64 protein-coding genes (2 of these 64 cut by a window edge) are annotated in these 57,506 nt (G+C 42.2%); 5 read left to right on the plus strand and 59 right to left on the minus strand.

Annotation, left to right across the window (positions count from 1 at the left end; genetic code table 11):
• Positions 1–3,596, minus strand: the 5' portion of a protein-coding gene (gene rpoB, locus DG474_RS08415; protein ID WP_255778081.1) for a DNA-directed RNA polymerase subunit beta. Its footprint begins 16 nt before the window's first position; 3,596 of the gene's 3,612 nt are visible here — the first part of the coding sequence; the start codon lies at positions 3,594–3,596; its stop codon lies beyond the left edge, outside the window.
• 442 nt (positions 3,597–4,038) lie between these two features.
• Here rpoB and DG474_RS08420 point away from each other — a divergent pair, with 442 nt between their 5' ends.
• Complete coding sequence (locus tag DG474_RS08420) at positions 4,039–7,755, plus strand: pullulanase (RefSeq protein ID WP_255778083.1); 3,717 nt, start codon at positions 4,039–4,041, stop codon at positions 7,753–7,755.
• A 201-nt stretch (positions 7,756–7,956) separates the two neighbouring features.
• Here the strand turns inward: DG474_RS08420 and DG474_RS08425 are convergent, their stop codons facing one another.
• The 7 genes from DG474_RS08425 to DG474_RS08455 are packed head-to-tail and all read right to left on the minus strand — an operon-like array spanning position 7,957 to position 13,292.
• Positions 7,957–8,721 (minus strand): amino acid ABC transporter ATP-binding protein, encoded by a 765-nt coding sequence (locus tag DG474_RS08425; RefSeq protein ID WP_000942256.1) that lies wholly within the window; start codon positions 8,719–8,721, stop codon positions 7,957–7,959.
• A 9-nt stretch (positions 8,722–8,730) separates the two neighbouring features.
• Positions 8,731–9,453, minus strand: a complete 723-nt coding sequence (locus DG474_RS08430) for an amino acid ABC transporter permease (RefSeq protein WP_000350563.1) — start codon at positions 9,451–9,453, stop codon at positions 8,731–8,733.
• 3 nt (positions 9,454–9,456) lie between these two features.
• Complete coding sequence (locus DG474_RS08435; protein WP_000255460.1) at positions 9,457–10,149, minus strand: amino acid ABC transporter permease; 693 nt, start codon at positions 10,147–10,149, stop codon at positions 9,457–9,459.
• A 32-nt stretch (positions 10,150–10,181) separates the two neighbouring features.
• Positions 10,182–11,060 carry a transporter substrate-binding domain-containing protein gene (locus DG474_RS08440; protein ID WP_000037011.1) on the minus strand — a complete coding sequence of 293 codons (879 nt, stop codon included), beginning with the start codon at positions 11,058–11,060 and terminating at the stop codon, positions 10,182–10,184.
• 11 nt (positions 11,061–11,071) lie between these two features.
• Positions 11,072–12,070: a uroporphyrinogen decarboxylase family protein gene (locus DG474_RS08445; protein ID WP_001290985.1), complete on the minus strand. Its 999-nt coding sequence runs from the start codon at positions 12,068–12,070 to the stop codon at positions 11,072–11,074.
• A gap of 2 nt (positions 12,071–12,072) precedes the next feature.
• On the minus strand, positions 12,073–12,276 hold the full coding sequence (locus DG474_RS08450) for a hypothetical protein (protein WP_000837737.1): 204 nt from the start codon (positions 12,274–12,276) through the stop codon (positions 12,073–12,075).
• Between the two features lie 11 nt (positions 12,277–12,287).
• A complete protein-coding gene (locus DG474_RS08455; RefSeq protein WP_213988395.1) occupies positions 12,288–13,292 on the minus strand; it encodes a uroporphyrinogen decarboxylase family protein in 1,005 nt (334 codons plus the stop codon).
• A gap of 367 nt (positions 13,293–13,659) precedes the next feature.
• Here DG474_RS08455 and DG474_RS08460 point away from each other — a divergent pair, with 367 nt between their 5' ends.
• Positions 13,660–14,517, plus strand: a complete 858-nt coding sequence (locus tag DG474_RS08460) for a 5'-nucleotidase, lipoprotein e(P4) family (RefSeq protein ID WP_000703388.1) — start codon at positions 13,660–13,662, stop codon at positions 14,515–14,517.
• 229 nt (positions 14,518–14,746) lie between these two features.
• Here the strand turns inward: DG474_RS08460 and DG474_RS08465 are convergent, their stop codons facing one another.
• Both DG474_RS08465 and glmS read right to left on the minus strand, forming a co-directional pair.
• Complete coding sequence (locus DG474_RS08465) at positions 14,747–15,799, minus strand: LLM class flavin-dependent oxidoreductase (RefSeq protein WP_000229782.1); 1,053 nt, start codon at positions 15,797–15,799, stop codon at positions 14,747–14,749.
• A gap of 111 nt (positions 15,800–15,910) precedes the next feature.
• Positions 15,911–17,719, minus strand: coding sequence for a glutamine--fructose-6-phosphate transaminase (isomerizing) (gene glmS, locus DG474_RS08470; RefSeq protein WP_255778086.1), 1,809 nt, complete (start codon positions 17,717–17,719; stop codon positions 15,911–15,913).
• Positions 17,720–17,934: 215 nt separating this feature from the next.
• Here glmS and DG474_RS08475 point away from each other — a divergent pair, with 215 nt between their 5' ends.
• A complete protein-coding gene (locus DG474_RS08475; RefSeq protein ID WP_255778087.1) occupies positions 17,935–18,348 on the plus strand; it encodes an EamA family transporter in 414 nt (137 codons plus the stop codon).
• Between the two features lie 38 nt (positions 18,349–18,386).
• Here DG474_RS08475 and DG474_RS08480 read toward each other — a convergent pair whose 3' ends face one another.
• The 9 genes from DG474_RS08480 to DG474_RS08520 form a co-directional block, all read right to left on the minus strand.
• Entirely contained in the window at positions 18,387–19,766 is a 1,380-nt protein-coding gene (locus DG474_RS08480) for a glycoside hydrolase family 1 protein (protein ID WP_255778088.1), read from the minus strand.
• A 106-nt stretch (positions 19,767–19,872) separates the two neighbouring features.
• Positions 19,873–21,726, minus strand: coding sequence for a proline--tRNA ligase (locus DG474_RS08485; protein WP_255778090.1), 1,854 nt, complete (start codon positions 21,724–21,726; stop codon positions 19,873–19,875).
• Between the two features lie 16 nt (positions 21,727–21,742).
• Complete coding sequence (rseP, locus tag DG474_RS08490) at positions 21,743–22,999, minus strand: RIP metalloprotease RseP (protein WP_255778091.1); 1,257 nt, start codon at positions 22,997–22,999, stop codon at positions 21,743–21,745.
• Between the two features lie 15 nt (positions 23,000–23,014).
• On the minus strand, positions 23,015–23,818 hold the full coding sequence (locus DG474_RS08495) for a phosphatidate cytidylyltransferase (RefSeq protein WP_000159119.1): 804 nt from the start codon (positions 23,816–23,818) through the stop codon (positions 23,015–23,017).
• 8 nt (positions 23,819–23,826) lie between these two features.
• Positions 23,827–24,585, minus strand: a complete 759-nt coding sequence (gene uppS / locus DG474_RS08500; protein ID WP_049520812.1) for an undecaprenyl pyrophosphate synthase — start codon at positions 24,583–24,585, stop codon at positions 23,827–23,829.
• A gap of 206 nt (positions 24,586–24,791) precedes the next feature.
• Positions 24,792–25,376 carry a nucleotidyltransferase family protein gene (locus DG474_RS08505; protein WP_255778094.1) on the minus strand — a complete coding sequence of 195 codons (585 nt, stop codon included), beginning with the start codon at positions 25,374–25,376 and terminating at the stop codon, positions 24,792–24,794.
• Positions 25,357–26,355, minus strand: a complete 999-nt coding sequence (gene ruvB, locus DG474_RS08510) for a Holliday junction branch migration DNA helicase RuvB (protein WP_009013571.1) — start codon at positions 26,353–26,355, stop codon at positions 25,357–25,359. The genes DG474_RS08505 and ruvB overlap by 20 nt, the downstream gene beginning before the upstream one ends.
• Before the next feature lie 287 nt (positions 26,356–26,642).
• Positions 26,643–29,054 (minus strand): flavocytochrome c, encoded by a 2,412-nt coding sequence (locus DG474_RS08515; RefSeq protein WP_255778095.1) that lies wholly within the window; start codon positions 29,052–29,054, stop codon positions 26,643–26,645.
• A 25-nt stretch (positions 29,055–29,079) separates the two neighbouring features.
• Positions 29,080–29,688, minus strand: a complete 609-nt coding sequence (locus DG474_RS08520) for an NADPH-dependent FMN reductase (RefSeq protein ID WP_049478933.1) — start codon at positions 29,686–29,688, stop codon at positions 29,080–29,082.
• A 218-nt stretch (positions 29,689–29,906) separates the two neighbouring features.
• Between DG474_RS08520 and DG474_RS08525 the strand changes: the two genes are divergently transcribed.
• Both DG474_RS08525 and DG474_RS08530 read left to right on the plus strand, forming a co-directional pair.
• Positions 29,907–31,106, plus strand: coding sequence for an L-lactate MFS transporter (locus tag DG474_RS08525; protein WP_255778096.1), 1,200 nt, complete (start codon positions 29,907–29,909; stop codon positions 31,104–31,106).
• Between the two features lie 75 nt (positions 31,107–31,181).
• Positions 31,182–32,060 carry an AraC family transcriptional regulator gene (locus DG474_RS08530; RefSeq protein ID WP_000785201.1) on the plus strand — a complete coding sequence of 293 codons (879 nt, stop codon included), beginning with the start codon at positions 31,182–31,184 and terminating at the stop codon, positions 32,058–32,060.
• Positions 32,061–32,655: 595 nt separating this feature from the next.
• On the opposite strand, the gene DG474_RS08535 is transcribed toward DG474_RS08530, so the two are convergent.
• The 40 genes from DG474_RS08535 to rpsJ all read right to left on the minus strand — a co-directional run.
• On the minus strand, positions 32,656–33,072 hold the full coding sequence (locus DG474_RS08535; protein WP_125388609.1) for a GNAT family N-acetyltransferase: 417 nt from the start codon (positions 33,070–33,072) through the stop codon (positions 32,656–32,658).
• A gap of 11 nt (positions 33,073–33,083) precedes the next feature.
• Positions 33,084–33,779 carry a GNAT family N-acetyltransferase gene (locus DG474_RS08540; RefSeq protein WP_216728603.1) on the minus strand — a complete coding sequence of 232 codons (696 nt, stop codon included), beginning with the start codon at positions 33,777–33,779 and terminating at the stop codon, positions 33,084–33,086.
• A gap of 94 nt (positions 33,780–33,873) precedes the next feature.
• On the minus strand, positions 33,874–34,293 hold the full coding sequence (locus DG474_RS08545; protein ID WP_000825486.1) for a DUF3021 domain-containing protein: 420 nt from the start codon (positions 34,291–34,293) through the stop codon (positions 33,874–33,876).
• 9 nt (positions 34,294–34,302) lie between these two features.
• Complete coding sequence (locus tag DG474_RS08550; RefSeq protein ID WP_216728604.1) at positions 34,303–34,758, minus strand: LytTR family DNA-binding domain-containing protein; 456 nt, start codon at positions 34,756–34,758, stop codon at positions 34,303–34,305.
• A gap of 18 nt (positions 34,759–34,776) precedes the next feature.
• Complete coding sequence (locus DG474_RS08555) at positions 34,777–35,619, minus strand: ABC transporter permease (protein WP_255778097.1); 843 nt, start codon at positions 35,617–35,619, stop codon at positions 34,777–34,779.
• Positions 35,619–36,485: an ABC transporter ATP-binding protein gene (locus DG474_RS08560; RefSeq protein ID WP_255778098.1), complete on the minus strand. Its 867-nt coding sequence runs from the start codon at positions 36,483–36,485 to the stop codon at positions 35,619–35,621. Before DG474_RS08560 ends, DG474_RS08555 begins: the two co-directional genes overlap by 1 nt.
• A gap of 494 nt (positions 36,486–36,979) precedes the next feature.
• Entirely contained in the window at positions 36,980–37,393 is a 414-nt protein-coding gene (locus tag DG474_RS08565) for a YjdF family protein (RefSeq protein ID WP_000407104.1), read from the minus strand.
• Positions 37,394–37,566: 173 nt separating this feature from the next.
• Positions 37,567–40,068 carry a leucine--tRNA ligase gene (gene leuS, locus DG474_RS08570; protein ID WP_255778100.1) on the minus strand — a complete coding sequence of 834 codons (2,502 nt, stop codon included), beginning with the start codon at positions 40,066–40,068 and terminating at the stop codon, positions 37,567–37,569.
• 160 nt (positions 40,069–40,228) lie between these two features.
• A complete protein-coding gene (locus DG474_RS08575; RefSeq protein WP_255778103.1) occupies positions 40,229–40,921 on the minus strand; it encodes a histidine phosphatase family protein in 693 nt (230 codons plus the stop codon).
• A 236-nt stretch (positions 40,922–41,157) separates the two neighbouring features.
• The gene (locus DG474_RS08580; RefSeq protein ID WP_084881547.1) at positions 41,158–42,495 is read right to left on the minus strand and encodes a PFL family protein; all 1,338 of its coding nucleotides are present in this window, start codon (positions 42,493–42,495) and stop codon (positions 41,158–41,160) included.
• Positions 42,496–42,504: 9 nt separating this feature from the next.
• Entirely contained in the window at positions 42,505–42,771 is a 267-nt protein-coding gene (locus DG474_RS08585; protein ID WP_000644111.1) for an ACT domain-containing protein, read from the minus strand.
• Between the two features lie 263 nt (positions 42,772–43,034).
• Positions 43,035–43,421 (minus strand): 50S ribosomal protein L17, encoded by a 387-nt coding sequence (gene rplQ, locus DG474_RS08590; protein WP_000331493.1) that lies wholly within the window; start codon positions 43,419–43,421, stop codon positions 43,035–43,037.
• 11 nt (positions 43,422–43,432) lie between these two features.
• Entirely contained in the window at positions 43,433–44,368 is a 936-nt protein-coding gene (locus tag DG474_RS08595) for a DNA-directed RNA polymerase subunit alpha (protein WP_007520800.1), read from the minus strand.
• 42 nt (positions 44,369–44,410) lie between these two features.
• Positions 44,411–44,794, minus strand: coding sequence for a 30S ribosomal protein S11 (gene rpsK, locus DG474_RS08600; RefSeq protein ID WP_001118385.1), 384 nt, complete (start codon positions 44,792–44,794; stop codon positions 44,411–44,413).
• 17 nt (positions 44,795–44,811) lie between these two features.
• Complete coding sequence (gene rpsM / locus DG474_RS08605; RefSeq protein WP_000090781.1) at positions 44,812–45,177, minus strand: 30S ribosomal protein S13; 366 nt, start codon at positions 45,175–45,177, stop codon at positions 44,812–44,814.
• A 17-nt stretch (positions 45,178–45,194) separates the two neighbouring features.
• A complete protein-coding gene (gene rpmJ, locus DG474_RS08610; RefSeq protein WP_001808836.1) occupies positions 45,195–45,311 on the minus strand; it encodes a 50S ribosomal protein L36 in 117 nt (38 codons plus the stop codon).
• A 24-nt stretch (positions 45,312–45,335) separates the two neighbouring features.
• Positions 45,336–45,554 carry a translation initiation factor IF-1 gene (gene infA, locus DG474_RS08615; RefSeq protein WP_001029883.1) on the minus strand — a complete coding sequence of 73 codons (219 nt, stop codon included), beginning with the start codon at positions 45,552–45,554 and terminating at the stop codon, positions 45,336–45,338.
• A 116-nt stretch (positions 45,555–45,670) separates the two neighbouring features.
• Positions 45,671–46,309 carry an adenylate kinase gene (locus DG474_RS08620; protein ID WP_084881548.1) on the minus strand — a complete coding sequence of 213 codons (639 nt, stop codon included), beginning with the start codon at positions 46,307–46,309 and terminating at the stop codon, positions 45,671–45,673.
• 145 nt (positions 46,310–46,454) lie between these two features.
• Positions 46,455–47,765, minus strand: coding sequence for a preprotein translocase subunit SecY (gene secY / locus DG474_RS08625; RefSeq protein WP_000465387.1), 1,311 nt, complete (start codon positions 47,763–47,765; stop codon positions 46,455–46,457).
• A gap of 12 nt (positions 47,766–47,777) precedes the next feature.
• Positions 47,778–48,218 (minus strand): 50S ribosomal protein L15, encoded by a 441-nt coding sequence (gene rplO, locus DG474_RS08630; protein ID WP_000766089.1) that lies wholly within the window; start codon positions 48,216–48,218, stop codon positions 47,778–47,780.
• A gap of 144 nt (positions 48,219–48,362) precedes the next feature.
• Positions 48,363–48,545 carry a 50S ribosomal protein L30 gene (rpmD, locus tag DG474_RS08635; protein ID WP_000057241.1) on the minus strand — a complete coding sequence of 61 codons (183 nt, stop codon included), beginning with the start codon at positions 48,543–48,545 and terminating at the stop codon, positions 48,363–48,365.
• 13 nt (positions 48,546–48,558) lie between these two features.
• The gene (gene rpsE / locus DG474_RS08640; protein WP_000874204.1) at positions 48,559–49,053 is read right to left on the minus strand and encodes a 30S ribosomal protein S5; all 495 of its coding nucleotides are present in this window, start codon (positions 49,051–49,053) and stop codon (positions 48,559–48,561) included.
• A 17-nt stretch (positions 49,054–49,070) separates the two neighbouring features.
• Entirely contained in the window at positions 49,071–49,427 is a 357-nt protein-coding gene (rplR, locus tag DG474_RS08645; protein ID WP_004244055.1) for a 50S ribosomal protein L18, read from the minus strand.
• Between the two features lie 83 nt (positions 49,428–49,510).
• Entirely contained in the window at positions 49,511–50,047 is a 537-nt protein-coding gene (gene rplF, locus DG474_RS08650; RefSeq protein WP_000086623.1) for a 50S ribosomal protein L6, read from the minus strand.
• A 187-nt stretch (positions 50,048–50,234) separates the two neighbouring features.
• Positions 50,235–50,633, minus strand: coding sequence for a 30S ribosomal protein S8 (gene rpsH / locus DG474_RS08655; RefSeq protein ID WP_000245504.1), 399 nt, complete (start codon positions 50,631–50,633; stop codon positions 50,235–50,237).
• Positions 50,634–50,846: 213 nt separating this feature from the next.
• Positions 50,847–51,032 (minus strand): type Z 30S ribosomal protein S14, encoded by a 186-nt coding sequence (locus tag DG474_RS08660; RefSeq protein WP_001085697.1) that lies wholly within the window; start codon positions 51,030–51,032, stop codon positions 50,847–50,849.
• 17 nt (positions 51,033–51,049) lie between these two features.
• Positions 51,050–51,592 carry a 50S ribosomal protein L5 gene (gene rplE, locus DG474_RS08665; RefSeq protein WP_000013542.1) on the minus strand — a complete coding sequence of 181 codons (543 nt, stop codon included), beginning with the start codon at positions 51,590–51,592 and terminating at the stop codon, positions 51,050–51,052.
• A 23-nt stretch (positions 51,593–51,615) separates the two neighbouring features.
• Positions 51,616–51,921 carry a 50S ribosomal protein L24 gene (rplX, locus tag DG474_RS08670; RefSeq protein WP_000497691.1) on the minus strand — a complete coding sequence of 102 codons (306 nt, stop codon included), beginning with the start codon at positions 51,919–51,921 and terminating at the stop codon, positions 51,616–51,618.
• A 78-nt stretch (positions 51,922–51,999) separates the two neighbouring features.
• Positions 52,000–52,368 (minus strand): 50S ribosomal protein L14, encoded by a 369-nt coding sequence (rplN, locus tag DG474_RS08675; protein WP_000616545.1) that lies wholly within the window; start codon positions 52,366–52,368, stop codon positions 52,000–52,002.
• A 25-nt stretch (positions 52,369–52,393) separates the two neighbouring features.
• The gene (gene rpsQ / locus DG474_RS08680) at positions 52,394–52,654 is read right to left on the minus strand and encodes a 30S ribosomal protein S17 (protein ID WP_000440801.1); all 261 of its coding nucleotides are present in this window, start codon (positions 52,652–52,654) and stop codon (positions 52,394–52,396) included.
• A 24-nt stretch (positions 52,655–52,678) separates the two neighbouring features.
• Positions 52,679–52,885 (minus strand): 50S ribosomal protein L29, encoded by a 207-nt coding sequence (gene rpmC / locus DG474_RS08685; protein WP_000772918.1) that lies wholly within the window; start codon positions 52,883–52,885, stop codon positions 52,679–52,681.
• Between the two features lie 9 nt (positions 52,886–52,894).
• Positions 52,895–53,308 carry a 50S ribosomal protein L16 gene (rplP, locus tag DG474_RS08690; protein ID WP_000960946.1) on the minus strand — a complete coding sequence of 138 codons (414 nt, stop codon included), beginning with the start codon at positions 53,306–53,308 and terminating at the stop codon, positions 52,895–52,897.
• A 3-nt stretch (positions 53,309–53,311) separates the two neighbouring features.
• Positions 53,312–53,965, minus strand: a complete 654-nt coding sequence (rpsC, locus tag DG474_RS08695) for a 30S ribosomal protein S3 (RefSeq protein ID WP_000529936.1) — start codon at positions 53,963–53,965, stop codon at positions 53,312–53,314.
• A gap of 12 nt (positions 53,966–53,977) precedes the next feature.
• Positions 53,978–54,322, minus strand: coding sequence for a 50S ribosomal protein L22 (gene rplV, locus DG474_RS08700; protein ID WP_000818137.1), 345 nt, complete (start codon positions 54,320–54,322; stop codon positions 53,978–53,980).
• Positions 54,323–54,333: 11 nt separating this feature from the next.
• Positions 54,334–54,615 carry a 30S ribosomal protein S19 gene (rpsS, locus tag DG474_RS08705; RefSeq protein WP_000533766.1) on the minus strand — a complete coding sequence of 94 codons (282 nt, stop codon included), beginning with the start codon at positions 54,613–54,615 and terminating at the stop codon, positions 54,334–54,336.
• 103 nt (positions 54,616–54,718) lie between these two features.
• Entirely contained in the window at positions 54,719–55,552 is an 834-nt protein-coding gene (rplB, locus tag DG474_RS08710) for a 50S ribosomal protein L2 (RefSeq protein WP_000512910.1), read from the minus strand.
• 17 nt (positions 55,553–55,569) lie between these two features.
• Positions 55,570–55,866, minus strand: coding sequence for a 50S ribosomal protein L23 (locus DG474_RS08715; protein WP_001055347.1), 297 nt, complete (start codon positions 55,864–55,866; stop codon positions 55,570–55,572).
• Positions 55,866–56,489 (minus strand): 50S ribosomal protein L4, encoded by a 624-nt coding sequence (gene rplD / locus DG474_RS08720; protein ID WP_000024539.1) that lies wholly within the window; start codon positions 56,487–56,489, stop codon positions 55,866–55,868. The genes DG474_RS08715 and rplD overlap by 1 nt, the downstream gene beginning before the upstream one ends.
• Positions 56,490–56,513: 24 nt before the next feature.
• A complete protein-coding gene (gene rplC, locus DG474_RS08725) occupies positions 56,514–57,140 on the minus strand; it encodes a 50S ribosomal protein L3 (protein ID WP_000160197.1) in 627 nt (208 codons plus the stop codon).
• Positions 57,141–57,222: 82 nt separating this feature from the next.
• Positions 57,223–57,506, minus strand: partial view of a 30S ribosomal protein S10 gene (gene rpsJ / locus DG474_RS08730; RefSeq protein ID WP_001284513.1) — the 3' portion only. 25 nt of this gene lie beyond the right edge of the window; only the last 284 of its 309 coding nucleotides appear in the window; the start codon falls outside the window, past its right edge — the gene reads right to left on this strand; its stop codon occupies positions 57,223–57,225.

The following is a 57,506-nucleotide window of genomic DNA, read 5'->3' on the forward strand; positions in this document are numbered from 1 at the left end:
GCTTCTTCTGTTGCTTCCGCTTTTGTTGCTTTCTCAGCTTCTTCAGCTTCAAAGGCTGCTTTAGCCTCTTGGGCTGCTTTTTCGCGGGCTTTTTCAAGGTCATCTACGTGGATGACATCTTCGTCCATTCCTTCATCCAAGTCGCGAAGTTCCACTTCTTGATCATCTTCGTCAAGGACACGCATGTCAAGACCAAGAGATTGCAATTCTTTTACAAGAACTCGGAAGGATTCTGGAACACCTGGTTTTGGAATTGGTTTTCCTTTTGTAATAGCTTCATAAGCTTTCAAACGTCCGTTGATATCGTCAGACTTGTAAGTCAAGATTTCTTGGAGAACATTTGACGCACCGTAGGCTTCAAGAGCCCAAACTTCCATCTCACCGAAACGTTGTCCACCAAACTGAGCTTTACCTCCGAGTGGTTGTTGGGTAACGGTTGAGTATGGTCCGACTGAACGCGCGTGCAATTTATCATCAACCATGTGGTGGAGTTTGATCATGTACATGACACCAACTGATACACGGTTGTCAAACGGCTCACCTGTACGTCCGTCGTAAAGGATTGTTTTGGCATCGCTATCCATACCTGCTTCTTTAACAGTATCCCAAAGGTCTTCAGAACTTGCTCCGTCAAAGACTGGTGTTGCGATGTGGATACCAAGAGTACGGGCTGCCATACCAAGGTGGAGTTCCATAACCTGACCGATATTCATACGTGATGGCACCCCAAGTGGGTTCAGCATGATATCGACTGGAGTTCCGTCTGGAAGGTAAGGCATGTCTTCTACAGGAACGATACGAGAGACAACCCCTTTGTTTCCGTGACGTCCGGCCATCTTATCTCCGACTTTGATCTTACGTTTTTGAGCGATGTAGACACGAACCAGCATGTTAACACCTGATTGCAACTCATCACCATTTGCACGTGTAAAGATCTTAACATCACGAACGACACCATCAGCACCGTGAGGTACACGAAGAGAGGTGTCACGCACTTCACGAGACTTGTCTCCAAAGATAGCGTGCAAGAGACGTTCTTCAGCTGAAAGGTCTTTCTCTCCCTTAGGTGTGACTTTACCGACAAGGATGTCCCCTTCTTTAACCTCGGCACCGATACGGATAATACCCATTTCGTCAAGGTCTTTAAGGGCATCTTCACCAACGTTTGGAATTTCACGAGTAATTTCTTCAGGCCCAAGCTTTGTATCGCGCGTTTCTGATTCGTATTCTTCGAGGTGGACAGATGTATAGACATCGTCTTTGACCAAGCGTTCGCTCATGATAACGGCATCCTCGAAGTTGTAACCTTCCCATGTCATGTAAGCAACGATTGGGTTTTGTCCAAGCGCCATTTCCCCTTTTTCCATAGAAGGTCCGTCAGCGATAAAGTCGCCTTTTTCAACGACATCGCCAACTTTAACAAGCGTGCGTTGGTTGTAGGCAGTACCTGAGTTTGAACGACGGAATTTTTGGATGTGGTAAACGTCCAATGAACCATCTTCACGGCGTACTTCTACCTTGTCAGCATCTGCGTATGTAACTTTACCATCATACTGAGCAATAACAGCAGCACCAGAGTCATGAGCTGCTTGGTATTCCATACCAGTACCAACGTAAGGTGCTTTTGGATCAATCAATGGCACAGCCTGACGTTGCATGTTGGCACCCATGAGGGCACGGTTGGAGTCATCGTTTTCCAAGAAAGGAATACATGCTGTCGCAACGGCAACTACCTGTTTTGGTGACACGTCCATGTAGTCAACCACTTCTGCTGGATACTCTTGGTTGACCCCTTGGTGACGTCCCATGACAACTTTCTCAGCAAAAGTACCGTCTTCGTTGAGGCGAGAGTTGGCCTGCGCTACAGTAAATTCATCTTCTTCATCGGCTGTCAACCAAACGATTTCGTTTGTGACTACACCTGTTTCACGGTCAACCTTACGGTATGGAGTTTGAACAAATCCATATTTGTTCAAGTGCCCGTAAGATGACAAGTTATTGATCAAACCGATGTTAGGTCCTTCAGGTGTCTCGATTGGACACATACGACCATAGTGAGTATAGTGTACGTCACGTACTTCATATCCAGCACGGTCACGAGTCAAACCACCAGGTCCCAAGGCTGACAAACGACGTTTGTGAGACAACTCAGAAAGCGGGTTGTGTTGGTCCATGAACTGTGACAACTGTGATGAACCAAAGAATTCTTTAACCGCAGCTGTTACAGGACGGATATTGATAATTTGTTGTGGTGTTAAAACTTCATTGTCCTGAACAGACATGCGTTCACGGACATTACGTTCCATACGAGAAAGTCCAAGACGTACTTGGTTGGCAAGCAATTCACCAACTGCACGGATACGACGGTTTCCAAGGTGGTCGATATCATCCACACGTCCGATACCTTCAGCCAAGTTGAGGAAGTAGCTCATCTCTGCAAGGATATCCGCAGGAGTTACAACACGAACCTTGTCGTCTGGATTAGCATTTCCGATGATGGTTACGACACGGTCTGGGTCCGTTGGAGCAACAACCTTGAATTTTTGAAGCACAACTGGTTCTGTCAGAACAGCTGAATCGTTTGGAATATAAACAATCTTGTTCAAGTCGCCATCCAAGTGACTCTCGATACTTTCAATCACGCTACGAGTCATAACGGTACCAGCTTCTACCAAGATTTCACCAGTTTCAGGGTCTACCAATGGCTCCGCAATGGTTTGGTTGAGCAAGCGTGTTTTAACGTTGAGTTTTTTATTGATCTTGTAACGACCAACGGCTGCTAAGTCATAGCGACGTGGGTCGAAGAAACGTGCCACAAGCAAGCTACGTGAGCTTTCAGCAGTCTTAGGCTCACCTGGACGAAGGCGTTCGTAGATTTCTTTCAAGGCTTCGTCTGTACGAGAGTCCATTGGATTCTTGTGGATATCTTTTTCAACGGTGTTGCGAACCAATTCGCTATCACCAAAGATATCAAAGATTTCATCATCACCTGAGAAACCAAGCGCACGAACCAAGGTCGTAAATGGAATCTTACGAGTACGGTCGATACGAGTGTAGGCAATGTCTTTTGAGTCGCTTTCAAGTTCCAACCAAGCTCCACGGTTAGGGATAACAGTTGAGCCGTATCCCACTTTACCGTTCTTGTCTACTTTGTCGTTAAAGTAAACACCTGGTGAGCGGACCAACTGAGAAACGATAATACGTTCACCACCATTGATGATGAAAGTACCCATTTCGGTCATGATTGGGAAATCACCAAAGAAGACTTCTTGGGTCTTGATTTCGCCTGTTTCTTTATTGATCAAGCGGAAGGTTACAAAAATTGGTGCTGAGTAGCTAGCATCGTGGATACGAGCTTCTTCGAGCGTGTATTTTGGTTCCTTGATTTCATAGCCAACAAATTCCAACTCCATTGTGTCTGTGAAGTTTGAAATTGGCAATACATCTTCAAATACTTCCTTAAGACCGTGATCTAGGAAATCTTTGAATGAATCCGTTTGAATTTCAATCAAATTTGGTAAGTCAAGAACTTCTTTGATTCTTGAAAAACTACGACGGGTACGATGTTTCCCGTATTGAACGTCATGTCCTGCCAAGATGATTCTCCTTTGTAAATAAATTCCAAGCCTTGTCAATCAGGCTTTTCTAATCGTCATATGGTTTTTAAAACCCCTATCACCGTGTCCCTTTGACGAATTTTCAGAATCTTTAAATCTTTGTTACAAGCACTCAAAAACCTGAAAAAAAGCACAAAAAGAGCAGCTAAATCTGACTTTTTCAGAAGATTTAACTGCTGTGAGCCTTGTCTGGACAATATTTCAGACAAAACCTACGACAAATGATTATTCATATTATACCTTATTTAGCTAGATTTTTCAAGGTTTTTTTACTATTTTTTAAACAATCTTTTCCTGTATATTATTTTAAAAATTCAAGAAAATGAATCATTATATTTTCTCTCAAAAATTAGGAAAACGCTTGCACTAATGTTTACCTCGTGCTATACTGATAGGGAACAACTACACAAGGAGAATTGTGATGAAAAAGATCCCATCTCAAACTGAGAAAAAAATGATTTATGGTATCCGTTCCTTGAAGAACGGAACTGGTTCTGTCCTTATTGGTGCCAGCATTATCCTGCTTTCAGCTGCAATGCCAACTATTTCGGCTAACGAAAACCTGCCTCAAACTCAGGAAAATACCAGAGCTGTGACCAAGGCCCCTACTGAGACTGAAACGAGTCAAACTCAAACGGAAACGCCTATTTCTGAACAAAAGAATGCAAACGCTTCCCTTGATTCTAAAAAAGAAGCTCCAGCTGGGGAAACTACTACAGCGCCAGCAACACCCAAAACAGAAGATGCTACTACAAGCCAGGCTAACAGCAAGGAAGAGAAAGTAGATAACAGCACTGCAACGCCAACTTCAGATCAAAAACCACAAGCTGACGCATCCTCTGAAGAACCCATCGAAGACAACCACTTCCGTATCCATGTAAAAAAACTCCCTGAAGAAAACAAGGATTCTCAAGGTCTTTGGACTTGGGACGATGTTGAGAAGCCGTCTGAAAACTGGCCCAATGGAGCCAAGTCCTTCAAGGATGCCAAGCAAGATGACTACGGCTATTATCTAGATGTCAAACTCAAAAATGAGCAAGCCAAGAAAGTCAGCTTCCTTATCAACAATACCAAGGGGGATAACCTGACGGGAGACCGTTCTGTAGAGCGCCTCTCTCCAAAAATGAATGAGGCCTGGCTAGATGAAAACTACAAGGTATACAACTACCGCCCTCAACCAGCAGGAACTATTCGTGTCAACTACTACCGCACCGATGGAAACTATGACAAAAAATCTCTCTGGTATTGGGGCGATGTCAAAAAACCAAGCAGTGGAGAATGGCCTGACGGTACTGACTTTACCGCAACTGGAAAGTATGGCCGCTACATTGATATCCCACTCAATAAAGCCGCAAGAGAATTTGGATTTTTATTACTAGACGAAAGCAAGAAAGGCGATGATGTGAAAATCAGAAAAGAAGATTATAAATTCACTGATCTAAAAAATCACAGTCAGATTTTCCTCAAAGATGATGACGAAACCATCTACACCAACCCCTACTACGTTCACGATATCCGTATGACTGGTGCCCAACACGTGGCTAAATCTCGTATCGAAAGCAGTTTTTCTACCCTCGTTGGAGCTAAGAAAGACGATATCCTCAAACACTCCAGCATCACTGATTACCAAGGGAATAAAGTAACTATCACAGACGTGGAAGTGGATGAGGCAGGTAAAAAAGTGACCTATATCGGCGACTTCTCTGACACTCAACACCCGTACACTGTCAGCTACAATTCAGACCGCTTTACCACACGTTCAAGCTGGCGCCTCAAGGATGAGTCCTACAGTTACGATGGGCCACTCGGCGCAACTCTAAAAGAAGATGGCAAGCGTGTTGACCTCACGCTCTGGTCTCCAAGTGCTGATAAGGTTTCCGTTGTTGTCTATGACAAGGAAGACCCTGAAAAGGTAGTTGGAACTGTCGTCCTTGAAAAAGGAGAAAAAGGAACCTGGAAACAAACTCTGGATGCAAACTCTGGTCTCGGTATCAGCAACTACACTGGCTATTACTACCACTACCAGATCGAGCGCCAAGGTAAAACTGTCCTCGTTCTTGACCCTTATGCCAAATCATTAGCGGCTTGGAATAGTGACCTAGCAAAAACAGATGCCGCTCATAAGGTCGCTAAAGCTGCCTTTGTGGACCCATCTAAACTAGGCCCACAAGATTTGACCTACGGTAAGATTCGCAATTTCAAATCGCGCGAAGATGCTGTCATCTATGAAGCCCATGTTCGTGACTTCACCTCAGATCCTGCCATCGCAAAAGACTTGACCAAACCATTTGGTACCTTTGAAGCCTTTATCGAAAAACTAGACTATCTCAAAGACTTGGGTGTGACCCACATCCAGCTCCTTCCAGTCTTGTCCTACTACTTTGTCAATGAATTGAAGAACCATGAACGTTTGTCTGCCTACGCTTCAAGCAACAGCAACTATAACTGGGGATATGACCCTCAAAACTACTTCTCCTTGACTGGTATGTACTCAAGCGATCCTAAGGATCCAGAAAAACGTATTGCCGAATTCAAAAACCTCATCAACGAAATCCACAAACGTGGCATGGGTGCTATCCTGGACGTGGTCTACAACCATACTGCCAATGTTGATATTTTTGAGGATATTGAGCCAAACTACTACCACTTTATGGACGCAGACGGAACTCCACGTACTAGCTTCGGAGGCGGCCGTTTGGGAACTACCCACTACATGTCTAAACGTGTCTTGGTAGACTCTATCAAGTATCTGGTTGAAACCTACAAAGTAGATGGTTTCCGCTTTGATATGATGGGTGACCACGATGCGGCTTCTATCGAAGAAGCTTACAAGGCTGCACGCGCCCTCAATCCAAATCTTATCATGTTAGGTGAAGGCTGGAGAACCTATACTGGTGATGAAAATACGCCTGTACAACCTGCTGACCAAGATTGGATGAAGAAAACAGATACTGTCGCTGTCTTTTCAGACGACATCCGCAACAACCTCAAGTCTGGCTATCCAAACGAAGGTCAACCTGCCTTTATCACAGGTGGCAAACGCGATATCAATACCATCTTTAAAAATCTCATTGCCCAACCAACCAACTTTGAAGCAGACAGCCCTGGAGATGTTATCCAGTATATCGCAGCCCATGATAACTTGACCCTCTTTGACATCATTGCCCAGTCTATCAAAAAAGACCCTAGCAAGGCTGAAAACTACGCTGAGATCCATCGTCGTTTGCGACTTGGAAACCTCATGGTCTTGACTGCTCAAGGAACTCCGTTTATCCACTCTGGTCAGGAATATGGACGTACCAAACAATTCCTTGATCCAGCCTATAAGACTCCTGTCCCTGAAGATAAGGTTCCAAACAAGTCTCACTTGTTGCGTGACAAAGACGGCAAGCCATTTGTCTATCCTTACTTTATCCATGACTCTTATGACTCTAGTGATGCTGTCAACAAGTTTGACTGGACCAAGGCTACAGATGGCAAAGCATATCCTGAAAATGTCAAGAGTCGTGACTACATGAAAGGATTGATCGCTCTTCGTCAATCTACAGACGCCTTCCGACTCAAGAGTCTGCAAGATATCAAGGAGCGCGTCCACCTCATTACTGTCCCAGGACAAAATGGCGTTGAAAAAGAAGACGTGGTCATCGGCTACCAAATTACTGCTCCAAACGGTGATGTCTACGCTGTCTTTGTCAATGCGGATGATAAGGCTCGCGAATTCAACTTGGGAACTGCCTTTGCTCACTTGAGAAAGGCCGAAGTCTTGGCTGATGAAAACCAAGCAGGTCCCGTAGGAATTACCGACCCTCAAGGTCTCGAATGGACTGAAAAAGGCTTAAAATTGAACGCTCTCACTGCCGTTGTTCTCCGCTTGTCTCAAGGTGGTGCCATTGTCGCCCCAGCTGTGGAAGAAAAACCAGAGTTTAATCTTTCTAGCTTGGAAGTTGAACCAGAACAAGGCCAAGCTCAAAACCTAGTAGCAAATCCTGACTCTCAAGAAACTGCTACAGAGACTCTTTCTCAGAAATTCCTTCCAAACACAGGTACTGAGAACAAACCCCTTCTTGCCCTTGCTGGATTTAGCATCCTTGCCCTTCTCGGACTTGGATGGTTGATAAAGAACAAGAAAAAGAAATAACACTCAATGAAAATCAAAGGGTAAACTAGGAAGCTAGCCGCAGGCTGCTCAAAACACTGGTTTGAGGTTGTAGATAAGGCGAAGCTGACGAGGTTTAAAGAGATTTTCGAAGAGTATAACCTAGCCCTCCTATAGAAAAACACCCTATGATTAGAAGAATCTTCTAGTCATGGGGTGTTGTTTTTATGATACACTTAGCTATCAAATCATATATTCTACACTATAGCTAGCGTCTGATAAGATACGAGCCAGGAACTGCTTGGTTCGTTCTTCTTGTGGACGACTAAAGAAATCGTGGGGATTGTTCTCCTCTACGATACGGCCTCCATCCATGAAAATAACGTGGTTGGCGACATCTCTAGCAAATCCCATCTCATGCGTGACGACCACCATGGTCACACCTTCTCCCGCCAACTGTTTCAGAACATCCAAAACATCTCCAACCAACTCAGGGTCTAGTGCTGATGTTGGTTCATCTAGCAAAATGACCTCGGGCTTAACGGCAATGGCACGCGCAATTCCTATTCGTTGTTGTTGCCCTCCAGATAGTTGGGAAGGGTAGTAGTCCTTATAGGCCAGTAAACCAACTTTTTCTAAGGCAGATTCTGCACGTTTGAGTGCTTCTTCCTTGGGAACTTTACGAGCTACGATTAGGCCTTCTAGAATATTTTCCAGAGCAGTTTTGTTTGCAAAGAGATTGTAGTGTTGGAAAACAAAGGCTGTTTTTTGGCGAATTTCTAGAATGTCTTTCTTGCTCAATTTGGATAAGTCATAGGTCTTTCCTGCCAAGGTCAAACGGCCACTGTCAGCTTTTTCTAAGTGATTAAGACAACGGAGAAAGGTCGTTTTCCCCGAACCTGATGGTCCTAAAATAACGACGACATCCCCTTGGTTAACCTGAAGATTGACATCCTCCAAGACCTGCCTCTCACCAAATGTTTTTGCGATATGTTCTACTTGTAACATCCTGTCCTCCTATACGAAACGCGCGCTAGATGCTTTTGCACTTTTTTCTTTTTTCACATAGCCTTTTTCCAGTAGGGAGAAGCCCCACTGAATCAAACCACAGATCAAAATATACTGCAAAAAAATCACAAAATAAGACTCAAAATACTGGTAACCGTAGGACGCTTCCACACGAGCAATAGCGGTGATGTCCTTGATGGTCATGACAAAGACCAGGGAGGTCCCTTTGACGATATTGATCACCAGATTGGCCAAGTTAGGCAAGGCTGAGCGCAAGGCTTGAGGAAAAACAATCCTTAGATAGGCCTGGGTTGTAGTCAGCCCAATCGCATGCGCTGCCTCTAGTTGTCCCTTGTCCACCGTCAAGATGGCTGAACGCAAAATCTCCGACAAACTCCCGACTGTCATCAAACTATAAATGATAAAGGCATAATAGAGAGGATCAAGTTTGAAAATATCAAAGTCACTTCCTATGCTTTTGAGAAATTGATTCAGCAGGCTTGGAAACAAACTATAAAAGAAGAGAATCAATAAAATTGGTGGAGTCGCTCGGATAAAGGCCAGATAGACCAGAGAAAAACTCCTCACCCCTCGAACCTTGTAAATCTGCCCCAAGGCTAAAAATAGAGCCGGTAAAAAGCTTAAGACCATAGCCACAATCATGATAATCAAGGTGATTGGCACACCCTTCAAGGTCTCCAGAAAGGTCTTTACAATATAGTCTATATCCATTTCTTACCTCCCTTTTGTTTCCAAAGACTTCTCAAGCAAACGACTCAAGCTAGAAATAACCAAGGCAATCCCCCAGTAAAGAAGCGCAACTGCCGTATAGGTTTCCAGAGAGTAGTTCCCTAAATTGCGACTGATCAAGAGATTCCCGGCCCCCATAACATCAACAAAACCAATCGTATAGGCCAAGGCAGCATCCCGCATGAGATTGAGAATAGCAGTTGTTATATTGGGAAGAGCAACTTGAAAAGCTTGAGGAAAAATGATTCTCCAAAAAGTCTGACTTGGAGTCAAACCAATACTAAGCCCGGCCTCTGTCTGCCCCTTTGGAATAGCTTGATAGGCCGCCTTGAAAACCTCGGCAACAATAGCCGCAAACAAGAGAATCATCGTCAAGAGAACAAAAATAGTTTTAGACCAGTTGTTGATATCTAAACCAAGCCACCATTTCAGAAATTCTGGCAAGCCATAAAAGACTAGAAAAAGCAAGACAATCGGCGGTGTACAACGAAGGGTAAAGATATAGCCTTTGGAAATCGCTGCAAAACTCTTGTCTTCTCCTACTTGTGCCCAGGCCAAGAGACCTCCAAAAAGGGACCCAAGAAGAGTGGTAAAAAAGAGAATGGACAAGGTCATAGGAAGTGCCTGCCATAAGGTCGGCAAAAACTGAAAGACCTTGGAAAAATCATAAGAAACCATGCAAAACCCTTTCTAGTCTTGGAATTTCTGGCCTAGTCTTTGTCTACATAACTAAAGACATCTTCTTTAAAGTATTGCTGAGATAGCTTAGCAAGCGTACCATCTTCTTTCAACTCTTTGATTGCTTTTTCATATTCTTTAGCGAATTTCTCACCCTTTTCATCACGGTGAATCAAGGGATAAGTTGGGATGCCCTTGTATGGGAACCAGCTGAGTTTATCCGCATATTGGTGGTAAGGGCCATCTTCTGCAGTAACTGCTTTTTCAAAGGACAGTTTGATATCAAAGAAGGCGTCATAACGCCCTTCTAAGACCCAGGCATAGGCATCTGCCACTTTAAAGGATTCAGCAGCTGTTAGCTCAATCGGTGCATCCTGATGTTTTTCATTGTAGCTGGTGATGACATTCCATTGAGCATTCTGTGGAGAGATGGGAACCAATTTCCCTTTATTCTTAGCAAAGTCATCAATGGTTTTGTATTTCTGTTCATCTTCTTTTCTGACCGTAAATCCGATGATGCTCGCTCCGACTGGTTCAGATGGAATGACAAACTTTTTAGCTCGTTCATCTGTGTACCAAGCTCCCTTGGTTCCGATGTCATACTTACCTGATTCCAGACCAATCAAGAGGTCATCATCACTGGTACCCGTATATTCAAATTGATAGTTTGCCAACTTCTCATCAACAGCCTTCAAAACAGCTACTTCATAACCATCTGATTCCCCTTTTTCATTGACAAAATCATATGGAACATAGTTTTGTGTATGGGCAACCTTCAAGGTTATAACTTCAGCAGACGAAGCCGTTTCTCCATCCTTGGCTGGAGCACCAGCTAAACTTCTCCCGATAATCGTTGCCCCAATTACTACAACCACTGCTACACCACCGATAATCCATGCTTTTTTACTCATCTTTTTCTCCTTTAGTTTTCAAGCGCTTCTCTCACCCACTGGATACGCTCAACTGCGATATCACTTGGAATGGTACAATCTGCCCCAAGTACCAAGCCCTGTTCCCCAGCTTCTGCAACTAGTTTCTTTGCTTCAGCCTGAATGGCATCCTTGCTACCAGTATACAGCAAGCCTGTCTTACCATTTTCAAATCCTCCAAGAACCGTATGTCCCTTGAAAATCTCACGACCTTCCTTGAGAGTGATTCCCTCTGGTCCTACAGCCCAGTTAAAGACTTGGGCTGGATAGTCTGCAAAAAGGTGAATATCATTTCGTGCTCCCTCGTAGCCACAGATATGAAGAACCGTGACACCACCAACAGCACTAGCTGCTTCCAGAACCGTTATCTCGCTAGGTGCAATGACGGCTTGATACTCTGCTGCCGACACTCGTTGATCTTGGATACTCTGCACGCTGAGGTAGATTCCATCAGCACCAGCCTCTTCGATAACAGCTCGGCTGAGACTCGCAATATCCTCTGCAATCACATCCAACACCTTCTTGAGGGCTTCAGGGTCTTCCACCAGAAAGTCCGCAATGAGGTCATCCCCACCAGATACTTCCCCCAGTAGCCACTTGAGATAGGTCACAGGAGCAAAAATATTGTAAATCGCAACGATATCTTCTGTAAACTCTTGCTTGATTTTTTTAACCAAGTCCACCTGCTCTTTTATCCAAGCGTGCTCTGGTCCGAGTGGTTGAATGGTTGCCAATTCTTGAAGTGATTTTCCTTTGGCAATCGCTGGATTTGGATAAGCAAAGTAGCCATCACTCATTAACTTGATAAAGTCCGGCTGAACTTCTCGGATAAAGCGCTTATGGCCCTCAATATTCTTCTCGATAATGACTGGATTTGAAAATCCGTGTAGCCATTCGTCTTCGGATGTGAAATGGTGCCAAAAACCAACTGGCACACGATCAACCTTTTCACCTCTAAATGCTTTTAAAACCCATTCTTTTTTTTCTGACATTCTTATTCTCCATTTCTTACTTTTTCAACTAATAAACTGCTTGCGATATCATTCGAGCGTAGAAAGGGAAGACTGGACTTGGAAAAATCCTGAACTCCACGACATCTCTCTCCATTTTTGCAGTGCCCATTTTTTACGACGCTTATGGCAACCAAAGCCAGCAAACCGACAACTGCAATGAAGATTCCCCATCTTTTACTTTTCATAGCTCCTCCTTTTAGAGAACAGCTGCCTGCCGAATCCAGTCCAACCTCTCTAAGTCAAAGTCATCTGGAACAGTACAGTCAGCTCCCAGAAGAACGCCTTTATTACCAGCTTCAGCCAGCAACCGTCTTGTTTCATCTTGCAATTCCGCCTTGGAACCTTGATAAAGCAAGCTTTTCTTGCCGTTTTCAAATCCACCTAAAACGGCCTTGCCTGGAAACAACTCTTGCCCCTGTGTCAAACTAACATCCTCATGGTGGGTCGCCCAGTTGACCACTTGAGCTGGATAGTCCTTAAATATCGTCACATCATTGCTCGCACCTTCAAAACCACAGATATGGAGGATATTGGTCCCACCAACCTGATTGGCTGCCTCCAAAATCGCTATATTGCTCGGTTCGATATAGGTTTGGTAGAGTTCTGGTGTGATGCGCTCATCTTGAATTTCCTGGGTGCTGAGATAAATCCCATCAACTCCACCTTGCTGGATGATTTTCTGAGTTAGGATAGCAATATCTCTTGCAATCACATCTAGAATAGATCTGAGTTGCTCAGGATTTTCAAGCAATAGGTCAGCCACTTCCCTATCTCCTCGAGAAGTTTCTGTACGGAACCAACGCTTGAGGTAGGAGATAGGCGAAAAGATATTGTAGAAAGAAGCAATCTCTTCGGTAAAGGTCTCTCGAATCGCTTGTACCACTTCCACCTGTTGCTGAATCCATGGGTGTTCCTCACCAATCGACTCAATAGAAGTCAGCTCCTGAATGCTTGCAATCTTAGGACGATAGACATTACTTGGATAAAGGAAAAAACCGTCGCTCATAATTTTGACAAAATCAGGACGAATCCTTTCCACATAATTGTGATGCCCATCAACACTTTTTTGAAAGATACGTGGATTATTTAATCCCTGCCCCTTTTCTTCGAGTGTTACAAAATGAAACCAAAATCCCACAGGAACTCTTTCCACTTCATCGCCTCGAATCGCTCTAAAGACTAGCTCTCTTTTACTCGCCATACCTTTCTCCTTCCATTTGGATTGAAACCATCTTACCACTCCTTTTCCCCTTTTCCCAATATATATTGACTATCAACTCGATTGGAAATTTTTATATCTATAAAGAAAAAAATCCCTAAAAAGCTTGATGTTACTAGCCTTTCAAAGATTCACTTTATTTTCATCTATTTTCCAAAAAGAAGCTGATATAGATTTTCTATCAAGCCGATTGAATTTTTTTATATCCATCTTCATTCCCAAATTAAGTACATAATTTTATCCTAATACCAAATTACTACTGAAAAATTTCTTTTCTCTCGGTATTTCCTTGCACAAATCCCATGAAAACGCTACAATATTAATAGACTATTATTAGGAGGATGGGATTATGAAAATATCCAAAGTTACCATTACAATTGCTTCTACACTTACTTCCGTCATTTTACTGACTGGCTGTGGTACAAATTCGGCAAATTCACAGACAACACAAAGTAGTACATCTGATAATCAGGTTACAATGACCTATGATCAGTTGCGTTCAAGAGAAAATACTATGTCAACTCTTTGGTATCAAAAAGCAGCTGAAACCAAGGCACTCTATCTACAAGGTTACAATGTCGCTACTGATCGTTTGAAAGAACTACTAAAAACACAGACAGATAAACCCTACTCTATCGTTTTGGACTTGGACGAAACTGTATTAGACAATAGCCCTTATCAAGCGCAAAATGTCAAAGACGGAACAGCATTTACCCCAGAAAACTGGGATGTCTGGGTAAAAAAAGCCGCAGCCAAGGCTGTACCAGGTGCTAAAGACTTTCTCCAATTTGCAGACCAAAACGGTGTCCAAATTTACTATGTATCTGACCGCACGATAGATCAGGTAGATGATACGATCAAAAACCTAGAAAACGAAGGAATTCCTGTACAAAGCCGCGATCATCTCATGTTCTTAGAAAAAGGCGTCAAATCTAAAGAAGGTCGTAGACAAGCAGTCCAAGAAAAAACCAACTTAGTCATGCTACTAGGAGACAATCTTGTGGACTTTGCAGAGTTTTCAAAGACCTCTGAAACTGAGCGCAACCAAAAATTAGAGGAATTACAAAAAGAGTTTGGTGAGAAATTCATCATTTTCCCTAACCCAATGTACGGATCATGGGAAAGCACTGTTTACAATGGTAATAAATTGGATGCCAAGGGTCAAACTGAAGAGCGACAAAAAAACTTACAAGGTTTTGATAAATAAAATAAGAGAGCTATCTACCAGTTTACACCAACCACAAGATATCGTATTTGTGAGAATATCAAAAAAGACGATTTCCAAGCGGAAATCGTCTTTTTTACTATTTTATCTTGTACTTGGTATAAACTAGTATATATTCCACTAGATAGTATGCTCTATCACTTGTACCACTTCCACCTGTTGCTGAATCCATGGGTGTTCCTCACCAATCGACTCAACTGATTGAATTTTTTTATAACCCCTCTTTCATGGCAAAGTATGCTCGTACTTTTGGAGCCACTTGTGTGCCGAAGAGTTCAATAGCTCTCAAAACTTGATCATGTGGCATAGAACCAAGCGGTAGATGGAGCATGAAACGGTCCAAGTCTAAATCCTCAATCATGCGAATCAATTTTTCTGCCACCTGATCTGGATTGCCCACAAACATGGCACCATTTGGTCCAACTTGCTCCAAATATTGCTCATAGGTCAACTCCTGCCAGTGCGGACGGTCCTTGGAAATTGCATCCACCACTTGCTTGGTCGGATGGAAATAATCTTTGACAGCCTGCTCGCCATCTTCCGAAATCCAGCCCCAAGAATGAGCACCCACTTTCAGGTCTTTCTCCGCATGACCGGCTTCCCTACCAATCTCACGATAAGCTTGAATCAGCTTTTTAAAATAACGTGGATTGCCACCGATAATGGCATAGACAATCGGCAACCCCGCCTGAGCAATCTTCACTGTTGACTCTACATGACCTCCTGTCGCCACCCACAATGGCAATTTGTCCTGAACAGGACGAGGATAGACTTCTTTTCCAGCGATGCTTTGAGTCAATTGTCCCTGCCAGTTCACTTTGGTGCTTTCATTTGCCAGCTGAAGCAGGTCTAACTTTTCATCAAAAAGAGCTTCATAGTCTTTCAAGTCATAGCCAAACAGAGGGAAGGATTCGGTAAATGAACCACGACCTGCCATAATCTCTGCCCGTCCATTTGACAAGGCATCGATGGTAGCATATTGTTGGAACAAGCGAATCGGATCCATACTCGAGAGAATGCTGACCGAACTAGTCAAACGAATCTTTTTGGTATTGACTGCCCCAGCTGCAAGAATAATCTCTGGCGCCGATACCGCAAAGTCCTCCCGATGATGCTCCCCAATCCCGTACACATCCAAACCAACCTTATCAGCCAGCTCAATTTCTGCCACCAACTGACGAATGCGTTCATCATGACTGTAAATCTGCCCAGTCGCTTCCAGAGCGGTTGTTTCACCAAATGTTGAAATTCCTAATTCTACCATACTGTTTCCTCGCTATCTCTTTTAGTTTTTAGAGTATTTTATCACTAATTAGTTTTACTTTCAATGGATTTGCTCATTAGAAAAAGCCTAGATGAACTAGACTTTTTTGGTTTATTCTACTGTTACTGACTTAGCAAGGTTACGTGGTTTGTCCACATCGAGTCCACGGTGGAGGGTTGCAAAGTAAGCGACCAATTGCGTTGGTACGACCATTGAGATTGGTGAGAGGTAAGGGTGGACAGTCGTAAGAACGATATCATCTGTCTCTTTGGCAACATTTTCTTCTGCGATTGTAAGTACCTTAGCACCACGGGCTGCGACCTCCTGGATATTTCCACGAGTGTGGTTAGCAAGGACTGGATCTGACAAGAGGGCCAAGACAGGCGTTCCTTCTTCAATCAAGGCAATGGTTCCGTGCTTGAGTTCTCCTGCCGCAAAGCCTTCACATTGGATGTAAGAAATCTCTTTGAGTTTGAGACTGGCTTCCATGGCTACATAGTAGTCTTGACCACGTCCAATGTAAAAAGCGTTGCGAGTTGTTTCAAGAAGCTCTCGAACCTTGGCATCAATGGTTTCTTTTTCTGAAAGGGTTGATTCGATAGACTGAGCTACGATTGACAACTCATGAACCAGATCAAAGGCTTGCGCTTTAGCATTGCCGTTTGCTTCTCCGACTGCTTTTGCAAGGAAGGCAAGGGCTGCGATTTGTGCTGTATAAGCCTTTGTTGATGCTACGGCAATTTCAGGACCTGCATGAAGGAGCATGGTATGATTGGCTTCACGTGAAAGGGTTGAACCTGGGACGTTTGTCACTGTCAAGCTCGGAATCCTCATTTCATTGGCCTTAACCAAAACCTGACGGCTATCAGCTGTTTCACCAGACTGGCTGATAAAGATGAAAAGTGGTTTCTTGCTGAGAAGTGGCATACCATAGCCCCACTCAGATGAGATTCCAAGTTCAACTGGTGTATCTGTCAATTCTTCCAGCATCTTCTTAGAAGCAAATCCTGCATGGTAAGAAGTTCCAGCTGCGAGGATATAGATGCGGTCTGCCTCTTGAACAGCCTTGATGATAGCCGGGTCAACCACTACTTGACCTGCCTCATCTGTGTAGGCTTGGATCAACTTGCGCATCACCGTTGGTTGCTCATCGATTTCCTTGAGCATGTAGTAAGGGTAAGTTCCCTTACCGATATCAGACAAGTCAAGTTCAGCAGTGTAGCTAGCGCGCTTACGGCGATTGCCATCATAGTCTTGAACTTCGACGCTATCAGCCTTGACGATTACCAACTCTTGGTCATGGATTTCCATGTATTGGTTGGTTTCACGAATCATGGCCATAGCATCTGAGCAGACCATGTTATAACCTTCCCCAAGACCAATCAAAAGTGGAGATTTGTTCTTAGCGACATAGATGACATCTGGATTTTCAGAGTCAATCAAGGCAAAGGCATAAGAACCACGGATGATGTGAAGAGCTTTTTTGAAGGCTTCAAGAACTGAGAGACCATCTTCTTCTGCAAATTTCCCAATCAAGTGAACAGCGATTTCCGTATCGGTTTGCCCCTTAAAGTGGTGACCTGTAAGGTATTCTTCCTTGATTTCAAGATAGTTTTCAATCACTCCATTATGCACCAAGACAAAACGTCCAGTCTCAGAGCGATGTGGGTGAGCATTGTCTTCTGTTGGTTTTCCGTGAGTCGCCCAACGTGTATGACCGATACCAGTTGTTCCCTCAACGCCAGTAGTTTTGGCAGACAATTCTGCGATACGACCGACAGCCTTAACTAGATGATTTTCAGCACCACCTAGGACAAAAATCCCCGCAGAATCATAACCACGGTATTCGAGCTTTTCAAGCCCCTGAATCAAAATATCAGTTGCATTTGTGTTTCCAACAACACCAACAATTCCACACATAGTATATACGACACAGACCAGCTGTGCTTTCTCCTTAAATTGGTATAGTCTGATTTCCCTTTTACAGAATCAGCAAAGACAGTATATACTTGTTTTTCTCACTTGTCAAGGATAAAAATTGGTATAGTTTTCCTATCTGGTATTTTATCAAGATTTCACTTGATACCTGACAAGTCAGCATCAATTACTTATAATAAAAAAAGGAGGTATTTGCCATGTGGTTTTTCTTCGCACTTTTATCTGCTATCTTTGCAGCCCTAACGTCAATTTTAGCCAAGATTGGGATTGAGGGAGTTCCATCCAATCTAGCAACTGCTATTCGTACGGTCGTCGTCATTCTTATGGCCTGGGTCATGGTTTTCTTGACCAATAGCCAGACCGAAATTGTCAATATCAGTAGAAAAAGTTGGCTCTTTCTCATCTTATCTGGTTTAGCCACTGGCGCCTCCTGGCTCTGCTACTACAAGGCCCTACAGATGGGCAATGCGACTGAGGTATCTGCTGTCGATAAATTCAGTCTCGTCATTACCCTCGTTCTAGCCTTTTTCTTCCTACAGGATGTCCTGACGTTTAAAACAATTATTGGCTGTATCCTGATTACGATTGGGACCTTGGTGATGATATTGTAATAAAAAGTGAGATGAACGCCATCTCACTCTTTTTATTCTTAAAATCCATTATGGTCGCTGAGTTCCTTGAACCAGTGCCCTGATTTCTTCAGACGGCGTTCCTGTGTTTCCAAGTCAAGTTCAACCAAACCATAGCGGTTTTTATAGCTATTGAGCCATGACCAGCAATCAATAAAGGTCCAGATTAAGTAACCCTTACAATTGGCTCCGTCTTCAATGGCACGGTGAAGTTCACGCAGATGTCCTTTGACAAAGTCGATACGATAGTCATCCTGAATCATGCCATTCACACGGAATTTATCTTCACCTTCAACACCCATGCCATTCTCTGTCAACATCCACTCAATATTGCCATAATTTTCCTTGATATTTTGAGCGATATCATAAATCCCCTGCTCGTAGATTTCCCAACCGCGATGAGGATTGATTTTACGGCCCGGCATGATATAAGGCTCATAGAAATGTTCTGGCAAGAGTGGACTGTCTGGATGCTTGGCAAAACGTGGCGCCATAACGCGCAAAGGTTGGTAGTAATTGACTCCAAGAAAGTCCACTGTATGCTCCCGAATGAGTTCTAACTCTTCAACAGTGTACTCTGGCAGCAAATCATGCTCAGACAAGATTTCTACTAATTCTTCTGGATAAGCTCCCAAGACAGACGGATCTAGGAAAGATTGAGCTTGGAAGAGGTCGGCAATGCGCGCAGCCTTGACATCCGCAGGATGCTGGCTACGTGGATAGGCTGGTGTCAAGTTAAGTACAATTCCAATCTTAGAGCCAGGCAGAATCTCATGACAGGCCTTAACCGCAAGACTACTAGCCAGTTGCGTATGATAGGCAACCTTAACCGCTGCTTTGGCATCCACCTTGTGAGGATAATGGGCATCATAAAAATAACCAAATTCTACGGGGACGATGGGTTCATTAAAGGTAATCCATTGGTCTACCAAGTCACCGTAAGTCTCAAAACAAAAACGAGCATAGTCTTCATAAGCCTTGACAGTTGCCTTATTTTCCCAGCCATCACCAGCTTCTTGAAGGGCAAAAGGCAGGTCGAAGTGATAGAGATTGACTAAGAGACGAATCCCCTTGGCCTTAATAGCCTCAAAAACCTGACGGTAGAAAGCCACCCCTTGCGGATTGATCTCTCCACGACCTTGCGGAAAAATACGAGACCACTGGATAGAAGTTCGGAAGGCTGTATGCCCAGTCTCTACCAAAAGCTCAATATCCTTTTCCCAGTTTTCGTAAAAAGTCGATGTTTTATCAGGTCCAATTCCATTGTAGTAACGATTTGGCTCTACTTGGAACCAATAATCCCAGAGATTGTATCCCTTGCCGTCACCAGGTACACGACCTTCTGTCTGTGGTCCAGAAGTAGAGGAACCCCAGACAAAATCCTTTGGAAATTTTAACATTATTATACCTCTTAACTTGATGATGTATTCTTCACTCTCATTATATAGAAAAAACAAGGTAAAAACTAGTTACATTTTTGCCTTGTTTTTCTTCTGATTATAGTTTTTATTTCTTGCTGAGGATTTCAAGCGTTTCAAGCAAGTTGTCTGCATGAACTTCGATGGTGTCACCAGTCGCCTTGATCTTAACTTCTACAATACCGTCAGCTGCTTTCTTCCCAACAGTAATACGGATTGGCAACCCAATCAAGTCACTATCGCTAAACTTCACTCCGACACGTTCGTTACGGTCGTCTGTCAAGACTTCGTAACCAGCTCCCATCAAGCTTGCTTCAAGTTTATCTGTCAAGGCTTGCGCTTCTTCATCTTTGACATTGACAGTAATCAAGTGCACATCAAATGGTGCTAATTCTTTAGGGAAGTTAACTCCCCAAGCATAACGGTATTCGCCTTTTGGCGTTTTATTGACAAAGAGGCGAGCGTGTTGCTCCATAACGGCTGAAAGGAGACGGCTAACACCGATACCGTAACAACCCATGATGATTGGCACAGCACGGCCATTTTCGTCCAAAACATCTGCGCCCATACTTGCTGAGTAGCGAGTTCCGAGTTTGAAAATATGACCGATCTCAATACCACGGGCGAAGTTTAAGACACCTTGTCCGTCTGGGGAAATTTCACCCTCACGAACTTCGCGGATATCCACGTATTCTGCAGTAAAGTCACGACCTGGATTCACACCCGTCAAGTGGTAGCCATCTTCATTAGCCCCTACAACAGCATTGCGAACATCTTGCACCTTACGGTCTGCAATGATTTTCACATTTTCTGGCAAACCAACTGGGCCAAGTGAACCAAAGCCGGCTTGAACAGCACTTGCTACTTCTTCCTCGCTCGCAATGTCAAAGAAATCTGCTCCCAAGTGGTTTTTCAACTTGACTTCATTGAGTTGGTCATTTCCAACTAGAAGGGCTGCAACAAGCTCACCATCTGCCATGTAGAAGAGGGTTTTGATTGTTTGTTCTTCTGGGATGTTAAGGAAGGTTGCGACTTCGTCAATAGATTTAACACCTGGTGTTTCCACTCTAGTCACTTCTTCTTCCGCAACGACACGGTTGCTTGGCTTGTACTCGTTTGTTGCCATTTCTAAGTTAGCCGCATAGCTAGACTCACTTGAGTAGGCGATGGTGTCTTCACCAGAAACCATCCATTTGAGCAATTCTGCCTTGATTTCTTCTTGCACTTCCGCAGGAATTTCATCAAATGAGGCAACTGACTTGTCCAAGACAACCCAGCGGTCAAGGTCTGTACGAGCAGGGGTGATGGCCATAAATTCTTGGCTATCCTTACCACCCATGGCTCCACCGTCACCGATGATGGCTTTAAAGTCTAAACCACTGCGAGTGAAGATGCGTTCATAGGCAGCCTTGTATTCATCATAGGTCACAGCCAAACTATCGTAATTAGCATGGAAACTATAGCCGTCTTTCATGATAAATTCACGCGTACGGAGAAGTCCGTTACGTGGACGTTTTTCATCACGGTATTTAGGTTGGATTTGGTAAAGGTTGAGTGGCAATTGCTTGTAAGATTTCACAGAGTCACGAACAATAGCTGTAAAAGTTTCTTCGTGTGTCGGACCTAGGATAAAGTCTGACTTTTCACGGTTTTTCAGTTTATAAAGGTCTTCACCATAGGTTTCATAACGGCCTGATTCACGCCAAAGATCGGCACTGAGAAGGGCAGGAGCCAACATCTCCACTGCACCAATCTTATCAAATTCTTGGCGCATGATGTTCTTAGCCTTTTCAATCACACGGTTAGCGAGTGGTAGGTAAGAATAAACACCGGCAGAAACTTGACGAACATAACCAGCACGCAACATTAGGGCGTGGCTGATAACTTGAGCATCACTTGGCATTTCGCGAAGCGTTGGGATTAGCATTTTACTTTGTTTCATAATATTCCTCGATTATCTAAAAGAAGAGTCGCATAATGTCATTCCAGGTCACAGCTAGCATCAAGACAACCATGATAACTACACCAGCCATGGTGACATAGGTTTCAATTTCTTGTTTAAGGGGTTTCCGGCGGATAGCCTCTAGGATATTGAGCACAATCTTTCCACCATCCAAAGCCGGGATAGGAATCAAGTTAAAAATCCCGATATTGATGGAAATTATAGCTAGGAAATAGAGGACATTCTCAAGACCATTTTTAGCAGCATCGCTACTTGCCTTAAAAATGGCAACGGGACCACCGAGTTTGTTCAAATCTGGATGGAAAATCAAGTTTTTCAGAGCCGAAAGGATACGAAGTCCTGAGTCAGCTGCAGTTGTAAATCCACCAACAAACATGGATAGAAAGTCTGACTTGACTACCGGTTGAACCCCGAGAATGTAACGTCCTTGATTCTCTTCTGGAGTCACCGTGACTTGTTTTTCGCTACCATTTTCAGAAATGGTCACATCTAAGGTCGGGGCTGTCTTGTCCTTGGTATCTGCTTCCACAGCCTGGGTCAAGTCTTGCCAATTCTTAACCTCATGCGAGCCGACCTTGGTAATTTGAGCGGTCTCAGCTACGCCCACCTTAGCCAAAGCTCCCTCTGGCATGACATGAAAGAGATTGGTCTGAGTATCTCTAACACCGCCCTGGAAAAAGATCAAGATCCAAAAAACAACAACACCTAAGATAAAGTTATTCATGGGACCTGCAAAGTTGGTGATGAGCTTGCCCCAGATAGAAGCATTTTGATACTGTACATCCAAAGGAGCGATGCGCACTTCGGTTCCATCTTCTTCAACAACCGTTGCATCATGATCCACTGTAAAAGTCTTTTCTTCTTCCAGGACCAAGCCCTTGATAAAGAGCTTGTCTTCAAAGTCAAACTGGGTTACCTGCATAGGAAGAGCCGTTTGATCCAGTTTCTTCCCTGAGAGGTTGATCCGTTTGACCTTACCATCATCAGCAAGTGTTAAACTGACCGGAGTTCCTGTCTTGATCTCTGTCGCATCATCACCCCAGCCTGCCATACGAACATAGCCTCCTAGAGGAAGGATTCGAATGGTATAAGCAGTGCCATCCTTACCGATATGGGAAAAAATCTTGGGCCCCATACCAATGGCAAATTCACGAACTAGAATGCCTGATTTCTTGGCAAAATAAAAATGTCCAAACTCATGCACCACCACAATAATCCCAAAAACGAGGATAAAGGTTAGCAATCCAATCATTCAATATTCCTTTCTTTAAAACAGGCCAAATAAGTGCATCATTGGAAACACAATCAGCATGCTGTCAAAGCGATCCAACACACCGCCATGTCCAGGGATAAATTTGCCAGAATCCTTGACACCGAAATGGCGTTTCATGGCACTCTCAATCAAGTCACCAAACTGACCTGCCACACTGAAGAAGGCAGCAAAGAGACTCATTCTATAAATCCCATAAGGAAGAGCAACTGTACTGTCCACTAGCATGAAGATTACCGTTATCAGTACCGCACCTAGAATGCCCCCGACAAAGCCCTCAATACTCTTATTAGGAGAAACTCTCGGAGCCAACTTATGTTTACCAAAATTCATCCCTGTCAGGTAGGCTGCGCTATCTGTCGCCCAAACGATAAAAAGAGCCAGAAGGACCTTATCAAAACCTGCCACCCGAGCATCTAGTAAGGCATTGAAGCCAAAACCAACATAAAAACTCACAGCAATTGGAAAAGCGGCATCTTCAATCGTATAGTTTTTACTGAAAACGGTCGTCCCTAGCATTATGGTAATCAAAACACTGTAGGCAACCACATTCCCATCAACAGGCAAAAAAGTTAGGTAGTTTTCTAAAGGGACTGTGAGGGCAAAAGTCGCAAAGAGAGTCAAAGCACCCTCAATGGTCATAGTCTTTAGTCCCTTCATGTGCAAGAGTTCATGGACGCCTAGCATTGCTAACAAGCCAATCCCTATCTGCAACAAGAGCCCTCCCGCAAACAAGACTGGAAGGAAAATCGCCAGGGCCAATACCGCAAACAATGTTCTCTTTTGTAAATCCTTGGTCATATCTTCTCCTAAACTCCTCCAAAACGGCGATTGCGATGGTTAAAAGCAGCAATAGCTTCCTGCAAGGCGGCTTCATCAAAATCAGGCCACAAGGTATCCGTAAAGTAAAGCTCGCTATAAGCTGCTTGCCATGGCAAGAAATTACTTAAACGCAACTCACCACTCGTACGGATAATCAAATCAGGATCCCGCAAATCCTTTGGCAGGTGTTGCGTGAAAAGATAGTCCCCAATCATATCTTCTGTGATGTCACCAGGGTTTATTTTAGCATCTAGAACATCTTGAGCCAAGCCCTTAAGAGCCTGCGTAATTTCAGCACGGCCACCATAGTTAAGCGCAAAATTGAGAATCAAGCCCGTATTGTTCTTAGTCAATTCCTCTGCTTTTTTCAAAGCTTCAAAAGTCTGCTTAGGCAAACGGTCTGTCTCCCCAATCATCTGAATCTTAACGTTATTTGCGTGCAATTCAGGGACGTAGTTATCATAAAATTCGACTGGCAAATTCATGATAAACTTGACTTCTTGATCTGGGCGCGTCCAATTTTCCGTTGAAAAGGCATAAACCGTGATGACCTTAACTCCCATCTTGTTAGCTGCCTTGGTTACCTTTTGGAGGGCTTCCATTCCCGCCTTATGACCAAAAACCCGTGGTTGCATCCGTTTTTTAGCCCAACGACCATTCCCATCCATGATGATGCCAATATGAGCAGGAACCTGTGTTGGAACCTCGACTTCTACAGCTTTATCTTTCTTAAAAAATCCAAACATGATCTTATTCCTATTCAAAAATCTATCGTTTCATTATACCATATTTCCCTATTTTCTTCTATTGCTAAGTTATTAGCTCTCCGTACAGACAAAAAATAAGCCGCCTGATTGGGCGACTTAATTTTATAGGGAGATTATTATGAAAAAGTTTTAGGAGTTTAAGTTAAGTTCCTCTTAACTTATGAACCTAGTATACCGTCCCTAACTTAAATTTTTCTTAAGTTTTTTGAGAAAGTCAGATTTTTCCATTTTTCTTGCCAATTTTTCTTGGACAAGCGTTCTTGATAGAGCTTCATTCGGTCTTCATTATCTAGGAAATGAGGAGTTGGGGATACCTTAAAATTCAAAATATCCTCTATACCATAGGGCGCAAAGAGCTCTAAAGTTGCGTCGGCATGCAAGCGAAGCCCTATCGCCGTACAGCGTTCAGGATACTTACTCATAGCATCACGAGAACTCGTGTAAGGCGCAGTGTGGGGACTGTGCTGATGCATATAGACCTGATTTTTCAACTCCCACTGATAGTGAGGGAAATCTTCTCTCAGTTTTTTCTCTAGGGATACTGTTTCCTCATAAGAAACATCTGGATCAAAGAAAATCACATCCACATCCGTCTCACTATCAAAAGGCGATTTATCAGACAAGAGATTCCAGATGAAATTCCTGACAGAACCTGCTGCCAACCACGAGTCTTTCAAATCAAGGTCACGAATGATGGTCAGAATAGTCATCATATCTGGATTTTCTCTAAAAACCTCTAAAAAATCTTGCTCATTTTTCACTGTATTCATAACCTAAATGCTCATATGCCTTAGCAGTTGCCACCCGTCCAGAACGAGTTCGCATGATGAAACCTTTCTGGATGAGGTAAGGTTCGTACATATCTTCGACCGTCTCGCGCTCCTCGGCAATATTAACGGAGAGAGTACCTAATCCGACAGGACCACCACCGTACATCTCAATCATGGTGCGAAGGATTTTCTGGTCCACATAGTCCAAACCTTCATGGTCTACATCTAACATGGTCAAAGCCTTATTGGTAATGACATCATCGATAACCCCATTTCCCATAATCTGGGCAAAGTCGCGCACGCGCTTGAGGAGACGATTGGCGATACGAGGAGTTCCACGACTACGTAAGGCCAGCTCAGTAGCTGCCTCATGAGTGATTTCCATCTCAAAAATATCTGCTGTCCGCTCAACAATCTCCGTCAAGTCAGCATGGGCATAGTATTCCATATGACCCGTAATCCCAAAACGTGCTCGTAGAGGATTAGAAAGCATCCCCGCACGTGTCGTCGCACCAATCAAGGTGAATGGTGGCAAGTCCAAATGAACACTGCGACTGCCTTCACCAGCACCAATCATGATATCAATGTAGAAGTCCTCCATGGCACTGTAAAGCACCTCTTCCACCGACATGGGCAGGCGATGAATCTCGTCAATAAAGAGAACGTCTCCAGGCTCCAAATCATTCAAAATCGCTACCAAGTCACCTGCTTTTTCAATGACAGGACCAGACGTTTGCTTGAGATTGACTCCCAGTTCATTGGCAATGACAAAGGCCATGGTCGTTTTCCCCAAACCTGGAGGCCCAAATAAGAGCACATGGTCCAGCGCTTCATCCCGCATTTTGGCAGCTTCGATAAAGATTTGCAGCTGGTCCTTGACCTTATCCTGCCCGATATATTCACGTAAATACTGGGGACGGAGGGTACGTTCTACCAACTCCTCATCCCCCATGATCTCATTATCTAAAATTCTACTCATGGCTCTATTATATCAAAAATCCAAGCCACAAACAAAAAAGCCACCTGATTGGGTGGCCTCTTTAGGGAGATTATTATGAAAAAGAAAAGTTTAGGATTTCATTAAATAAAGGGTACTCAATGAAAATCGAAATCAGACTAGGCAGATAGACGCAAGCATAACTATAGTTAGCTAAGTCGACTCTAACGAAGGTTGATGAGATTTTCGAAGAGTATTAGGAGGTCTTTATTTAATGATTATATAATACACAAGGAGACTTAAAATTCCCTTAATTTTTAAATCAATCACTAACAATTTTCTTTAACAGCTGTTTGACCTGCAATACGTCCAAAAGTAAAGATATCCGTAAGCGAATTTCCTCCTAGACGGTTACCTGCATGGAGTCCACCTGCGACTTCTCCGGCAGCATACAAACCAGGGATAATCTGACCGTTTTCATTCAAAACGTGTGTTGAAGTATCAATCTTGAGTCCACCCATTGTATGGTGAACGGCCGGTTTTCTCGGTGTTGCGTAAAATGGCGCAACCTCACACTTGAGATCAAAACTACCTTTATTAAATTCAGGATCAAAACCTGCATCTACATAGGAATTGTAATTCTTAATCGTTTCCACTAGAACTTGTGGATCCACACCAATCTGAACCGCCAACTCTTCTATCGTATCTGCACGATAAAGAGTACCTGCTTTGACTTGGGCATCGATTTTTTCTTGGCTAGTATTGTAGGCAGTTTCCTTGATACGTTCATCTGCGATTAGATAGAACAAGCCTCCATTATCAATCGCCGCTTGAGATAGCTTGTCTCGGCTACCGTACTCATCTACAAAGCGCTTCCCTTCAGTATTTACCATGATGAAGTTTGCTGGAGGAACTTGAAGTCCTGAGAAAAGAGCTCCTGTCACTGGATCGGATACTGGCATCATTTGACTAAAGCCCATACCCACTAAATCTGCACCTACACTTTGCCCTAAAAGAATACCATCTCCTGTTACAGCTGGTGTATTAGATGTAGCAATATCATCTGCAATTTCAGTCCAGTAGGTATTGTATTTTTGTAGCATCTTTGTATTGGCACCAAATCCTCCAGAAGCTAGAACAACGGCATCTGCATTGACAATGATGGTTTGACCGTTTCGACCTTCTGCTCTGACACCCTTGACAGCCCCGTCTTTTACAAGCAATTCTTTAACTGGAGAATCTGTCAAAATCTTGCCACCATGTTCTAGAACATATTTTTGTAGGACGGATATAAAGGCATACCCCATTGGTTGAACCGGCTTATGGCCACGACGCCAAAGGGCTCCAACTGGCATTGTCACTTCACTACGAACAAATTCAACACCGATGTCTTCCAACCAACGAACAGACTCTAGGGCTCGTTCGGTTAATACAGAAACCAAATCGTATTGGCCATGAATTTCATTTCCTTGTAAATCTTTTCGTTTCCCACCGATATAGGTTTGGATACGATAGAGCAAGGTAGAATCGAACAAATAGCTCGGGTTCTGCAAATACTGTTCAACCTCAACTTTCAAGGCTCTAAAGTCCTCTAAATATTCTGAATCAATCGTTGATTCATCTGTCGCAATCAATTCTTGAAGCGTATGTGCCTCACCTGGATGAGCTGTGAAGGTTCCTTGCCATGCTGGATCTGGTGCATTCATTGGACCACCTGCACGAACAGTATTTCCTCCAATTGCAGGAAATTTCTCAACAATAATCGGCTTCTTCCCAGCTTGTAAGACTGCAGCCGCTGCAGCTAAACCAGCTCCTCCACCTCCGACGACGACAACGTCTGCCTGATAGGTTTTATCTTCTTTATCTAGAGCAGATGGTGCTTTTGAACGTTTCCGTAAAACATCTGGATTTGCACCAGCTTGTTTGACTGCGCGCGCAACTCCGTCCAAGACACCATTTGAAGTCACAGAAGCTCCTGACACCGCATCAACGTTTAAGGTCTGTCCCTCAATGATTTCCGCTGGGATACGGGTAAAGACGACATCTGCGATTCCTGAAGATTCTCCAGAAGAATCGATTTCGATTTTTTCAATACGATCCTCAGAAACCGTTACATCCATCGGTAATTTACCATTATGGCCTTCAGTTGTAACATGGTAAGTCCCCGGTTCAAAGCGGACTTCTTCAGGAAGGTTTAGTTGGTTTGCAACAGATACAAAGCGAAGGAAGCGATAAAAACAACTATCTAGGAAATCAACGGTTCGCTCATCAATCAAATCTCCATTATCATCAAATGCTCGATGAGCTCGACCAAGTAAAAACTCACTACCTGGCATAACTGTTGCATTTACCCCAGGAGCATCCAGAATCTGACGAAGATGAAGTTGGGCACGTGAGGAACCTTGAATATCGTAAGAAGCTCCGACAATCATTGTCGGCTTTCCGTCTAGTGGATGAATGTTAAAAGACAACCACTCGAGCAAGCTATTCAAACTTGATGGAATTGTATGATTGTGCTCGGGTGTCGAGATAATAACACCATCAGCTTCTGAAATAGCTTGATTAAACTTCTGAATAATAGGTGTATCTGTTTGATCATCTGTTTCATTGAACATTGGTACATCTGTTATCTCTAAAATCTCAATATCCGCTTTCTGAGCAAAATGTCTTTTCATAAATTGCAACAGGTTGCGATTATAGGATTTTTTTGCATTAGTCCCAACAATAGCTACTAATTTCATGGATTGTTCTCCTTTCTTGAAATACTTATGCTTTCAACCATTCTTCCCAAATGAAAGATTTCTTACGATTTGTATCTTCTGGTTTGACCAAAGCCTTTGTTAGTTCAACAAAATTTTGAAACTCTGAAAAATGTTCTTCTAGTTCTGCAACCTTTTCAGGATTGTTCAAATGACACTCATCATCTAGGACTTGCTCAGAATGACCTAGAAAGAACTCTGTACCCGGCATAACTCTCGCTTTAAGCTCCGGCGCATCTAAAATCTGGCGTAAATGTGCCTGCGCTCTAGAGGTTCCAAGCAAACCGAGAGAAGCACCAACAATCATCGTTGGTTTGTTAACCAAAGCACGACTGGTATAAGCAATCCACTCCAAAGCAGAGGCCAAAGGTGCTGGTATCGTGTGGTCGTACTCAGGTGTTGAAATAATCACACCATCTGCAGCAAGAATTTTTTCTGAAAAAGCTTGAACTTCAGCTGGCGCTAGCTTATCCTCAGGTTCGTTAAAGGCTGGCAATTGTTTGATTTCCAATACCTCAATGTCGGCTTTATCCGAAAAGTGCTTTTGCATAAATTTCAAGAGTTTCCGATTGGTTGAGCGATCTGAATTGGTTCCAACGATAGCAACTAGTTTCATCTTGGTACCCCTTTCATTTATTTAATCTACTTTCATTATACTACTTTAGAAAATCTTGTAAATCCTTGATAATAAAGACCGTGTTATTCTATCAGATTATCGTACTTTAGTACAAGTTCGTGAAAAAATTAACAAAATATCTTCGTAAACTATTGACCGGCTTCCTTAACTATGATATAGTCTTGGTGAAAAAATATACATTTAAGGAGGATGTTTTTATGAAAGAGACATTCAATCGTTGGCGGATTTTAGTCACGTCTACAGCCATTCTTCTTTGCACAGGTGCCGTCTATTCCTTTTCTGTTTTTGCCGGACCACTTAGCAGTTCAACAAGCTGGTCCATGTCTGATATTATGTTAGCATTTGCTATCAACTCTGCAATCGGCCCTATTCCCATGATTCTAGGAGGTTATTTAGTTGACAAAGGTTATGTAAAATGGACTATCTCCCTAGGCGCTCTCCTATTTGCTAGCGGATTTTACTTAACCGGCTATGCCAATTCACCAGCCATGCTTTATTTGACCTATGGATTAATGGCCGGGCTTGGTCAAGGTTTTGCCTATTCGGGTGCCCTCTCCAATTCACTTCGCCTCTTCCCTGATAAACGTGGCTTAGCCTCTGGAATTCTGACAGGCGGCATGGGATTTGCCGCAGTCATCGCTTCTCCAGTCGCAAGCAATCTCATTCAAAAACAAGATGCCTTCTTTGCTTTTCGTACAATTGGGCTAGTCTATATTGTTGTTATCATCTGTGCAATTTTCTTTATCAAGGCAGCTCCAAGTGGCTACCAACCAGCAGGCTGGAAAGCTCCAGTACAAACTAAGCAAGGACCTACTAATAAAAACTGGAAACAAATGCTACAAAGTCCTCTGTTTTACATTATCATTAGCATGTTCTTTGTTGGCGCCTTTTCTGGTTTGATGATTGCCTCTCAAGCATCACCAATCGGTCAATCAATGTTTGGACTCTCTGCAGGCACTGCAGCTCTCTATGTCTCTCTTTATTCAATCGCAAACTCTAGTGGTCGTTTTATCTGGGGATCACTTTCTGATAAAATCGGCCGTTCAAAGACCTTATTGATTATTTATTCTGTCATTGTCCTAGCTTTATTCTCCCTAACAATCGTTCCTGGTCAACTCGGGTTTACCTTAGGGATTATAGGGCTTGGTATCTGCTTTGGTGGTGTTATGGGGGTCTTCCCATCTATCGTCATGGAAAATTACGGTCCTGCAAATCAAGGGGTCAACTACGGTATCGTCTTCACTGGATATTCTTTAGCAGCATTTTTCGCTCCCAAAGTCGCTGTTCAAATGGCAATGGCTAATAATGGAAATTATAGTGTAGCTTTTTATGTTGCTATCGCTTTGGCCTTCATTGGACTTATGCTTACTATTTTTTATATGAAAAAGAAAGCTTAAAACTCGAAAACTTCCTAGATAAGGAAGTTTTTTTGGTATAATAAAAGTAGTAATAGAATATTGGGAGGATTTACCATGGCAGACCGTTCACGTTTCTTACGAGATAACCCATCTGACTTCCCATATGATTTTGAAAAACAAATCCTATCCAAAACGTCTCCTGACACAATCTATCATTGTCATCCTGAGCTAGAGATTATTTATGTTACAAAGGGTTCTGCCATCGTTCATATCAACTCAGAACGCTTTGAAAGTCGTGAAGGAGATATTTTTCTTATCCAACCGACCTCTCTCCATGCTATCTATTCTCACAAAGATCAAGAACTATTTTCTACCAGCTTTCGAATTCATCTAGATTATCTTGGTAGAAGTCAAATTGACAGCTTTAGCCAACGCTATATCCAACCCCTCCACTCTGGTCACTTTTGCCTCACTCCTCAAATATCACCAGGCGATAAGGCCTATGATCAAATTCAATCCTGCCTTCTTTCCCTCTTTTCTATCCTTGAAGAAAAAGGCATATACTACGATCTACTCATAAAATCTAAACTATACGAATTGCTTCATCTTCTCTTTAAGTATAGATATGTCAATCGACACTATACAGATGATACCTACCAAAAATACCAAAAACTAAAAGAAGTGATTTGCTACCTTGAACAGCATTACTCAGAACCCATTCATATTGAGCAACTAGCTGCAACATTTGGATATAGTAAAAATCACTTTATGAGTATTTTCAAGCAACATACTGGAGCCAGTTGTATGGACTACCTGCTCCAGTTACGTCTTGAGAAATCCTGTGAGAAACTCGTCCAAACCAACCTCAGTATTCAAGAAATTGCAAGCCAGGTCGGTTTCACCAACCTTTCAAACTTCAACCGTCAATTTAAGCAACACTATCACCTAACACCTAGACAGTATCGAAACCAACAACTTAAAAAGAAAACATAATTCTTTCTCCTTAGTCTTTTCTAAGGAGTTTTTTCAAACAAAAAAGCCACCTGATTGGGTGGCCTCTTTAGGGAGATTATTATGAAAAAGAAAAGTTTAGGATTTCATTAAATAAAGGGTACTCAATGAAAATCGAAATCAGACTAGGCAGATAGACGCAAGCATAACTATAGTTAGCTAAGTCGACTCTAACGAAGATTGATGAGATTTTCGAAGAGTATTAGGAGGTCTTTATTTAATGATTATATGATACAAGATGAATCTTAAAGCTAACTTAACTTTTTCTCTGATTTATTATTTTTTAAAAAATTTTTTTCAAATGGATTTTTCCTCCCCAAGTCATAAAAAAGCCACCTGATTGGGTGACTTCTTTAGGAGATTATGATGAAAAAGAAAAGTTTGGGATTTCATTAAATAAAGGGTACTCAATGAAAATCGAAATCAGACTAGGCAGATAGGCGCAAGCATAACTATAGTTAGCTAAGTCGACTCTAACGAAGGTTGATGAGATTTTCGAAGAGTATTAGGAGGTCTTTATTTAATAACTATATGATACAAGAGGATACTTAAACTTTACTTAAGAAAAAATATTTTTTTATCTTTTTCGATCCACCCAAATCATTCCTGTACAGTCATAAGTAGATAAGGCTTCAAATCCCAGAGATCGATAGAATCCCAAGGTTTTTTCTGTCTGATCGGTCACTAGTTGGACTTGATAGGCATCTTTGTAATCACCTAAAGCCTCTTTCATCAAGTCGCTACCAATCCCTTGGCGTTGATAGCTAGGCAAAACGATCAAATCCTGGACAAAAATCGATGAAAAACCATCTCCGACTAAACGGACCAAGCCCACCACGGCATCGCCATCAAGTGCTAGATAAATTGCTAATGAGTTAGATAAGGCCTTCTCCAACATCTGAGGTTGATGTGTATAATTTGTCCAACCAACAGCCTGATAGAGATGCAAAACATCCTCTAGCTTGACGATTTCTTGCCTTCTAATAGTCATCATCTCAATACCTCTCAGAATTCTCTCAAGCTCTTGTGCTGCCGTCCATCTTTATAAAAGTTTTCAGGAGACAGCCATGCTTCCAAACGGGATTTGACTTGAGGCCAGTCCTTATCAATCATAGCTAGCCAATCCGTATCACGTGTACGTCCCTTATAAACGACTGCCTGACGGAAGGTTCCTTCATAGACAAAGCCCAAACGCTCCGCAGCTCGTCTGGATGGCAGATTAAGAGCATCGCATTTCCACTCATAGCGACGATAGTTAAGCTCCTCAAAAACATAGCGAGCTAGGAGATATTGAGCCTCTGTCCCTATACGTGTTCCCCTGAGTTCTGGAGAAAAAGTGACAGCTCCCACTTCTATTACTCGGTTATTCTGGTCAATGCGCATGAGAGAAAAAGTCCCCAAGGCCTTACCAGTCACCTTGTCTATAATCACGTAGTAAAAACGGTCCTTACGAGCCAACATCTGATTTAAAAGGCTAACCAGTTCCTCCATATCTGCCACTGGTTCCTGAAAGAGGTAGGTCCACATCTCCCGAGGAGTACCTGGACCATAAACAGCTAATAAATCCTCCGCATGCTTTTCCACCGAAAGATCCTCTATCCGAGCATAACGCCCTTCTAAGAAATCAATAGCAGGCAATTCACCAGATGTATAACCTTCCATTGACTCACCAATCATCTGACCATATTCATTTACTGGCATCGTTTTTCTCCTTGTTTTACTCTGAAAATACTATATCATAAATTACTCTAAATGGAAACTAGCACTCTCCTCAAACCTCATCCTCAACACTACATTAGTGATTCGTTTTCTTTCTTTTATCTTCTAAGGCTTGATTAATTCGTTGGGTGAGCTTGTGAGTTTGCCAGATCTGGTACAACCATATCAGTCCATAAATTAATAAGAAAAAGAACCAAAGCAAGGGACTCAACAATGCCGAACCCCAGCCAAAAAATAGGTAGGTCAATACTAAAATAGTAGCTGTCGCTAACAAATGAACTCCTACACGCATACTATAAGCAAGAAACTCTAGCCTTTCAAGGATTAAAGTCAATACCCCCATAATTCCACTCATCAAAAACAAAGCTAGAATATTTTTTGTCGTTGGTGCGGGATAGGTAATACCTGAATAAAACTGAGCCAATAACACCAAACTCAAATAAACAAAGGAGGCCGTACGCATTCCTGATACAAAATAAGCAATCAATCGCTTCATGATTTTCTCCTATAAACCTAGATAATCCATTAAGGACTTAACGTATTTCCGACTCACACTCGATTTGAGACCCCGAGTCATTTTAGCCATCATGTTCCCTGAAAAGCTATCCGATAATGACTCTAAATGGTCAATGTTTATAACTGAATGACGCGATATCTGTATAAAGTTACGTCGATTAATTCGATTCTGAAAGTTTGTCAATGTTTCCTTAGTTTTATAAATCCCATCTACCGTATAAATGGTCAATAAATTCTTATCGATATCTGCTAGAATAAGATCCTCAATTTTCACCATAACCAGATGATCATCCGTTCGAATAGGAATAACCACATGATTAGTCGTTGAAAATTGTTCTAAATACTCCATGACCTCTCTTGCTTGGTCGGTTAACTGAGCCGCCTGAATTAAAATGTGTGGGTCTTTTTCTGAAAACTCTGTCTTCATTTCAAAACGAATCTTCATTTTCTCTCCAATACATCTTTATTTTCTCTTGCTAAACACTTTAACAAATAACATCCAAAGAAGAATAGCGACGAGACTGATAATAACCACTATAAAGTATGTTTCTTCCTTTGTCAATAGTTCTTGCCAGTTGATTTGGATTCCCATTTTTTCTTGAAATTCCTGTAACAGACCGCTATTTCCTGTAAATGTGGTCTCTAATGGCTCTTTCATTAAGACTTGTCGATAGAGAGAAGCAATATAAGTTGCAGGGGTACACTTCGTGATAATCTGTGCAAAATCAGGTAATACTCCAATAGGGACATAAGTTCCTACTAAAAATCCAGAAGCAGTCCCCACTATCGTTGCCAGTTTACCAAGACTATCTACAGATTGAAAACGGTAAATCAAGAGAACATTTACCAAACTTGAAAGCAGACTGCTTAATAACATAATCAAAGCGATTTCCGGTAAATGACTGATAACTGGACTTTCTTTAAAATAAAGGCTCATAACAGCAAACATAAACACCTGCATGACAAAAGAAATGATAATACTGCTGATTAGATAGGACGCCTGTAAGCCCCAGCTACCTAAATCTGTCAAGAAGAGATCTTGATCTACTTGATTTTCACGATCCTGTACCATTTGTGTAAGAGCCGTAAAACTGGTTGTAATCCCAGTCACAGCCAAGGTCCCACCCATCAGCCAGTTATTTAAAAGGTTCGTACTATTAGGGAGTTGGGACCAAGAATCCGTCAAATTCTTCTGCAAAAAAATGATATAAAGGAGGAAGGAAATCAATGCCCCCAATAATGAGAAAAATACTCCCGAACGATTACGAAAATATAAGATAAAATTCCGTTTCAATAAAGCTAACATTAGCGAACCTCTCTTCCTGTAAGTGCAATAAAGGCATCATCCATAGTACCCGGACGAAACTCAAAAGAATCAATTTCTTCTCGAACTTTTGCCAAATATTCAATGGCTTCCTGTGACGTCCTTGGATAAAAAAGATATTCCATCTCATTTTCTTCCTCGACTGTCATTCCAGTCTGTCGCAATTTTTCTAGATCCTTCATTTCCTTAAAACGAATTTTTAGGATATTAGATGCATACTGGCTTTTAATAGCAGTCGCAGAACCTTGCGCAATCACTTTCCCATGATCAACGATATAGATCTGATCCGCTTCATCTGCTTCATCCAGATAATGAGTCGTTAAGATAATAGTCATCCCTTCATCCTTTTGTAGTCGATACAGTAGATCCCAGATGGATTTGCGAGTTTGAATATCAAGACCTGTCGTTGGTTCATCCAAGAAAAGAATATCTGGTCGCGAAAGAAGAGCACGCGCAATATCAACCCGACGTTTTTGCCCACCTGACAAAGTCCCATATAGTTGTTTCTGGAAAGCAGTCAAACCCAGTTGATGAATCAAATCATCCACACGACTTGCCGCAATCTCCTTATATTGTTGAGCACGAATCGTGAGATTTTCCCTAACCGTCAACATCTCATCCAGTACACTAGCTTGAAAAACCACTCCGATTTTCGTATTTGGCGCATATCGAATCTGACCTTGTGTCGGCTTTTTCAAACCGATTAACATGGAAATGGTGGTTGATTTCCCTGCACCATTGGGTCCCAAAATAGCATTGAAACTTCCTTTTTCAAACTCTAACTGAATATCATCGACAGCCATATGATTGCCATACTGTTTAGTCAAATGTTTAGCTTGTAAAATCATATTTTTTCCTCCTCTTAACCACACTAGTTTAACAAAAAGAATGAAAGAAAAATCGACTTTTGAGATAAGCAGTTAAAATGAAAGGCCAAGTGGTAAAATAATGGGGGTTAAATTAAAGTAGAGCAGGCTCGTTTTTCTCCTATCGAATCACTAGAGGAAGTTTAAAATCACTTACAACCATACATTATATTTTTAAACCTGCGCTATAAAAGAGGCATTTTATAGCATCCGGCAGAAAAATCCAAGAGTCAATAGTATTGTTCTCGCTAAACCAAACAATAAAAAATGAATCAGAAATCATGGCACACACTCCCTTCTAGTAAAATGAAAATGCTGAATGGGGCAGGATTGAATTTGCAGCAAGCAAGTATGGTCCTGAATTTGAAACTGCCATTAACGATAAGTCTATCTATTAGGAAAGAAATCTTCAATACAAGCAAAAACAGCTCTTGTTATCCAAGAAGAGCTGTTCTATTTTATGAAAGAGAGAGTCACTAGTGACCCTTGTGCTTCTCTCTACGTTTTTGCTGTTTGCGTTCAAATTTCTCTTGCTTGAGCAATTGCTTTTGGAGACTAGACTGTTGTTTTGAATGCTTTTTTTGTTCCTCGTGCTGCAACTGCAAGAGCTCTTGTGACTTAGAAGAAACTTTCTGCTTCACCTGTTTCTTTACAGCTCGCTGCAAACGCTTCGGATTCTTAATCTTCACATGCTGTTTGACTGTTGCCTCTGGACTAAAAGATAACCGAACAAACTGAGTCTGTAAAAGTTTCAAAATTTCATCCTCTTTTGGTTCCTGACCAAATGTCACTCGACAAACTTGATAAGTTCCCTCATACTCTTGTTCAAACAATCCATGCCAAAATCCATCTTCAAAATAAACTGTCAAGCCAATTGAAACGATTTCCACGACAGCACCTCCTTAAATCTATCCCTAAGAATGGACAACCAAGGAGGAAGGTTACTGATAGGCTTGCCTACGTCTGGACTACCAACCAGAACTGTGTTTTTATCTTAGTTGGGACTATTATAGCATAATCCAATTTAAAAATCCTCCAGATTCTACTCTGAAGGATTCCTATCTTATTTCACAACGATATTAACCAATTTATTTGGTACACTAATCACCTTCACGATTTCCTTACTGTCAATCTCTGCTTTGACTTTTTCATCCGCTAGAGCAATTTCTTGCAATTCTTCGCGTGACAGGTCTTTAGCGACCATGAGTTTGGCACGGACTTTTCCTTTGATTTGAACGACGATTTCGATTTCGTCTTCAACCAATTTGCTTTCGTCCCAAGTTGGCCAAGCCACGTAAGAGATGGACTCACCTGTTGCTGTAACTGTTTGCCAAAGTTCTTCTGCCAAATGAGGTGCAAATGGGGCAATCAATTGGATAAAGCCTTTGGCGTAGTCTACATAAAGTTTGTCTTCCTTGTTGGCAGCATTGACAAAGACCATGAGTTGGGCAATAGCTGTGTTAAATTTCATGGACTCGATTTGCTCAGTGACAGCTTTGACTGTTTCATTGTAAACCTTGTCGAGAGCGCCATTGTTTTCCGCAGCGATTTCTTTACTTGTGATCAAACGGTATACACGGTCAAGGAATTTACGGCTTCCTTCCAGGCCTTCTTCTGACCAAGCGATAGAAGCATCAAGTGGTCCCATGAACATTTCATAGACACGAAGAGTATCGGCACCATATTGTTCCACCACATCGTCTGGGTTAACAACGTTCTTGAGGGATTTAGACATCTTGGCTGGTGCTTGCTCCAACTCTTCTCCTGTTTCCACATGGAAGAAAGAACCGTCACGTTTTTCAACCTTATCAGTCGCCACAAGAGCTCCACGGTGGTCACGGTAGCTTGTTCCCAAAATCATTCCTTGGTTAAAGAGTTTTTGGAATGGTTCTTTAGTTGGAACAACACCGATATCATAGAGGAATTTATGCCAGAAACGAGCGTAAAGCAAGTGAAGCACAGCGTGCTCTGCACCACCCACATAGATGTCTACTGGCAACCATTGTTTGAGGAGGTCCTCATCAGCCAATTTCTCAGTATTGTGTGGATCAATATAGCGGAGGTAGTACCAGCTTGAACCAGCCCATTGTGGCATGGTGTTGGTTTCACGACGACCTTTAACGCCATCTTCACGCGTCACTTCCAACCAGTCAGTCAAGTTAGCCAATGGGCTTTCACCAGTACCTGAAGGACGGATATCCTTGGTGACTGGCAAGACAAGTGGGAGTTCACTTTCAGGAATAGCTGTTGAAGTCCCATCTTCCCAATGAATGATTGGGATTGGCTCACCCCAGTAACGTTGACGGCTAAAGAGCCAGTCGCGGAGACGGTAGGTAACCTTCTCTTGTCCACAACCTTTCTCTTCCAACCAAGCCACAATCTTAGCAATAGCGTCTTCTTTGTTCAGTCCATCAAGGAAGTCTGAATTGACATGAAGACCATCTTCTGTGTAGGCAGCTTCTGCTACATTTCCACCTTCAAGCACTTCTACGATTGGAAGGTCAAATTGTTTGGCAAATTCCCAGTCACGTTGGTCGTGGGCAGGAACAGCCATTACCGCACCTGTACCATAGCTAGCAAGAACATAGTCGGCAATCCAGATTGGGATTTCTTTGCCATTGACAGGGTTGATGGCATAAGCGCCCGTCCAAACCCCTGTTTTTTCCTTGGCAAGATCGGTACGAGCCAAGTCAGACTTGAGACTAGCTTGGTGTTTGTAGTCCGCAACTGCATCAGCTTGTTCTGGGCTTGTGATGGCATCTACTAGTTCATGCTCAGGTGCCAAAACAGTGAAAGTCGCACCGAAAAGAGTATCAGGACGAGTGGTAAAGACGGTGAATTCCTTGTCTGTTCCTTTTACTTTAAAGGTGACATTGGCACCAGTTGATTTGCCAATCCAGTTGATTTGCATATCCTTGATAGATTCTGGCCAATCCAACTCATCCAAGTCATTAAGCAAGCGCTCTGCATAGGCCGTGATTTTAAGCATCCATTGGCGCATTGGTTTGCGGACAACAGGATAGCCACCACGCTCAGAAGTTCCATCCGGAAGGACTTCTTCGTTGGCAATGGCCGTTCCCAATTCTTCCACCCAGTTTACTGGTACTTCCGCTTCATAGGCCAAGCCTTTTTCGTAAAGCTTAGTGAAAATCCATTGAGTCCACTTGTAATAGTTTGGATCTGTTGTGTTGACTTCACGATCCCAGTCATAAGAGAAGCCAAGCGCATTGATTTGACGTTTGAAGTTGGCAATGTTTTCCGCTGTAAATTCTGCTGGGTCATTCCCCGTATCCATAGCGTATTGCTCTGCTGGCAAACCAAAGGCATCCCATCCCATTGGGTGAAGGACGTTGTATCCTTGCGCACGTTTGTAACGGCTAAGGATATCAGTCGCTGTGTAGCCTTCTGGGTGTCCTACGTGAAGACCCGCTCCAGATGGATATGGGAACATATCCAGAGCATAAAACTTCGGTTTTGATGCATCTGTTCCTGTCTTAAATGTATGATGTTCTGCCCAGTAGCCCTGCCACTTAGGCTCAATTTCTTTATGATTGTAAAAACTCATGGTCTCTCTCCAATTTTGTGATGTTACTATTATACCATTTTTGAGGGAATTTGAAAGACGAGAAATGTTCTTTTAGACTTGGATAACAAGAAATACTGAGTCGCAAATCCACCTTATTTAACAGGAAAAAAAATTAGCTCCTAATCGGAGCTAACTTCTATCAATATTTTATTTCTTCCATCTTCTCACGTCCGAGCTCTCGATAGCTACGGTCACCAACAACTTCTACGCTAAACTGACCGTCCTCATATTCAAGAATCGTCACGCTACCATTATCCAGACCATGCGGATGCATACCATTAATCAAATAAACAATGGTTCCAATGGTCATTCCGTGACTGACAACAAGAGCATTGCCTCCACCTTGTTCTTCCATTTCTTTGGCAATCGCTTCAAAGCCTTCCTTGATTCGACCACTGAGTTTTTCCCAACCTTCAGCCCAGCCTGCTGTATCAACCTCTACCAAACCTTCTGCTAGTTCTGCATAGGACAACTGATGAACATGGTCTACATTGAAAATTCTCGGAATCAATCCCATAAAGAGGTCCCCATCATAGGCCCCATCAAAACTACCAAAGCACCACTCACGGATTCGCTTGTCCATGCGGTAAGGGATTTTCCCCTGCAGGCCAAGTTCTTCTAGGATAATTCCCATGGTTTGAATAGTACGCCCTGAATCGCTGGAATAAGCGCGGTCAAACTGCAAGCCAGACTCTCTCAAGCCAATTCCCAGTTCATGGATTCCCAACTCACCTTCTGCAGTCAGAGGTGTATCACTCCATCCTTGAGCACGTCCAATGGTGTTAAACATCGTTTTCCCATGACGGACCAAATACAATCTTACTTTAGACATTTTCTATCCTCCATTTTCTTCTATTATATCATGGATCAAAGAAATATTCGGCTTTCAAAAGCAAAGCCAACATTTGTAAATTATCCAAAAGAAAAGCTACCCTCATGGTAGCTTCCCTAGGAGATTATTATGAAAAAGTTTAGGATTTCTATTAAATAAAGTTAGGAGGTCTTTATTTAATGATTATAGTATACACAGCCATCCTTAAACTCAACTTAAATCCTCTCTCTTTTTTATTAATTTTTAAAACTATGGATTGGCGCAGGAATTTGGCCACCGCGAGAGATGAAATCAACAGACGAAGCCCCGTTGACCTTCATAACTGGAGCTGTCCCTAGCAAACCACCAAACTCAATCATATCGCCTTCTTTGCCCTTTGGAATAATACGGACAGCCGTTGTTTTCATGTTAACAACACCGATTGCCGCTTCATCCGCAATCATAGCCGCAATGGTTTCAGCAGGCGTATCTTCTGGAATAGCAATCATATCCAGTCCGACAGAACAGATAGCTGTCATGGCTTCTAGTTTCTCTAAATTCAGAGAGCCATCTTGCACCGCAGCAATCATCCCCTCATCTTCAGAAACGGGGATAAAAGCACCTGACAAGCCACCTACTTGGTTACAAGCCATCACTCCGCCCTTCTTAACTTGGTCATTCAAAAGAGCGAGAGCAGCCGTTGTCCCATGCGTACCAACTGTTTCTAGGCCCATTTCCTCAAGGACACGAGCCACAGAATCACCAACTGCAGGAGTAGGTGCCAAGCTTAGGTCGACAATTCCAAAGTCAACACCAAGGCGTTCACTCGCCATTTGCCCAACTAATTGACCGATACGAGTAATCTTGAAGGCCGTTTTCTTGACCGTCTCGGCTACTACATCAAAGCTCTGTCCACGAACCTTTTCCAAGGCACGCTTGACCACACCAGGACCCGAAACCCCGACATTGATGATAACATCTGCTTCGCCAACACCATGAAAGGCCCCTGCCATAAAAGGATTGTCCTCAACAGCATTAGCAAATACGACCAACTTGGCCGCACCCATATCTGATAGGTTCGCTGTCTCCTTGATGATACGTCCCATATCTGCAACCGCAGTCATGTTGATACCTGACTTGGTTGAGCCAATATTGACAGACGAACAGACCTTGTCTGTCTCAGCTAGAGCACGGGGGATAGAATTGATGAGGATTTCATCTCCTTTTTGGTAGCCTTTTTGTACCAAAGCTGAGAATCCACCGATAAAGTCAACACCGATCTTCTTAGCCGCCCTATCAAGAGCCTTTGCCAAAACAAGATAGTCTGTCGCATCAGTCGCAGCACCAATTAAAGAAATCGGAGTCACCGATACCCGTTTATTAACAATAGGAATCCCTAGTTCCGCAGCAATTTCATCTCCTACAGCTACTAGATTTGCAGCTTTAGTGGTGATTTTTTGGTAAATCTTTTCAGCAGCACGATTGATATCTGGATCAATACAGTCCAAAAGGGAAATCCCCATGGTGATGGTTCTGATATCGAAGTTCTGCTCCTCGATCATGGCAATGGTTTCTGTAACTTGTCTAATATCCATAGCCACCTCCTAGATATTATACATAGCGTCAAAAATCGCTGCACTTTGAATATTGATTTTAACATTCAAGGTCTGACCAAAAGTTTCAAACTCATTTCGCAGATAAGTGAAATCCTGTTTTTCGTCACTAGAAACGACCGCCATCATAGTAAAGTATTCATCCAACACCGTCTGAGAAATATCGTCAATATTCAAACCCAACTCTGCAATCTTAGTAGACACGCCTGCAACAATCCCAGCCTTGTCCTTGCCAACCACTGTAATAATAGCCTTCATCTTTAGACTCCCATTCTACGATTTTTAGAAAACCTGAACGTTTTTGATTTTCTTTTTTCCTAGTATAGCATATTTCCATAGAAAATACTAAAAAACGCCTGCTTACGAAGTTGTTCTTAAGAAAAAAACAATTTCGTAAACAAGCGTCTACCCTATCAAATGATGATGAGTGTTCCCGCTAGGACCGAAGTCCCAGCGGTAGACCAGAGCTAGACTAAGAGCACAAGACTCCATCATCATAACACTCAACAAAATTGATGATTTTATACTAATTCGATGATCGCCATTGGCGCAGCATCACCACGACGTGGTTCAGTTTTAAGGATACGAGTGTATCCACCGTTACGTTCAGCATAACGAGGTGCGATTTCTGAGAACAATTTTTGAAGTGCTGTAGTAGAAGTGTACTTATCAGTTGCTTCATCATAGTTTTCAGATGCGATTTCATTACGTACGAAAGCAGCTGCTTGACGACGTGCATGCAAATCACCACGTTTACCTAGAGTAATCATTTTTTCAACAGTTTTACGGATTTCTTTAGCACGAGCTTCAGTTGTCACGATTGATTCGTTGATCAAAAGGTCAGTTGTCAAATCGCGAAGCATTGCTTTACGTTGTGAGCTAGTGCGTCCTAGTTTACGGTAAGCCATGTATTCCTCCTTTATTTATCTTTTAATCCAAGACCCAAATCAATGAGTTTGAGTTTCACTTCTTCCAAACTCTTGCGTCCAAGATTTCGTACTTTCATCATCTCTGCTTCAGATTTTTCTGTCAAATCATGCACAGTGTTGATACCGGCACGTTTCAAACAGTTGTATGAACGCACAGACAAGTCCAGTTCCTCAATCGTACGATCCAAAATACGATCGTCAGATTCAGTATCAGCTTCTTTCATCACTTCAGTTGACTTCGCAATCTCAGTAAGATTTGTAAACAAATCAAGATGTTCTGTCAAGATACGTGCTGAAAGCCCTAAAGCATCTTCTGGAATAATTGTTCCATTAGTCAAGATTTCAAGGGTTAATTTGTCAAATCCATCATTGCTACCTACACGAGCAGGTTCAACTTGATAGTTGACTTTTGTAACTGGTGTATAAATAGAATCTACAGCAAGTGTTCCAACTGGTGCATTATCTTTTTTGTTTTCATCAGCAGGTACATATCCACGACCACTGTTAACAGTCATTGTCGCTTTTAGAGAAGAACCTTCACCGATTGTAAAGAGATAATGATCTGGATTTACAATCTCAACATCACTGTCAGTCAAAATGTCTCCAGCTGTAATTTCAGCAGGACCTTCAACGTCCAGTTCAATGATTTTTTCGTCTTCAACGTATGATTTCACTGCAATCCCTTTAATGTTCAGAATGATTTGCATCACGTCTTCACGAACACCTGGAACTGTGTCGAACTCATGCAAGACACCTTCAATGTTGATAGATGTCACTGCTGCTCCTGGTAGAGAAGCTAGTAGTACACGACGAAGAGAGTTACCAAGAGTTGTACCGTAGCCACGTTCAAGTGGTTCGATTACAAACTTGCCATAATCTTTATTTTCATCAATTTTTGTTATATTTGGTTTTTCAAACTCAATCATTTAGTTACTCCCTCTTAAACGAAAAGCAGTGTAATGCGATGATTATACACGGCGACGTTTTGGAGGACGAGCACCATTGTGTGGCACTGGAGTCACATCACGAATTGCTGTTACTTCAAGACCAGCGGCAGCAAGCGCACGAATAGCTGACTCACGACCAGAACCTGGACCTTTTACAGTAACTTCAACTGATTTAAGACCGTGTTCTTGTGCAGATTTAGCAGCAGCTTCAGAAGCCATTTGAGCAGCGAATGGTGTAGATTTACGAGAACCTTTGAAACCAAGAGCACCAGCTGATGACCAAGCAATTGCATTACCATGCACATCAGTAATCATAACAATAGTGTTATTAAATGTAGCGTGAATATGAGCAATACCAGATTCGATATTCTTTTTCACACGACGTTTACGTGTTGGTTTAGCCAAGACTTTTACCTCCTATATTATTTTTTCTTACCAGCAATCGCAACAGCTTTACCTTTACGAGTGCGAGCGTTGTTTTTAGTGTTTTGTCCACGGACAGGAAGTCCACGACGGTGACGAATACCACGGTAAGAACCGATTTCCATCAAACGTTTGATGTTCAAGTTTACTTCACGACGAAGGTCACCTTCAACTTTGATTGCATCCACTTCACGACGGATAGCATCTTCTTGATCTGATGTAAGGTCACGTACACGAACATCTTCTGAGATTCCAGCAGCAGCCAAAATTTTCTTAGATGTTGCAAGTCCGATACCATAAACGTAAGTCAATGAGATTACTACGCGTTTGTCATTTGGAATGTCAACTCCAGCAATACGAGCCATGTTTTCTCCTTTCTATCTTATCCTTGACGTTGTTTGTGTTTTGGATTTGCTGGGCAAATTACCATAACACGACCATTACGACGAATTACTTTACAGTATTCGCAAATTGGTTTGACCGATGGTCTTACTTTCATTTCTTATCCCTCCAAGTTTTTCGATTATTTAAAGCGGTAAGTGATACGTCCACGTGTCAAGTCATATGGACTCATCTCGACAGTAACACGATCTCCCGCTAAAATACGAATATAGTTTTTACGAATTTTACCAGAAACTGTTGCTAAAATCTGATGTCCATTTTCAAGTTCAACCGTAAACATTGCGTTAGGCATTGTATCGACTACTTTGCCTTCAACTTCAATCACATCGTCTTTTGCCACGCAAAAGCACCTCCATAAATTTCGATTCGATGCCTCTGAAAACAGAGACAACAATTATAAGTCAGACTATCTCAGTATAACATTTGTAGCGATTTTTTGCAAGTGTGAAAAACGCTTTATTTCAAATTTGTCAATACTTTTTCGATGTCTTTGAACACATCATTGATATCTTGATTTCCTTCGATATCGTGGACTAATCCTTTGGCACGGTAGTGAGCAATGATTGGTTCACCTTGGACGATATTCACATCCAAACGACGCTTCACTGTCTCAGGTTTATCATCTTCACGTTGGTAGTAATCTTCTTCTTTGTAGTCAACTGGTGGGTTGAAAACTTTGTGGAAGGTTTCACCTGTTTCGCGGTGGATGATACGGCCACTCAAACGTTCCAAGAGACAATCTGGGTTCACTTCGATATTGATCACACCTTCTAGTTCGATACCGAGTTCCGCCAATGTTTTGTCCAAGGCATGAGCTTGTTCAATCGTACGTGGGTAACCATCCAACAAGAAACCTGTTTCCTTGATGTCGTCCTGTGAAAGGCGTTCTTTAACGATTCCATTTGTAACTTCATCTGGAACCAACTCACCTTTGTCGATGTATGACTTTGCAAGTACACCCATTTCAGTTTGATTTGCCATAGCAGCACGGAACATATCTCCAGTTGAAATGTGTGCCACGTGGAATTGTTCCACAATTTTAGCTGCTTGCGTTCCCTTACCTGCTCCAGGTAAGCCCATAATCAAAAGATTCATGATAGGTTCTCCTTATTTTGTATTTAAATAGAAGCAGAAATCTCATTCAACCCCTATTTAAAAACAAAATAGAAGAGGGGAGACGAAAATCTCTCTAATAGATAGACCTTCATACTCCACTCTCTAAGCAAAAGTAATTTTGCTTTTATTCTGTTTTGTCCATGAAACCAACATACTTACGTTTCAATAGATAACCTTCTAACTGTTTGATTCCTTCGATACCAGTTGAGATAATGATCAAAAGACTAGTTCCCCCAAAAGCAACAGCTTCTGAAAGACCAAAGACATCTTTTGCCACAATCGGCAAGATTGAAATCACACCTAGGAAGATCGACCCGACAGTCGCAAGGCGACGAAGAAGTTTCGACATGAATTCTTCAGTTCCCTTACCAGGACGGACACCATGAATGTAGGCTCCACTCTTTTGCAAGTTTTCTGCTGCTTTCTCTGGATTGATCTGTACAAATGTATAGAAGAACGTAAAGAGAATGATCAACAAGGCATACATAGCAACACCTGTTGGAGATGTTGTAGATAACATTTCCTGTGCTGTACGTACCCAAGCCCAATCATGACCTGTAGCACTCAAAAATTGAAGAATGGCTGCAGGTGCTGCTGTGATGGAACTTGCAAAGATAACTGGGATAACCCCCGCTGGGTTTACCTTCAATGGAAGGTATGAGCTTGATGGGGCTCCTTGAGCAACTTTTGTATATTGGATTGGAATTTTATATTCTGCCTGTTGAACATAGGTTGTAAAGTAAACAATCAACAAGACAGCGATAATCAAAATAACGACAAAGATAATAGATGAAGTCAAACGGCTACTTGGAATATTGACGAAGTAGTCAACATAGATGCCTTTAATCATCTCAGGAATTGAAGCAACAATACCTGCAAAGATGATCATAGAAACACCATTTCCGTATCCTTTATCCGTAATTTGTTCCCCGAGCCACGTTACAATCATACTACCTGCTGTGAGGATAATACCGATAGTAACAAAGACTTGTGGAGTTAAAGCTGTCGTTAATAATTTTGCTCCAGATAGAGTATTAAACCCTGCTGTGATCCCGATAGATTGAACAAATGCAAGTACAAGTGCAATATATCGAGTAGCCTGGTTTAGTTTTCTCCGTCCCACTTCCCCTTGTTTGCCCCATTCTACAAACTTCGGTAAAATATCCATTTGTAGCAATTGAACAACGATGGAAGCAGTGATATACGGACTCACACCGAGTGCGAAAACGGAGAAGTTCTTCATGGCATTCCCTGAAACAAGACTAAGCATGTTCAAGAAAGATAAACCACTGAGAGCTTCCAAACTTTTTGCATTCACACCTGGAACAGTGATACTTGTCCCAATACGGAAAACAAGAATGATAAAAATCGTAAAGAGAATTTTTGATCGAACTTGTTTAACCTTGAGCGCTTCTTTTAGTAATTTAAAAAACATGGGTCACCTCTCTTAGATGACTTCTACAGAACCACCTTTAGCAGTGATAGCTTCCTCAGCTGATTTAGAGAATTTAGCTGCTTTCACAGTCAATTTCTTAGTCAACTCACCGTTACCAAGAATTTTAACTCCTGATTTTTCAGCTTTCACAATTCCTGCTTCGATAAGTACAACTGGAGTTACTTCTGCACCGTCTTCAAAGACGTTCAATTGGTCAAGGTTTACAATTGCGTATTCTTTAGCGTTGATGTTAGTGAATCCACGTTTTGGAAGACGACGGAACAATGGAGTTTGTCCACCTTCAAAACCAAGGCGAACTCCGCCACCGCTACGAGCTTTTTGACCTTTTTGACCGCGACCAGATGTTTTACCGTTACCTGATGAAGTACCACGACCAACACGGTTACGTACTTTACGAGAACCTTCTGCAGGTTTCAATTCATGAAGTTTCATTATTATTTTCTCCTCTTTTGTAAAATGCTAGCGCCGATAAGAGAGAAAAGGTTGTCTCCCTTATCAACTCGCCTATACATCGTCATCTTAGATGACTATACCTAGTTTTAGGGGATGAGTATTGCCACATCCCCTAAAAATTCATTAGTTTACTTCTTCAACTGTTACCAAGTGAGATACTGCAGTGATCATACCACGGATAGCAGCGTTGTCTTCTTTGATAACAGAGCTGTTCAATTTGCCAAGTCCAAGTGCTACAACAGTTTTACGTTGTGATGGAATGCGTCCGATTGGAGACTTAGTCAAAGTAATTTTAATTTGAGCCATTTTATCCCCTTTCTTATGCCAAATCAGAAACTGAAATACCACGAAGGGCAGCAACTTCTTCAGCGCGTTTCAATTGTTTCAAACCTTCAACAGTTGCGCGAACAATGTTGATTGGAGTGTTAGAACCAAGTGATTTAGATGTAATATCTGCCACACCTGCCAATTCCACAACGGCACGAACTGCACCACCAGCGGCAACTCCAGAACCTTCTACAGCAGGTTTCAACAATACTTTAGCTCCACCGAATTCTGAAAGAACTTCGTGTGGGATTGTTGTCCCAACCATAGGAACTTCAATCAAGTTTTTCTTAGCATCTTCTACTGCTTTGCGGATTGCTTCTGGAACTTCTTGAGCTTTACCAGTACCAAATCCTACGCGACCGTTGTGGTCACCAACAACAACAAGAGCTGCGAAACGAAGACGACGTCCACCTTTAACAACTTTTGTAACACGGTTGACAGCAACTACGCGTTCTTCTAATTCAACTGCATTGTCTTTAAATGCCATTTTCTAGTGTCCTCCTATTAGAATTTCAATCCGTTTTCACGAGCTGCATCAGCCAAAGCTTTCACACGTCCGTGATATAGATATCCACCGCGGTCGAACACCACTTCTGAAATACCTTTAGCGTTTGCACGTTCTGCAACGAGTTTACCGACAGTAACGGCTTGTTCAGTTTTAGTTCCTTTTGAAACTTCTTTGTCAAGAGTTGAAGCACTTGCGAGCGTTACACCCGCTACGTCATCAATCACTTGAGCGTAGATGCCTGTATTAGAACGGAATACGTTCAAACGTGGGCGATCAGCAGTTCCAGAGAGTTTTCCGCGAACGCGACGGTGGCGTTTTTGGCGGAGTTTGTTTTTATCTGGTTTAGAAATCACAGTTTTCACCTCTTTAGTTTTAAATCGTGTGCTATGCACTAAGTTGGAAAATAGGTTGGTGGTTGAAAATCAACCACTCAACATTATTTACCTGTTTTACCTTCTTTACGGCGAACGAATTCACCAACGTAACGGATACCTTTACCTTTATATGGTTCTGGTGAACGAAGGCTACGTACGTAAGCAGCTGTTTGACCAACTACTTCTTTTGAAATTCCGCTAACAACGATTGTTGTTGGGTTTGGAAGTTCAAAAGTAATTCCTTCTGGAGCTTCAACTTCGTCTGGATGAGATTTACCAACAGCCAAAACAAGTTTTTTACCTTGAAGTTGTGCACGGTAACCAACCCCACGCATTTCAAGTTCTTTCTTGAATCCTTCTGATACACCAATTACCATGTTGTTCAAAAGGGCACGAGTAGTTCCATGGATTGTTTTCATTTCTTTTGAATCGTTTGGACGGTGAAGAGTTACTTCAGTACCTTCTACACGAATTTCAATATCTTTTGAGAACTCACGAGTAAGTTCTCCTTTAGGTCCTTTTACAGTTACAACGTTGTCATTGTTAGTGATTTCAACACCAGCAGGCAACACGATAACTTTATTACCAATACGTGACATGTTTATTTTCTCCTGTTAGATTGTCAGGCCAGAACGGCCAGTTTTCACGGGGTTAAATCGATTTCTCGATTTAAAGGAACATTTAGGTTTCAATTTCAAAGTGAATCTAGGCATCGTCTCGCAGGCATAACTTTGGGTTAAGCAAGAGACGATAACGAAGAGTCACAAAGAAATTGGGAGCTAAATATTACCAAACGTAAGCGATAACTTCTCCACCAACGTTCTTTTGGCGAGCTTCTTTATCAGTAAGCAAACCTTCAGAAGTTGAAAGAATAGCAATTCCAAGTCCGTTAAGAACTTTTGGAAGATCTTCACGTTTCTTGTAGACACGAAGTCCTGGTTTAGAAACACGTTTCAAGTTAGTGATAACTTTTTCACCGTTTGGTCCGTATTTAAGGAATACACGGATGATGCCTTGTTTGTCATCTTCGATGATTTCTACGTTCTTAACAAAACCTTCGCGTTTAAGGATTTCAGCAATCCCTTTTTTGATATTTGATGCAGGTACTTCAAGTACTTCGTGTTTCGCTTGGTTAGCGTTACGAATACGAGTTAGGAAGTCTGCGATTGGGTCAGTCATAACCATTTTGTTTTTCTCCTCTTACTAGTAGTTTGCAAGTTGCACTTGCTAGTTAATGATTGAGCTGGGCTCAGATAGTATTGACACATTCAAATGAGAGAACTCTTATTTGAACACGAGCTACAACCTGTGCAAAAAAGATAAATTTGTTTTGGAGCATCGCTCCTTCACCAAATTTCCTATTTTTGCTGTGGTTGTTACGCTCTTTGTATCATGATATTACCAAGATGCTTTTGTTACACCAGGAATTTGTCCTTTGTAAGCTAATTCACGGAAGCAAACACGGCAAAGTTTAAATTTGCGGTAAACTGAATGTGGACGACCACATTTTTCACAACGAGTATAAGCTTGAGTAGAGAACTTCGCTGGACGTTTGTTCTTAGCAATCATTGATTTTTTAGCCATTAGATTTACCTCCTATATTATTTTGCAAAAGGCATTCCAAGGCCTGTAAGCAATGCACGTGACTCTTCGTCAGTGTTAGCAGTTGTTACGATAACGATGTCAAGACCACGAGTTTTGTCAACGTCATCAAAGTTGATTTCTGGGAAGATCAATTGTTCTTTCACACCAAGAGTGTAGTTTCCGCGTCCATCAAATGATTTTGTTGGAACACCGTGGAAGTCACGCACACGTGGAAGTGAAACTGAAACCAATTTGTCCAAGAATTCGTACATACGTTCACCACGAAGGGTAACTTTTGCACCGATCGCTACACCTTCACGAAGACGGAAGCCGGCGATTGATTTTTTAGCTTTAGTGATAAGTGGTTTTTGACCTGAGATAAGTGCCAATTCTTCAGCAGCTTTTTCAAGACTTTTAGCGTTTGATACAGCTTCACCAACACCCATGTTCAAAACGATCTTATCTACTTTAGGCACAGCCATCACTGATGAGTAGTTGAATTGTTCTGTCAAAGCAGGAACTACTTCATTAAGATATTTTTCTTTTAAACGATTTGCCATTATACTTCTCCTTTCCTTCGTGATTAATCAAGCACTTCGCCTGATTTTTTGTTGTAGCGAACTTTTTTACCGTCTACAAATTTGTAACCAACACGACCAGCTACACCATTTTTGTCCAATACTTGAACGTTTGATACGTGGATAGCTGCTTCTTTCTCGATGATACCACCTTGAGGAAGCTCGTTAGTTGGACGTTGGTGTTTCTTAACGATGTTAACACCTTCAACGATAACTTTGTTTACTTTTGGAAGGGCAGTAAGGACAACAGCTTCTGTCCCCTTATCTTTACCAGCGATTACGCGAACTTTGTCGCCTTTTTTTACAAACATTAGGTTTCTCCTTGATTTTTCTTACGCCCATAAGGGCACCCTGGAAAGTAATCCAGGGGACTAGTTTGTTTTTAAAAATTAAAGTACTTCTGGAGCAAGTGACACGATCTTCATGAAGCCACCTTCACGCAATTCACGTGCAACTGGGCCAAAGATACGTGTTCCGCGAGGAGTTTTGTCTTCACGGATGATAACTGCTGCGTTTTCGTCAAATTTGATGTATGAACCATCAGCACGACGAGCACCTGATTTAGTACGAACGATAACAGCTTTTACAACGTCACCTTTTTTAACCGCACCACCAGGAGTAGCTTGTTTTACAGATGCCACGATAACATCACCGATGTTTGCAAATTTACGTCCTGAACCACCAAGAACTTTGATAGTCAAGATTTCGCGCGCACCGCTGTTGTCTGCGACTTTCAAACGAGTTTCTGTTTGAATCATTTCAGTTTTCTCCTTTCAGGTTTGATTAGATGATGACCGCTTCTTCAACAACTTCTACAAGACGGAAACGTTTTGTAGCTGAAAGCGGACGAGTTTCCATGATACGTACGATATCGCCTTCTTTGGCAACATTGTTTTCATCATGTGCTTTGTATTTCTTAGAGTAGTTAATACGTTTACCATAGACTGGGTGGTTACGTTTTGTTTCAACTACAACTGTGATTGTCTTGTCCATTTTGTCAGATACAACACGTCCAACAAGAACTTTACGATTATTGCGTTCCATTGAAATTTCTCCTTCCCTAGTCTATTATTTCGCTTCAGATTGAACTGTTTTGATACGAGCGATTTGTTTTTTAACTTCTTTCAAGCGAGCTGTTTGTTCCAATTGACCAGTAGCAGCTTGGAAACGAAGTTCAAACAATTCTTTTTTCAATTCGTTTTCGCGCTTCGCGAGTTCTTCTTGAGAAAGACCACGAAGTTCTTTAACAAATTCTTTTACTTCATTAAGTTTCATGCCTTCTCCTTATTCTGCTTCACGTTTTACGAATTTACATTTAACTGGCAATTTGTGGCTTGCAAGACGAAGCGCTTCGCGAGCGATTTCTTCAGATACACCAGCGATTTCGAACATCACTTTACCACGTTTAACTGGTGCAACCCAACCTTCAGGTGCCCCTTTACCAGATCCCATACGCACACCGATAGCTTTAGCAGTGTATGATTTGTGTGGGAAGATTTTAATCCAAACTTTACCACCACGTTTCATGTAACGAGTCATGGCGATACGAGCAGCTTCGATTTGGCGGTTAGTGATCCAGTGGCTAGTTGTAGCTTGAAGACCGTATTCACCGAATGCTACTTCTTTTCCACCTTTTGCTTCACCGCGCATTTTTCCACGGAATTCACGACGGTGTTTAACACGTTTAGGTACTAACATTGGTTATTTACCTCCTTTAGTGTTTTTACGAGCTGGAAGAACTTCACCACGGTAGATCCATACTTTAACACCAAGTTTACCGTATGTAGTATCTGCTTCTTCCCAAGCGTAATCGATATCTGCACGAAGTGTGTGAAGTGGAACAGTTCCTTCAGAGTATCCTTCAGCACGGGCAATATCTGCACCGTTCAAACGACCTGATACTTGAGTTTTGATTCCTTTAGCTCCAGCACGCATTGCACGTTGAATTGCTTGTTTTTGTGCACGACGGAAAGCGACACGTTGCTCCAATTGACGAGCAATTCCTTCACCTACAAGGTGAGCATCCAAATCAGGTTGTTTGATTTCGATGATGTTGATGTGTACTTGTTTTCCAGTCAATTTGTTAAGTTTTGCACGGAGTGCATCAACGTTAGCACCACCTTTACCGATAACCATACCTGGTTTAGCAGTGTGAAGTGAAACGTTAACTTTGTTTACTGCGCGTTCAATTTCGATAGTTGAAACTGCTGCGTCAGCAAGTTCTTTTTGAACGAATTTACGGATTGCAAGATCTTCATGAAGGTAATCCGCGTATTCTTTTTCAGCATACCATTTGGCATCCCAATCACGGATGATGCCGACACGCATACCAATTGGATGTACTTTTTGACCCACGATGTTACCTCCTTATTTTTCTGCAACAGCCACAGTGATGTGAGCTGTACGTTTGTTGATTGGTGAAGCTGAACCTTTCGCACGTGGACGGAAACGTTTCATAGTTGGTCCTTCGTTTGCGAATGCTTCAGATACTACCAAGTTAGCTTTGTCCAAACCAAAGTTGTTTTCAGCGTTAGCTACAGCTGAATTCAAAACTTTCAAGATGATTTCAGCAGCTTTGTTTGGTGTGAATGTCAAGATTGCAATAGCATCGGCTACGCTTTTACCACGGATATTGTCAAGAACAAGACGTGATTTACGAGGTGAAACACGTACTGTACGAGCCATTGCTTTAGCTGAAGTAATTTCTGCCATTTATGTTCTCCTTATTTTCTACGTGTTTTCTTGTCGTCTGCAGCGTGACCTTTGTAAGTACGAGTTGGTGCAAATTCACCAAGTTTGTGACCTACCATGTCTTCTTGGATGTAAACAGGTACGTGTTTACGTCCGTCATAAACTGCGATAGTGTAACCAATGAAACTTGGGAAGATCGTTGAACGACGTGACCAAGTTTTGATAACTTTTTTCTTTTCGTCGTTAGCTTGAGCTTCAACTTTTTTCATCAAATGCTCATCGACGAAAGGTCCTTTTTTAAGACTGCGTCCCATTTTTATTTTTTCTCCTTTAAATGTTGTACCACAGCGGCTTGCGCTCACATGGAGCGCTACCGAGCTGGCGGATTTCCTAGTTGCTTAGGCGACTAGTTTACTATTACTTCTCGTTGCGACGACGAACGATAAGTTTGTCAGATTTCGCTTTCTTGTTACGAGTTTTAAGACCAAGAGCAGGTTTGCCCCATGGAGTAGATGGTGCTTTACGACCAACTGGTGCTTTACCTTCACCACCACCGTGTGGGTGATCGTTAGGGTTCATTACAGAACCACGAACTGTTGGACGGATACCTTTCCAACGGCTACGTCCTGCTTTACCAAGGTTTACAAGTCCATGTTGTTCGTTTCCGACAACACCAACTGTAGCACGACAAGTTCCAAGAATCATACGTACTTCGCCAGATTGAAGACGAACAAGAACATATTTACCTTCTTGACCCAATACTTGAGCAGAAGCTCCAGCAGCACGCACCAATTCACCACCACGACCTGGTTTCAATTCGATGTTGTGGATCAAAGTACCAACTGGGATGTTAGCAAGCGGAAGAGCGTTTCCGACTTTGATATCTGCTTCTGGACCTGAAACGATGCGTTGACCAACTTCAAGACCTTTTGGAGCGATGATGTATGCTTTCACACCGTCAGTGTAGTGTACAAGAGCGATGTTTGCAGAACGGTTTGGATCGTACTCGATTGTTTTAACAACTGCTTCAACGTTGTCTTTGTTACGTTTGAAGTCAACCAAACGGTAGAAACGTTTGTGTCCACCACCTTGGTGACGAACAGTGATACGACCGTTGTTGTTACGACCAGCCTTGCTCTTCAAAGCAACAAGCAATGATTTTTCAGGAGTGCTTGTTGTGATTTCAGCGAAATCCAAAGAAGTCATATTACGGCGACCGTTTGTTGTTGGTTTATAAACACGAATTCCCACGATATTTCCTCCTTAGATTATTCAGCTTCAGCAGCAAACAACTCGATTGCTTTTGAATCAGCTGTAAGTGTGATGATAGCTTTTTTAGTTTTGTTAGTAAAACCAGTGTAACGTCCAACACGTTTAGCTTTTGGTTTTACGTTGATTGTGTTAACATTTGCAACTTTAACACCTTCGAAAGCAGCTTCAACAGCTTGCTTGATCAAAAGTTTGTGTGCACGAGTGTCAACTTCAAATACATATTTTCCTGCTTCAAGTTGAGCCATTGAGCTTTCAGTGATGACAGGTTTTTTGATAACATCATACAAATTCATTATGCAAGAACCTCCTCGATTTTAGAGATAGCTGCTTGTGTGACAAGAAGTTTGTCGCTATTTGCGATGTCAAGAACACTTGCAGTTGTAGCAGTTGCAACTTTCACATTTGGAAGGTTACGAGCTGAAAGAGCTGCGAATTCATTTCCTTCTTCAAGGATAACAAGAACTTTAGAATCGATGCTCAATGCTGCAAGAACTTTTGCAAATTCAGCAGTTTTTGGAGCTGTAAATTCAAGAGAATCAACGGCTACAAATTTGTTTTCAGCAACTTTTTCAGAGTAAACTGATTTAAGAGCTAGGCGACGAACTTTTTGTGGAAGTTTGTAGCCGTATGAACGTGGAGTTGGTCCGAAGACAACGCCACCACCACGCCATTGTGGTGAGCGGATAGAACCTTGACGAGCACGTCCAGTTCCTTTTTGACGCCATGGTTTGCGTCCACCACCTGATACTGCAGAGCGGTTTTTAACAGCGTGTGTTCCTTGACGAAGGCTTGCGCGTTGGCTGATGATCACATCAAACACGACTGATTCATTTGGTTCGATACCAAATACTGCATCGTTAAGAACAACTTGGCCAGCTTCTTTACCAGTTTGGTCAAATAATGTTACGTTTGCCATTGTGACTGATTTCCCCTTTCTTTATTATTTACCAGCTTTAACTGCTGATTTGATAGTGATAAGAGATTTCTTAGCACCTGGTACGTTACCTTTGATAAGGATAACGTTCTTTTCTGGAACAACTTGTACAACTTCTAGGTTTTGAATTGTTACGCGGTCGCCACCCATACGTCCTGCAAGGTTTTTACCTTTGAATACGCGGTTAGGTGCAACAGGTCCCATAGAACCTGGACGACGGTGGTAACGAGAACCGTGAGCCATTGGTCCACGTGATTGTCCGTGGCGTTTGATGACACCTTGGAAACCTTTACCTTTAGAAGTACCAGTTACGTCAACAACGTCTCCAGCTGCGAATGTTTCAACTGTAATTTCAGCACCAACTTCCAAGCCTTCAACGTTTTTGAATTCACGAATGAAGCGCTTAGGAGCCGTGTTAGCTTTCGCTACATGTCCTTTAGCAGGTTTGTTGCTCAATACTTCGCGTTTGTCATCGAAACCAACTTGGATAGCGTTGTATCCGTCTGTTTCAACAGTTTTAACTTGAAGAACAACGTTTGGAGTTGCTTCAATAACTGTTACAGGGATCAATTCGCCAGCTTCAGTGAAGATTTGAGTCATTCCCACTTTTTTCCCTAAGATTCCTTTTGTCATGAGAAAATAGTTCCTTTTCTATATTTTTTATTCAAAAAGTTTTTAACGAGCGTTTTTTATGCTCAAGGTATCAAGCTTTAGATTAAAGTTTGATTTCTACGTTTACACCACTTGGAAGATCCAATTTCATCAACGCATCAACTGTTTTTTGAGTTGGGTTAACGATATCGATCAAACGTTTGTGTGTACGCATTTCAAATTGTTCGCGAGAGTCTTTGTATTTGTGAGTCGCACGAATAATTGTGTAGAGGCTACGCTCAGTTGGAAGTGGGATTGGACCCGCAACTTGTGCACCTGTACGAGTAGCTGATTCTACGATTTTTGCAGCCGCTGTGTCAAGCGTACGGTGTTCGTAAGCTTTCAAAC

Source organism: Streptococcus oralis (genome assembly GCF_024399415.1).
Lineage (GTDB): Bacteria > Bacillota > Bacilli > Lactobacillales > Streptococcaceae > Streptococcus > Streptococcus oralis_CS.

Coding starts and splice junctions, on each gene's coding strand:
- DG474_RS08420 (WP_255778083.1), top strand. CDS start 4,039: ATGAAAAAGATCCCATCTCAAACTGAGAAAAAAATGATTTATGGTATC.
- DG474_RS08425 (WP_000942256.1), bottom strand. CDS start 8,721: ATGTTACAAGTAGAACATATCGCAAAAACATTTGGTGAGAGGCAGGTC.
- DG474_RS08430 (WP_000350563.1), bottom strand. CDS start 9,453: ATGGATATAGACTATATTGTAAAGACCTTTCTGGAGACCTTGAAGGGT.
- DG474_RS08435 (WP_000255460.1), bottom strand. CDS start 10,149: ATGGTTTCTTATGATTTTTCCAAGGTCTTTCAGTTTTTGCCGACCTTA.
- DG474_RS08440 (WP_000037011.1), bottom strand. CDS start 11,060: ATGAGTAAAAAAGCATGGATTATCGGTGGTGTAGCAGTGGTTGTAGTA.
- DG474_RS08445 (WP_001290985.1), bottom strand. CDS start 12,070: ATGTCAGAAAAAAAAGAATGGGTTTTAAAAGCATTTAGAGGTGAAAAG.
- DG474_RS08450 (WP_000837737.1), bottom strand. CDS start 12,276: ATGAAAAGTAAAAGATGGGGAATCTTCATTGCAGTTGTCGGTTTGCTG.
- DG474_RS08455 (WP_213988395.1), bottom strand. CDS start 13,292: ATGGCGAGTAAAAGAGAGCTAGTCTTTAGAGCGATTCGAGGCGATGAA.
- DG474_RS08460 (WP_000703388.1), top strand. CDS start 13,660: ATGAAAATATCCAAAGTTACCATTACAATTGCTTCTACACTTACTTCC.
- DG474_RS08465 (WP_000229782.1), bottom strand. CDS start 15,799: ATGGTAGAATTAGGAATTTCAACATTTGGTGAAACAACCGCTCTGGAA.
- glmS (WP_255778086.1), bottom strand. CDS start 17,719: ATGTGTGGAATTGTTGGTGTTGTTGGAAACACAAATGCAACTGATATT.
- DG474_RS08475 (WP_255778087.1), top strand. CDS start 17,935: ATGTGGTTTTTCTTCGCACTTTTATCTGCTATCTTTGCAGCCCTAACG.
- DG474_RS08480 (WP_255778088.1), bottom strand. CDS start 19,766: ATGTTAAAATTTCCAAAGGATTTTGTCTGGGGTTCCTCTACTTCTGGA.
- DG474_RS08485 (WP_255778090.1), bottom strand. CDS start 21,726: ATGAAACAAAGTAAAATGCTAATCCCAACGCTTCGCGAAATGCCAAGT.
- rseP (WP_255778091.1), bottom strand. CDS start 22,999: ATGATTGGATTGCTAACCTTTATCCTCGTTTTTGGGATTATTGTGGTG.
- DG474_RS08495 (WP_000159119.1), bottom strand. CDS start 23,818: ATGACCAAGGATTTACAAAAGAGAACATTGTTTGCGGTATTGGCCCTG.
- uppS (WP_049520812.1), bottom strand. CDS start 24,585: ATGTTTGGATTTTTTAAGAAAGATAAAGCTGTAGAAGTCGAGGTTCCA.
- DG474_RS08505 (WP_255778094.1), bottom strand. CDS start 25,376: ATGAATACAGTGAAAAATGAGCAAGATTTTTTAGAGGTTTTTAGAGAA.
- ruvB (WP_009013571.1), bottom strand. CDS start 26,355: ATGAGTAGAATTTTAGATAATGAGATCATGGGGGATGAGGAGTTGGTA.
- DG474_RS08515 (WP_255778095.1), bottom strand. CDS start 29,054: ATGAAATTAGTAGCTATTGTTGGGACTAATGCAAAAAAATCCTATAAT.
- DG474_RS08520 (WP_049478933.1), bottom strand. CDS start 29,688: ATGAAACTAGTTGCTATCGTTGGAACCAATTCAGATCGCTCAACCAAT.
- DG474_RS08525 (WP_255778096.1), top strand. CDS start 29,907: ATGAAAGAGACATTCAATCGTTGGCGGATTTTAGTCACGTCTACAGCC.
- DG474_RS08530 (WP_000785201.1), top strand. CDS start 31,182: ATGGCAGACCGTTCACGTTTCTTACGAGATAACCCATCTGACTTCCCA.
- DG474_RS08535 (WP_125388609.1), bottom strand. CDS start 33,072: ATGATGACTATTAGAAGGCAAGAAATCGTCAAGCTAGAGGATGTTTTG.
- DG474_RS08540 (WP_216728603.1), bottom strand. CDS start 33,779: ATGCCAGTAAATGAATATGGTCAGATGATTGGTGAGTCAATGGAAGGT.
- DG474_RS08545 (WP_000825486.1), bottom strand. CDS start 34,293: ATGAAGCGATTGATTGCTTATTTTGTATCAGGAATGCGTACGGCCTCC.
- DG474_RS08550 (WP_216728604.1), bottom strand. CDS start 34,758: ATGAAGATTCGTTTTGAAATGAAGACAGAGTTTTCAGAAAAAGACCCA.
- DG474_RS08555 (WP_255778097.1), bottom strand. CDS start 35,619: ATGTTAGCTTTATTGAAACGGAATTTTATCTTATATTTTCGTAATCGT.
- DG474_RS08560 (WP_255778098.1), bottom strand. CDS start 36,485: ATGATTTTACAAGCTAAACATTTGACTAAACAGTATGGCAATCATATG.
- leuS (WP_255778100.1), bottom strand. CDS start 40,068: ATGAGTTTTTACAATCATAAAGAAATTGAGCCTAAGTGGCAGGGCTAC.
- DG474_RS08575 (WP_255778103.1), bottom strand. CDS start 40,921: ATGTCTAAAGTAAGATTGTATTTGGTCCGTCATGGGAAAACGATGTTT.
- DG474_RS08580 (WP_084881547.1), bottom strand. CDS start 42,495: ATGGATATTAGACAAGTTACAGAAACCATTGCCATGATCGAGGAGCAG.
- DG474_RS08585 (WP_000644111.1), bottom strand. CDS start 42,771: ATGAAGGCTATTATTACAGTGGTTGGCAAGGACAAGGCTGGGATTGTT.
- rplQ (WP_000331493.1), bottom strand. CDS start 43,421: ATGGCTTACCGTAAACTAGGACGCACTAGCTCACAACGTAAAGCAATG.
- DG474_RS08595 (WP_007520800.1), bottom strand. CDS start 44,368: ATGATTGAGTTTGAAAAACCAAATATAACAAAAATTGATGAAAATAAA.
- rpsM (WP_000090781.1), bottom strand. CDS start 45,177: ATGGCTCGTATTGCTGGAGTTGACATTCCAAATGACAAACGCGTAGTA.
- rpmJ (WP_001808836.1), bottom strand. CDS start 45,311: ATGAAAGTAAGACCATCGGTCAAACCAATTTGCGAATACTGTAAAGTA.
- DG474_RS08620 (WP_084881548.1), bottom strand. CDS start 46,309: ATGAATCTTTTGATTATGGGCTTACCTGGAGCAGGTAAGGGAACGCAA.
- secY (WP_000465387.1), bottom strand. CDS start 47,765: ATGTTTTTTAAATTACTAAAAGAAGCGCTCAAGGTTAAACAAGTTCGA.
- rplO (WP_000766089.1), bottom strand. CDS start 48,218: ATGAAACTTCATGAATTGAAACCTGCAGAAGGTTCTCGTAAAGTACGT.
- rpmD (WP_000057241.1), bottom strand. CDS start 48,545: ATGGCTCAAATTAAAATTACTTTGACTAAGTCTCCAATCGGACGCATT.
- rpsE (WP_000874204.1), bottom strand. CDS start 49,053: ATGGCATTTAAAGACAATGCAGTTGAATTAGAAGAACGCGTAGTTGCT.
- rplF (WP_000086623.1), bottom strand. CDS start 50,047: ATGTCACGTATTGGTAATAAAGTTATCGTGTTGCCTGCTGGTGTTGAA.
- rpsH (WP_000245504.1), bottom strand. CDS start 50,633: ATGGTTATGACTGACCCAATCGCAGACTTCCTAACTCGTATTCGTAAC.
- DG474_RS08660 (WP_001085697.1), bottom strand. CDS start 51,032: ATGGCTAAAAAATCAATGATTGCTAAGAACAAACGTCCAGCGAAGTTC.
- rplE (WP_000013542.1), bottom strand. CDS start 51,592: ATGGCAAATCGTTTAAAAGAAAAATATCTTAATGAAGTAGTTCCTGCT.
- rplX (WP_000497691.1), bottom strand. CDS start 51,921: ATGTTTGTAAAAAAAGGCGACAAAGTTCGCGTAATCGCTGGTAAAGAT.
- rplN (WP_000616545.1), bottom strand. CDS start 52,368: ATGATTCAAACAGAAACTCGTTTGAAAGTCGCAGACAACAGCGGTGCG.
- rpsQ (WP_000440801.1), bottom strand. CDS start 52,654: ATGGAACGCAATAATCGTAAAGTTCTTGTTGGACGTGTTGTATCTGAC.
- rpmC (WP_000772918.1), bottom strand. CDS start 52,885: ATGAAACTTAATGAAGTAAAAGAATTTGTTAAAGAACTTCGTGGTCTT.
- rplP (WP_000960946.1), bottom strand. CDS start 53,308: ATGTTAGTACCTAAACGTGTTAAACACCGTCGTGAATTCCGTGGAAAA.
- rplV (WP_000818137.1), bottom strand. CDS start 54,322: ATGGCAGAAATTACTTCAGCTAAAGCAATGGCTCGTACAGTACGTGTT.
- rpsS (WP_000533766.1), bottom strand. CDS start 54,615: ATGGGACGCAGTCTTAAAAAAGGACCTTTCGTCGATGAGCATTTGATG.
- DG474_RS08715 (WP_001055347.1), bottom strand. CDS start 55,866: ATGAATTTGTATGATGTTATCAAAAAACCTGTCATCACTGAAAGCTCA.
- rplD (WP_000024539.1), bottom strand. CDS start 56,489: ATGGCAAACGTAACATTATTTGACCAAACTGGTAAAGAAGCTGGCCAA.
- rplC (WP_000160197.1), bottom strand. CDS start 57,140: ATGACAAAAGGAATCTTAGGGAAAAAAGTGGGAATGACTCAAATCTTC.